This is a genomic window from Delftia acidovorans NBRC 14950 (assembly GCF_001598795.1).
GTDB classification, from domain to species: domain Bacteria; phylum Pseudomonadota; class Gammaproteobacteria; order Burkholderiales; family Burkholderiaceae_C; genus Comamonas; species Comamonas acidovorans.
This window is the reverse complement of the sequence record NZ_BCZP01000003.1, coordinates 226,728-282,136: the sequence shown is the minus strand read 5'-3', so window position 1 is coordinate 282,136 and position 55,409 is coordinate 226,728. Positions and strand designations below refer to the sequence as shown.

General features: G+C 67.7%; 51 protein-coding genes, 1 tRNA gene and 1 riboswitch (2 of these 53 cut by a window edge). Of the genes, 23 read left to right on the top strand and 29 right to left on the bottom strand.

Features of this window, described 5'->3' with window-relative positions:
• Together murJ and DA1_RS05665 are read left to right on the top strand one after the other, a co-directional pair.
• A protein-coding gene (gene murJ / locus DA1_RS05670) for a murein biosynthesis integral membrane protein MurJ (protein WP_034391199.1) crosses the window boundary here: on the top strand, positions 1–961 show its 3' portion. The gene continues 605 nt to the left of window position 1, outside the view; 961 of the gene's 1,566 nt are visible here — the last part of the coding sequence; its start codon lies beyond the left edge, outside the window; the stop codon is at positions 959–961.
• 58 nt (positions 962–1,019) lie between these two features.
• Complete coding sequence (locus DA1_RS05665; protein ID WP_013803659.1) at positions 1,020–1,865, top strand: SirB1 family protein; 846 nt, start codon at positions 1,020–1,022, stop codon at positions 1,863–1,865.
• 30 nt (positions 1,866–1,895) lie between these two features.
• On the opposite strand, the gene DA1_RS05660 is transcribed toward DA1_RS05665, so the two are convergent.
• Both DA1_RS05660 and purM read right to left on the bottom strand, forming a co-directional pair.
• Complete coding sequence (locus DA1_RS05660) at positions 1,896–2,954, bottom strand: AI-2E family transporter (RefSeq protein WP_012204107.1); 1,059 nt, start codon at positions 2,952–2,954, stop codon at positions 1,896–1,898.
• Between the two features lie 17 nt (positions 2,955–2,971).
• Positions 2,972–4,024 carry a phosphoribosylformylglycinamidine cyclo-ligase gene (gene purM / locus DA1_RS05655; RefSeq protein ID WP_012204108.1) on the bottom strand — a complete coding sequence of 351 codons (1,053 nt, stop codon included), beginning with the start codon at positions 4,022–4,024 and terminating at the stop codon, positions 2,972–2,974.
• Positions 4,025–4,347: 323 nt separating this feature from the next.
• Here purM and hda point away from each other — a divergent pair, with 323 nt between their 5' ends.
• From hda to folK, 4 genes are all read left to right on the top strand, one after another.
• Positions 4,348–5,046, top strand: coding sequence for a DnaA regulatory inactivator Hda (hda, locus tag DA1_RS05650; RefSeq protein ID WP_026062235.1), 699 nt, complete (start codon positions 4,348–4,350; stop codon positions 5,044–5,046).
• A gap of 88 nt (positions 5,047–5,134) precedes the next feature.
• Positions 5,135–5,836 (top strand): histidinol-phosphatase, encoded by a 702-nt coding sequence (locus DA1_RS05645; protein ID WP_012204110.1) that lies wholly within the window; start codon positions 5,135–5,137, stop codon positions 5,834–5,836.
• Positions 5,833–7,422: a polynucleotide adenylyltransferase PcnB gene (gene pcnB, locus DA1_RS05640; protein WP_012204111.1), complete on the top strand. Its 1,590-nt coding sequence runs from the start codon at positions 5,833–5,835 to the stop codon at positions 7,420–7,422. Before DA1_RS05645 ends, pcnB begins: the two co-directional genes overlap by 4 nt.
• Positions 7,397–7,912, top strand: coding sequence for a 2-amino-4-hydroxy-6-hydroxymethyldihydropteridine diphosphokinase (folK, locus tag DA1_RS05635; RefSeq protein WP_034391204.1), 516 nt, complete (start codon positions 7,397–7,399; stop codon positions 7,910–7,912). The genes pcnB and folK overlap by 26 nt, the downstream gene beginning before the upstream one ends.
• 84 nt (positions 7,913–7,996) lie before the next feature.
• Here folK and DA1_RS05630 read toward each other — a convergent pair whose 3' ends face one another.
• Together DA1_RS05630 and DA1_RS05625 are read right to left on the bottom strand one after the other, a co-directional pair.
• Positions 7,997–8,965, bottom strand: a complete 969-nt coding sequence (locus tag DA1_RS05630) for a Bug family tripartite tricarboxylate transporter substrate binding protein (RefSeq protein ID WP_034391207.1) — start codon at positions 8,963–8,965, stop codon at positions 7,997–7,999.
• Positions 8,966–9,056: 91 nt separating this feature from the next.
• A complete protein-coding gene (locus tag DA1_RS05625; protein ID WP_034391210.1) occupies positions 9,057–10,109 on the bottom strand; it encodes a CDP-6-deoxy-delta-3,4-glucoseen reductase in 1,053 nt (350 codons plus the stop codon).
• 69 nt (positions 10,110–10,178) lie between these two features.
• Between DA1_RS05625 and DA1_RS05620 the strand changes: the two genes are divergently transcribed.
• The gene (locus DA1_RS05620; protein ID WP_170962078.1) at positions 10,179–11,198 is read left to right on the top strand and encodes an SDR family oxidoreductase; all 1,020 of its coding nucleotides are present in this window, start codon (positions 10,179–10,181) and stop codon (positions 11,196–11,198) included.
• A 1-nt stretch (position 11,199) separates the two neighbouring features.
• On the opposite strand, the gene DA1_RS05615 is transcribed toward DA1_RS05620, so the two are convergent.
• Both DA1_RS05615 and DA1_RS05610 read right to left on the bottom strand, forming a co-directional pair.
• Positions 11,200–11,871: a DUF4124 domain-containing protein gene (locus tag DA1_RS05615; RefSeq protein WP_034398279.1), complete on the bottom strand. Its 672-nt coding sequence runs from the start codon at positions 11,869–11,871 to the stop codon at positions 11,200–11,202.
• 97 nt (positions 11,872–11,968) lie between these two features.
• Positions 11,969–12,622, bottom strand: a complete 654-nt coding sequence (locus DA1_RS05610; protein ID WP_034391213.1) for a hypothetical protein — start codon at positions 12,620–12,622, stop codon at positions 11,969–11,971.
• A gap of 278 nt (positions 12,623–12,900) precedes the next feature.
• Positions 12,901–13,069: riboswitch (FMN riboswitch) on the top strand.
• 109 nt (positions 13,070–13,178) lie between these two features.
• Between DA1_RS05610 and DA1_RS05605 the strand changes: the two genes are divergently transcribed.
• Together DA1_RS05605 and DA1_RS05600 are read left to right on the top strand one after the other, a co-directional pair.
• A complete protein-coding gene (locus DA1_RS05605; protein ID WP_012204119.1) occupies positions 13,179–13,721 on the top strand; it encodes a 6,7-dimethyl-8-ribityllumazine synthase in 543 nt (180 codons plus the stop codon).
• A gap of 175 nt (positions 13,722–13,896) precedes the next feature.
• On the top strand, positions 13,897–15,027 hold the full coding sequence (locus tag DA1_RS05600; protein WP_013803650.1) for a branched-chain amino acid ABC transporter substrate-binding protein: 1,131 nt from the start codon (positions 13,897–13,899) through the stop codon (positions 15,025–15,027).
• Positions 15,028–15,095: 68 nt separating this feature from the next.
• On the opposite strand, the gene DA1_RS05595 is transcribed toward DA1_RS05600, so the two are convergent.
• Positions 15,096–16,031, bottom strand: coding sequence for a LysR family transcriptional regulator (locus DA1_RS05595; protein ID WP_034391218.1), 936 nt, complete (start codon positions 16,029–16,031; stop codon positions 15,096–15,098).
• A gap of 123 nt (positions 16,032–16,154) precedes the next feature.
• On the opposite strand from DA1_RS05595, the gene DA1_RS05590 reads away from it, so the two are divergent.
• From DA1_RS05590 to DA1_RS05580, 3 genes are all read left to right on the top strand, one after another.
• A complete protein-coding gene (locus DA1_RS05590) occupies positions 16,155–16,808 on the top strand; it encodes an NAD(P)-dependent oxidoreductase (RefSeq protein WP_012204122.1) in 654 nt (217 codons plus the stop codon).
• Between the two features lie 79 nt (positions 16,809–16,887).
• Positions 16,888–17,277 (top strand): VOC family protein, encoded by a 390-nt coding sequence (locus tag DA1_RS05585; protein WP_012204123.1) that lies wholly within the window; start codon positions 16,888–16,890, stop codon positions 17,275–17,277.
• A gap of 100 nt (positions 17,278–17,377) precedes the next feature.
• Positions 17,378–18,604 carry a sugar transporter gene (locus DA1_RS05580; protein ID WP_034391221.1) on the top strand — a complete coding sequence of 409 codons (1,227 nt, stop codon included), beginning with the start codon at positions 17,378–17,380 and terminating at the stop codon, positions 18,602–18,604.
• Positions 18,605–18,610: 6 nt separating this feature from the next.
• On the opposite strand, the gene DA1_RS05575 is transcribed toward DA1_RS05580, so the two are convergent.
• Together DA1_RS05575 and DA1_RS05570 are read right to left on the bottom strand one after the other, a co-directional pair.
• The gene (locus tag DA1_RS05575) at positions 18,611–19,846 is read right to left on the bottom strand and encodes a cyanate transporter (protein ID WP_034391223.1); all 1,236 of its coding nucleotides are present in this window, start codon (positions 19,844–19,846) and stop codon (positions 18,611–18,613) included.
• Positions 19,847–19,850: 4 nt separating this feature from the next.
• Complete coding sequence (locus DA1_RS05570) at positions 19,851–20,312, bottom strand: nucleoside deaminase (protein WP_012204126.1); 462 nt, start codon at positions 20,310–20,312, stop codon at positions 19,851–19,853.
• Between the two features lie 117 nt (positions 20,313–20,429).
• Here DA1_RS05570 and DA1_RS05565 point away from each other — a divergent pair, with 117 nt between their 5' ends.
• Entirely contained in the window at positions 20,430–21,308 is an 879-nt protein-coding gene (locus DA1_RS05565) for a LysR family transcriptional regulator (protein ID WP_034391225.1), read from the top strand.
• Between the two features lie 47 nt (positions 21,309–21,355).
• Here the strand turns inward: DA1_RS05565 and DA1_RS05560 are convergent, their stop codons facing one another.
• The 3 genes from DA1_RS05560 to DA1_RS05550 form a co-directional block, all read right to left on the bottom strand.
• The gene (locus DA1_RS05560) at positions 21,356–22,330 is read right to left on the bottom strand and encodes a tripartite tricarboxylate transporter substrate binding protein BugE (RefSeq protein WP_034391227.1); all 975 of its coding nucleotides are present in this window, start codon (positions 22,328–22,330) and stop codon (positions 21,356–21,358) included.
• 137 nt (positions 22,331–22,467) lie between these two features.
• The gene (locus DA1_RS05555; protein WP_013803646.1) at positions 22,468–23,715 is read right to left on the bottom strand and encodes a CaiB/BaiF CoA transferase family protein; all 1,248 of its coding nucleotides are present in this window, start codon (positions 23,713–23,715) and stop codon (positions 22,468–22,470) included.
• Positions 23,716–23,904: 189 nt separating this feature from the next.
• On the bottom strand, positions 23,905–25,101 hold the full coding sequence (locus DA1_RS05550; RefSeq protein ID WP_034391229.1) for an acyl-CoA dehydrogenase: 1,197 nt from the start codon (positions 25,099–25,101) through the stop codon (positions 23,905–23,907).
• A gap of 240 nt (positions 25,102–25,341) precedes the next feature.
• Between DA1_RS05550 and DA1_RS05545 the strand changes: the two genes are divergently transcribed.
• Positions 25,342–26,289: a LysR substrate-binding domain-containing protein gene (locus DA1_RS05545; RefSeq protein WP_012204131.1), complete on the top strand. Its 948-nt coding sequence runs from the start codon at positions 25,342–25,344 to the stop codon at positions 26,287–26,289.
• Positions 26,290–26,409: 120 nt separating this feature from the next.
• On the opposite strand, the gene DA1_RS05540 is transcribed toward DA1_RS05545, so the two are convergent.
• Both DA1_RS05540 and DA1_RS05535 read right to left on the bottom strand, forming a co-directional pair.
• Positions 26,410–27,156, bottom strand: a complete 747-nt coding sequence (locus DA1_RS05540; RefSeq protein ID WP_034391232.1) for an LrgB family protein — start codon at positions 27,154–27,156, stop codon at positions 26,410–26,412.
• A complete protein-coding gene (locus DA1_RS05535) occupies positions 27,153–27,530 on the bottom strand; it encodes a CidA/LrgA family protein (protein WP_016448957.1) in 378 nt (125 codons plus the stop codon). The genes DA1_RS05540 and DA1_RS05535 overlap by 4 nt, the downstream gene beginning before the upstream one ends.
• A gap of 256 nt (positions 27,531–27,786) precedes the next feature.
• On the opposite strand from DA1_RS05535, the gene DA1_RS05530 reads away from it, so the two are divergent.
• Positions 27,787–28,008 (top strand): hypothetical protein, encoded by a 222-nt coding sequence (locus DA1_RS05530; RefSeq protein WP_012204134.1) that lies wholly within the window; start codon positions 27,787–27,789, stop codon positions 28,006–28,008.
• 644 nt (positions 28,009–28,652) lie between these two features.
• Here the strand turns inward: DA1_RS05530 and DA1_RS05525 are convergent.
• Positions 28,653–28,737, bottom strand: a tRNA-Leu gene (locus DA1_RS05525).
• A gap of 39 nt (positions 28,738–28,776) precedes the next feature.
• Between DA1_RS05525 and cysM the strand changes: the two genes are divergently transcribed.
• The 3 genes from cysM to DA1_RS05510 all read left to right on the top strand — a co-directional run bounded on the left by cysM (position 28,777) and on the right by DA1_RS05510 (position 30,616).
• A complete protein-coding gene (cysM, locus tag DA1_RS05520) occupies positions 28,777–29,682 on the top strand; it encodes a cysteine synthase CysM (RefSeq protein ID WP_017407070.1) in 906 nt (301 codons plus the stop codon).
• 77 nt (positions 29,683–29,759) lie between these two features.
• Positions 29,760–30,362 carry an NUDIX hydrolase gene (locus DA1_RS05515; protein ID WP_034391235.1) on the top strand — a complete coding sequence of 201 codons (603 nt, stop codon included), beginning with the start codon at positions 29,760–29,762 and terminating at the stop codon, positions 30,360–30,362.
• Positions 30,363–30,388: 26 nt separating this feature from the next.
• Positions 30,389–30,616 carry a sulfurtransferase TusA family protein gene (locus DA1_RS05510; protein WP_012204137.1) on the top strand — a complete coding sequence of 76 codons (228 nt, stop codon included), beginning with the start codon at positions 30,389–30,391 and terminating at the stop codon, positions 30,614–30,616.
• A gap of 85 nt (positions 30,617–30,701) precedes the next feature.
• On the opposite strand, the gene galU is transcribed toward DA1_RS05510, so the two are convergent.
• From galU to DA1_RS05495, 3 genes are all read right to left on the bottom strand, one after another.
• Positions 30,702–31,589, bottom strand: coding sequence for a UTP--glucose-1-phosphate uridylyltransferase GalU (gene galU / locus DA1_RS05505; protein ID WP_012204138.1), 888 nt, complete (start codon positions 31,587–31,589; stop codon positions 30,702–30,704).
• Positions 31,590–31,812: 223 nt separating this feature from the next.
• The gene (locus tag DA1_RS05500) at positions 31,813–34,725 is read right to left on the bottom strand and encodes a valine--tRNA ligase (protein WP_034391238.1); all 2,913 of its coding nucleotides are present in this window, start codon (positions 34,723–34,725) and stop codon (positions 31,813–31,815) included.
• Positions 34,726–35,138: 413 nt separating this feature from the next.
• Positions 35,139–35,765 carry a VOC family protein gene (locus DA1_RS05495; RefSeq protein WP_034391240.1) on the bottom strand — a complete coding sequence of 209 codons (627 nt, stop codon included), beginning with the start codon at positions 35,763–35,765 and terminating at the stop codon, positions 35,139–35,141.
• A 246-nt stretch (positions 35,766–36,011) separates the two neighbouring features.
• On the opposite strand from DA1_RS05495, the gene DA1_RS05490 reads away from it, so the two are divergent.
• Together DA1_RS05490 and DA1_RS05485 are read left to right on the top strand one after the other, a co-directional pair.
• Positions 36,012–36,905, top strand: coding sequence for a cation diffusion facilitator family transporter (locus DA1_RS05490; protein ID WP_034391244.1), 894 nt, complete (start codon positions 36,012–36,014; stop codon positions 36,903–36,905).
• Positions 36,906–36,943: 38 nt separating this feature from the next.
• Positions 36,944–37,192, top strand: coding sequence for a DUF1272 domain-containing protein (locus tag DA1_RS05485; protein ID WP_012204142.1), 249 nt, complete (start codon positions 36,944–36,946; stop codon positions 37,190–37,192).
• Here the strand turns inward: DA1_RS05485 and DA1_RS05480 are convergent, their stop codons facing one another.
• Genes DA1_RS05480 through DA1_RS05470 form a run of 3 tightly spaced genes read right to left on the bottom strand, consistent with a single transcriptional unit; the run spans position 37,193 to position 38,629 of the window.
• On the bottom strand, positions 37,193–37,597 hold the full coding sequence (locus DA1_RS05480) for a ribosomal maturation YjgA family protein (protein WP_034391247.1): 405 nt from the start codon (positions 37,595–37,597) through the stop codon (positions 37,193–37,195).
• A 20-nt stretch (positions 37,598–37,617) separates the two neighbouring features.
• Positions 37,618–37,965: an antibiotic biosynthesis monooxygenase family protein gene (locus DA1_RS05475; RefSeq protein WP_034391250.1), complete on the bottom strand. Its 348-nt coding sequence runs from the start codon at positions 37,963–37,965 to the stop codon at positions 37,618–37,620.
• A 34-nt stretch (positions 37,966–37,999) separates the two neighbouring features.
• Positions 38,000–38,629: an FMN-binding negative transcriptional regulator gene (locus DA1_RS05470; RefSeq protein WP_034391253.1), complete on the bottom strand. Its 630-nt coding sequence runs from the start codon at positions 38,627–38,629 to the stop codon at positions 38,000–38,002.
• Positions 38,630–38,730: 101 nt separating this feature from the next.
• On the opposite strand from DA1_RS05470, the gene pdxR reads away from it, so the two are divergent.
• Positions 38,731–40,251, top strand: coding sequence for a MocR-like pyridoxine biosynthesis transcription factor PdxR (gene pdxR / locus DA1_RS05465; protein WP_034391255.1), 1,521 nt, complete (start codon positions 38,731–38,733; stop codon positions 40,249–40,251).
• A 30-nt stretch (positions 40,252–40,281) separates the two neighbouring features.
• On the opposite strand, the gene DA1_RS05460 is transcribed toward pdxR, so the two are convergent.
• From DA1_RS05460 to hemC, 8 genes are all read right to left on the bottom strand, one after another.
• The gene (locus tag DA1_RS05460) at positions 40,282–44,472 is read right to left on the bottom strand and encodes a midcut-by-XrtH protein (RefSeq protein ID WP_034391257.1); all 4,191 of its coding nucleotides are present in this window, start codon (positions 44,470–44,472) and stop codon (positions 40,282–40,284) included.
• A gap of 311 nt (positions 44,473–44,783) precedes the next feature.
• Positions 44,784–45,362 carry a YceI family protein gene (locus tag DA1_RS05455; protein ID WP_012204149.1) on the bottom strand — a complete coding sequence of 193 codons (579 nt, stop codon included), beginning with the start codon at positions 45,360–45,362 and terminating at the stop codon, positions 44,784–44,786.
• A 69-nt stretch (positions 45,363–45,431) separates the two neighbouring features.
• Positions 45,432–46,004 carry a YceI family protein gene (locus DA1_RS05450; protein WP_034391259.1) on the bottom strand — a complete coding sequence of 191 codons (573 nt, stop codon included), beginning with the start codon at positions 46,002–46,004 and terminating at the stop codon, positions 45,432–45,434.
• Between the two features lie 102 nt (positions 46,005–46,106).
• On the bottom strand, positions 46,107–46,700 hold the full coding sequence (locus DA1_RS05445; protein WP_034391261.1) for a cytochrome b: 594 nt from the start codon (positions 46,698–46,700) through the stop codon (positions 46,107–46,109).
• 228 nt (positions 46,701–46,928) lie between these two features.
• Positions 46,929–48,236: a heme biosynthesis HemY N-terminal domain-containing protein gene (locus tag DA1_RS05440; RefSeq protein WP_034391264.1), complete on the bottom strand. Its 1,308-nt coding sequence runs from the start codon at positions 48,234–48,236 to the stop codon at positions 46,929–46,931.
• A 19-nt stretch (positions 48,237–48,255) separates the two neighbouring features.
• A complete protein-coding gene (locus DA1_RS05435) occupies positions 48,256–49,398 on the bottom strand; it encodes a uroporphyrinogen-III C-methyltransferase (protein WP_012204153.1) in 1,143 nt (380 codons plus the stop codon).
• Positions 49,395–50,204 (bottom strand): uroporphyrinogen-III synthase, encoded by an 810-nt coding sequence (locus DA1_RS05430; RefSeq protein ID WP_034391266.1) that lies wholly within the window; start codon positions 50,202–50,204, stop codon positions 49,395–49,397. The genes DA1_RS05435 and DA1_RS05430 overlap by 4 nt, the downstream gene beginning before the upstream one ends.
• 13 nt (positions 50,205–50,217) lie before the next feature.
• Entirely contained in the window at positions 50,218–51,156 is a 939-nt protein-coding gene (gene hemC, locus DA1_RS05425) for a hydroxymethylbilane synthase (RefSeq protein WP_013803628.1), read from the bottom strand.
• A 112-nt stretch (positions 51,157–51,268) separates the two neighbouring features.
• On the opposite strand from hemC, the gene ppc reads away from it, so the two are divergent.
• A complete protein-coding gene (gene ppc, locus DA1_RS05420) occupies positions 51,269–54,118 on the top strand; it encodes a phosphoenolpyruvate carboxylase (RefSeq protein WP_013803627.1) in 2,850 nt (949 codons plus the stop codon).
• A 102-nt stretch (positions 54,119–54,220) separates the two neighbouring features.
• Positions 54,221–55,409: the 5' portion of a PTS sugar transporter subunit IIC/EAL domain-containing protein gene (locus DA1_RS05415; protein ID WP_034391269.1), read on the top strand. It continues 920 nt past the right edge of the window; only the first 1,189 of its 2,109 coding nucleotides appear in the window; the start codon lies at positions 54,221–54,223; the stop codon falls past the right edge of the window.

Below are 55,409 nucleotides of genomic sequence, written 5' to 3'. Positions count from 1 at the left end.
GCTGCAGCTGGCAGTGCAACTGCCTGCGCTGGCGCGCCTGGGCCTGCTGCCGCGCATCGGCTTTTCGCCAGCTGCGCTGCGCGAAGCCTGGGCCGAGGCCGGCGTGCGCCGCATCCTCAAGCTGATGGCGCCGGCCCTGCTGGGCGTGGGCGTGGCCCAGGTCTCGCTGATGATCAACACCCAGATCGCCTCCTATCTGCAACCGGGCAGCGTGACCTGGCTGTTCTATGCCGACCGGCTCATGGAGTTTCCGACGGCGCTGCTGGGCGTGGCGCTGGGCGTGGTGCTCACCCCCCAGCTGGCCGCTGCCAAGGCGGCCGACGACTCGGAGCGCTACTCGGCCATGCTGGACTGGGGGCTGCGCCTGGTGGTGCTGCTGTCCGTGCCGTGCGCCGTGGGCCTGCTCACTTTTGCCGAGCCGCTGGTGGCCACGCTGTTCCACCGCGGTGCGCTGCAGGACAGCGACGTGGGCCAGATCGCCCTGGCGCTGGTCGGCTACGGCGCAGGCCTGGTGGGCCTGGTGGCCATCAAGGTGCTGGCGCCGGGCTACTACGCCAGCCAGGACATACGCACGCCCGTCAAGATCGCCATCGTGGTGCTGGTCATCACCCAACTGCTCAACCTGGTCCTGGTGCCCTTCATGGCGCATACCGGCCTGGCGTTGTCCATCGGCCTGGCGGCCCTGGTCAATGCGGGCTGGCTGCTTTGGGGTCTGCTGCGCCGGGGTGTCTACCGTCCCAAGCCGGGCTGGGGTCGGCTGGGCTTGCAGGTGGTCGCGGCCAGCAGCCTGCTGGCCGTGCTGCTGACCTGGGGCAGCCAGCATTTCGACTGGATCGCGCTGCGCGCCAACGGCTGGCAGCGTGTGGGCCTGCTCGCCGCGCTGATGGCCGCCTCGGTGCTGCTGTACTTCGGTGCGCTGTGGGCGGCGGGGCTCAAGCTGCGCGCACTGCTGCGGCGCTGAGAGGCATCGCCCAAACCCGCATAATTGCAGGCTTGGGCGCTGCAATATACAAAGCATCATGAGCTGGAGTTACGAAGACACGCCAACGGCCCTGCAATACTTTGCAGCGCTGGTGCAAAGCGATGACCACCTGCCGTTGATGGAGGCGGCAATCAGCATCGCCCAGGATGCCGTGCCCGATCTCGACCTGCAGGCGGCCAGCGCCGAGCTGGACCGGCTGCAGGTGCGCCTGCTCCAGCGCCTGGCCGGCGAAACCGATTCCCTGCAGCGCCTGCGCGTGCTCAACCAGTTCTTCTATGGCGAGCTGGGCTTTGGCGGCAATCTCAACGATTACTACGACCCGTCCAACAGCTACATCCACCACGTGCTGCAGACGCGGCGCGGCATTCCCATCAGTGTGGCGCTGATCTGGCTGGAGCTGGCTGCGGCCATCGATCTGCCGGCACAGGGCGTGAGCTTTCCCGGGCATTTCCTGGTCAAGCTGCGCCTGCCCCAGGGGCAGGTGGTGATGGACCCGCTGAGCGGTGAATCCTTCTCGGCCAACAGCCTGGCCGAGCGGCTGGAGCCCTTCTGGCAGAACGCTGGCCTGTCCGCCGAGGAGGCGGCTCCGCTGGGCATGTACCTGCAGGGCGCATCGCCGCGCGACATCCTGGAGCGCATGCTGCGCAATCTGCAGGAGATCCACCATGCGCGTCGCGACTGGCCGCTGCTGGTGGCCGTGCTCAACCGGCTGGCCGTGCTGCGGCCCGACATGCCGGAAATCTTCCGTGACCGGGGGCTGGCCTATGCGCAATGGGGAGTGACCGAGCGTGCGCTCGAAGACCTGGAGCGCTTCCTGCATTCCCAGCAGGGCGCGCAGGCCGTGGCCGTGCGCGAGGTGATCCGGCGGCTCAGGGGGCTGTAGCGGCGGCAACCCCCAGGGTCGGAGCGCTGCTCAGACCAGCCGGACGGCTTCCAGCTCTTTCTTGAGATAGGCGTAGAACAGCGGCGCCGCCACCAGGCCTGCGGGGCCGAACACCGACTCGGCCACGAACATCACGGCCAGCAGCTCCCACACGCCCATGTGCGTGCGCTGGCCCACCACCTTGGCGTTGATCACGTACTCGGCCTTGTGGATCAGGATCAGAAAGCCCAGGCAGGCCGCGGCGGCTACCGGGGAGACCGACAGCCCCACGATGGTGATCACCGCATTGCACAGCAGGTTGCCCACGATGGGCACCAGGCCCGCGATGAATGTCAGCGTGATCAGGGCTGGCGTGTAGGGCAGGGTCAGGTTCCAGTGCGGCAGCACGCCCAGCAGGAAGATGGCCGTCAGGAAGGTGTTGAAGGCTGCAATCCAGAACTGCGCCGCCACGATCTGGCGGAAGGCCAGCCCCATGAGCCGGATGCGTTCGCGCAGCGCAGCCACCAGGGGCGGGCGGCGCGTGGTGATGGGGCGCACGGCGGCCAGCGCGCCGATGATCAGGCCCACATAGGCGTACAGCAGGCCGGTAAGCCAGGCGCGGCCCGCATGGGCCAGGGCACCGGCCTTGGCTGCCAGGTAGCTGGCCAGCAGGTGCTGGATTTCCTGCGCGCCGTCCGGCAACTGGTCGGCCATGTCGGCGGGCAGCTTGTCACGCAGCTCCAGCACCGTGTGGGCCAGATAGTCGAGCAGTTCGCGGTACTGCTGCGGCGCGTCGGTGATGTAGGTGCGTGTATGCGAGAGCGCGCCGCTCAGCAGGGCCAGCGGCGCAAGAATGACGATGGTGGCTGCCACCAATTGGGTCCAGCGCGGCAGCGAGCCGCGCCGGGCCTTGGGCTGGGCCCGTGCCAGCAGCCCGGCAAGGGCGCGCGTGACCAGAAAGCCCACGCAGACACAGAGCATGCCCGGCAAAAGGCCCTGCCACATGATCAGCAGCAGGGCGCCTGCCATCAGCACATAGCTGGAAAGCGTCACGCCGCGCGTGGGCGCGGGCTGCGGGGAGATGATGGGCGAGGGCAGGTGCTGGGTCATTCGCTGCGGGCCCGTGGTCAGCGGACCTCGACAGGCTCGCCCTCGCCGCGTGCGGCGATGCGTCCGATGGTGTAGACCGTCTCGCCCAGCTGCTTGAGCGTGGCGGCCGTGGCTTCGGCAGCCTCTGCAGGCACGACAACGACCATGCCGATGCCGTTGTTGAAGGTGCGGTTCATTTCCACGGCGTCGATGCCGGCCGTCTTCTGCAGCCAGGCGAACAGCTCGGTCTGGGGCCAGCTGCCGGCATCCAGGTGGGCGGCCAGGCCCTCGGGCAGCACGCGGGGGATGTTCTCCAGCAGGCCGCCGCCGGTGATGTGGGCCAGCGCCTTGATGGGGTGCTGCTCCAGCGCCGCCAGCACGTTCTTCACGTACAGGCGCGTGGGTTCCATGATGGCTTGCTTGAACGGCTTGCCGTCCAGCGATTCGGGCAGGCTGCCCTGGGCTTCGGCGCGCTCGATGCACTTGCGCACCAGGGAAAAGCCATTGGAGTGCACGCCGGCCGAGGCCAGACCCAGCACCACGTCGCCTGCGGCCACGCTCTGGCCCGTGAGGATCTTGGATTTTTCGACGGCGCCGACGGCAAAGCCCGCCAGGTCGTATTCACCGGCCGGGTACATGCCGGGCATTTCGGCGGTTTCACCGCCGATCAGTGCGCAGCCCGACAGCTCGCAGCCGCGTGCAATGCCGCCGACCACGGCAGCGGCCGTGTCCACGTCCAGCTTGCCGCAGGCGAAATAGTCGAGGAAGAACAGGGGCTCGGCGCCCTGGACCAGCACGTCGTTGACGCTCATGGCCACCAGGTCGATGCCCACGGTGTCGTGCATGTTCCACTCGAAGGCCAGCTTGAGCTTGGTGCCCACGCCATCGGTGCCCGAGACCAGCACGGGCTCCTTGTAGCGTTTGGGCACCTCGAACAGCGCGCCGAAGCCTCCGATGCCGGCCATCACGCCTTCGCGCATGGTCTTCTTGGCCAGCGGCTTGATGCGCTCGACCAGCGCATCGCCAGCGACGATGTCGACGCCGGCGTCTTTGTAGGAAATCGGGGTAGAGGAGGGGGCAGAAGAGCTCATGGATGGGTACGGTGCGGTAGGCCCGATGCCGGGCTGGAACCCCGGGATTCTACGGCGCTGGCCGCCGGCAGGCGCGCGCGCCAGTGGGCTTCGAGGGGGCTTTCGTTGCACATGCGGGCCGGCTGCCGCCGTGCCGGGCGCCGCGCAGACTAAAATCCCTCGTCCGCCCGGGAGCTCCCGGGCGTTGTCCGCCTTGCCGCAGCGCTGCGCCGAGGCGGGCCTGTCTTTGCTCTCAACCCAATGCCGTTGCCGATTCCTCTGCCTGCTTTTGCCGCATGGACCCGCCTGGACACAGGAAAGGGGGCGCTGCGCGTATGTCGCAGATGAAGCAGCTGGCTCTGGATATCAGCATGGCGTCGAGTCCGACGCTGTCGCGCTTTTTCGTCGGTCCCAATGCCGCAGTGATCGATCATCTGCGCCACTGGGTGGGCGACGGCCGCATGCAGACCGCCCGCACGCCGGTGCCCACCTATCTTTGGGGCGAGTCGGGCTCGGGCAAGACCCACCTGCTCAAGGCCGTGCGCGAGGCGCTGCGCGAGCAGGGCGCCATGGTGGGCTGGATGGATGCATCCACCCTGTTCCCGCCGCCGTTCGACGAGCGCTGGGCGGCGGTGCTGATGGACGACGTGGACATCTACACTCCGCTGCAGCAGGCGCGTGCCTTCAACTGGTTCGTGAATGCGACGAGCCCGGCCACGGGCTCGCCGCGCTGGGTGCTGGGAGCCGGCCCCCTGCCGCCGGCCGACCTCAAGCTGCGCGAGGATCTGCGCACGCGGCTGGGCTGGGGCCATGTGTTCCAGCTGCAACTGCTCGATGAAACCGCGCGCCGCGCGGTGCTGCGCCAGGAGGCCGATGCCCGTGGCGTTTTTCTGGGCGACGATGTGATGGACTACATGCTCAAGCGCTTCTCACGCGACCTGGGCAGCCTGATGCAGCTGCTCGACATGCTCGACGGCTTTGCGCTTCGCAACAAGCGCGCCATCACCATCCCGTTGCTCAAGACGATGCTGGAAACCGAATGAGCCCACATTCTCGTGTGGGCAGGGACTGCGGGAGCCGGCGGAGCCTGCGTTGCAAGGGCAGCGCGGGACCCATTTTTTTAGGATATGCATGACCTCTGATCAGAAGCAACTCCGGCCCCGGCTGGCGTTGTTCGACCTGGACCATACGCTGCTGCCGCTCGATTCGGACTACGAGTGGGGCGAGTTCACGACGCGCATCGGCTGGACCGATCCGGCCGAGTTCGGCCGCCGCAACGCCGAGTTCTTCGCGCACTACCAGGCCGGCACGCTCGACGTGCACGACTATGTGCGCTTTGCCACCGAGGCCTTCTGCGGCCGTGGCGCGCAACAGGCCGGCGAGGCGCATGAGCGCTTCATGCGCGAGGTGATCACCCCCGCGATCCGTCCCCAGGCACTGGAGCTGCTGCGCACGCACCAGCAGGCGGGCGACCAGATCATCATCGTCACGGCCACCAACGAGTTCGTGACGCGCCCCATTGCCGCCGCACTGGGCGTGCAGGAGCTGATTGCCGTGGAACTGGAGCGCGACGCCCAGGGCTGGTTCACGGGCGAGATCCGTGGAACGCCCAGCATGCGCGACGGCAAGGTCCAGCGCATGCAGCAGTGGCTGGATGCGCGTGGCCTGGACTGGGGCGGCGTGGAGAGCTTCTTCTACAGCGACTCCTGGAACGACGTGCCCCTGCTCGAACGCGTGGACCACCCTGTGGCCACCAACCCCGACGCACGGCTGCGCGCCCTGGCCCAGGAACGTGGCTGGCGCATTCTGGACCTGTTTGGCGAAGCACCATGATCAAGAACATCATCGACAAGCTGCTGGGCAAGACCTCGGCTGCCCCCCGCGCCCGCAAGTCCCCCTTCGGCAAGCGCCAGGAAGTGCCCGTGCAGGTGCACGGCATCGACCCCAACCTGGTGGACCGGCGTGCCATCGACGTGGTCGAGACGCTGCAGGACGCGGGCTACGAGGCCTACATCGTCGGCGGCGCCGTGCGCGACCTGCTGCTGGGCCTGCGCCCCAAGGACTTCGACGTGGCCACCAATGCCACGCCCGAGCAGGTCAAGGGCCTGTTCCGCCGCGCCTTCATCATCGGCAAGCGCTTTCGCATCGTGCACGTGGTCTATGGCCGCGGGCGCGAGAACGAGGTCATCGAAGTCTCCACCTTCCGCGCCTTCCTGGACAACAGCGCGGCCGAGGCCGTGAGCGGCAACGAGCGCACCAGCAAGGCCCAGCTCGCCGGCATGCACCATGCGGTGGACGCCAGCGGCCGCGTGCTGCGCGACAACGTCTGGGGCCCGCAGGACCAGGACGCCACGCGCCGCGACTTCACCATCAACGCCATGTACTACGACCCGCGCACGCAGATCGTGGTGGACTATCACAAGGGCATCGACGACGCCAAGAAGCGCATGCTGCGCATGATCGGCGACCCGGCCACGCGCTACCGCGAAGACCCGGTGCGCATCATCCGCGCCGTGCGCTTCGCGGCCAAGCTGGCAGGCAAGGGCTTCAAGATCGAGCCCAAGACCGCCAAGCCCCTGGTGGAGTGCGAGCCGCTGCTGGCCGATGTGCCGCAAAGCCGCCTGTTCGATGAAATGCTCAAGCTGCTGCAGACCGGCCACGCGCTGGCCTCGGTGGAGCAGTTGCGCGGCCTGGGCCTGGCACGCGGCATCTACTCGCTGCTGGATGTGGTGGTCGAGCGCGCGGAGCAGCCCTTTGTGCGCGCCGCGCTGACCGATACCGACCGCCGTGTCGAGGAAGGCAAGCCCGTGGCGCCCAGCTTCCTGCTGGCCTGCGTGCTGTGGCATGACGTCAAGACCGGCTGGGAGCGCCGCCTGAACCAGCGCCAGCACCCCTTCCCCGCGCTGCAGGAATCCATCGACGAAGTGTTCGACCAGCGCATCGGCGATGTGTCGGGCCGCGGCAAGCTGGCCGCCGACATGCGCGAGATCTGGGTCATGCAGCCGCGCTTTGACAAGCGCACGGGCGCCACGCCATTCAGCCTGGTGGCCCAGCCGCGCTTTCGCGCGGGCTTCGACTTCATGCGCCTGCGCGCCGACATCGGCGAGGTCGATGAAAGCCTGGCCAGCTGGTGGCAGGAATTCCAGAACGCCGACGACGCGCGCCGCGACGACCTGATCGCCCAGGCCCGCGACGAGCAGCGCGCCCGCCAGCGCAGCGCCGAGCCCAAGGTGCACCGCGTGGCCAAGGCCCGCCCTGCGCGCGAGGACGCCGGCGCTGGCGAAGCGCAGCAGGCCGACGCACCTGCCGCCGCCTTGCCCCAGGTGGAGGGTGAGGAAGGGTCAGCGCCCAAGAAGCGCCGCCGCCGTCGCCGCAAGCCACAGGGCGGTGGTGATGGCGCCGTGGGCGGGGATGACTGAGCCGGGGCACTGGGTCGCCATTGGCCTGGGCGCCAATCTGGGCGACCGGGGCCAGGCGCTGGCCCAGGCGCTGCAGGCCATTGGCGGCCTGCCGGGCACGCGCCTTGTGGCCGTGTCCTCCCTCTACAGCACGGCACCCGTCGATTCCAGCGGCCCGGACTACTTGAACGCCGTGGCCGCCGTGCACACCACGCTGCAGCCGCTGGCGCTGCTCGATGCGCTGCAGGCCATCGAGCTGGCGGCCGGCCGCGAGCGTCCCTACCGCAACGCGCCGCGCACGCTGGACCTGGACATCGAACTGTGGGACGACGAGCGCATTGCGCTGCCGCGCCTGAGCGTGCCGCACCCGCGCATGCACGAGCGCGCCTTCGTGCTGGTGCCGCTGGCCGAGATCGCGCCTGAGCGCGTCACGCCCGCGCAACTGCAGGCCGTGGCGGGGCAGGGCATCCGCGTGGCGCACAAGCCTGGCTGGCATCTCCGACAAGCCTGAATCCCGAAAGTGGCCTGAATGAAAAAGCCGCAGCGCCCTGAGGGCGGCTGCGGCTTTTTGCCAGGCGGGACGTGGTGGATCGGCTCAGTCCACCTTCGCTCCGGAGGCCTTGACGATGGGCTGGTACTTGGCACGCTCGGCGGCCATGAACCTGTCGAATTCGGCGGGTGTGGAGGACACGGGCTCGGCCATCAGGGTCTCGAAGCGGGTCTTGGTCTCGGGCGCGGCCAGTGCATCGCCAAAGGCCTTACTCAGCTTGTCCAGCACGGGCTTGGGCGTGCCGGCCGGGGCCACCAGGCCCCACCAAGTGTCGATGGCAAAGCCGGGGAAGGTCTTGGACAGTGCGGGCACGCCGGGCAGCAGCGTGGTGGGGTTCAGCGTGGTCACGGCCAGCGCCTTGAGCTTGCCCGAGCGGATGTTGGGCGCCGCGGCAGCCAGGTTGTCGATGTTGAAGTCCACCTCGCCCGACAGCAGGGCCAGCTGGGCCGGGTTGGCGCCGCGGTAGGGCACGTGAAGGGCGAAGATGCCGGCCTTTTGCTTGAGCATTTCGCCGGCCAGGTGGCCCGCGCTGCCGTTGCCGCCGCTGCCGTAGTTGAGCTTGCCGGGGTTGGCCTTGGCGTAGGCGATCAGGTCGGCCACGCTGTGGATCTTGAGCTGCTCGGCACGGGCCGCGTTCATCACCAGCACATTGGGCACGCGCACCATCTGGGTGATGCCGGCGAAGTCCTTGCCCGCGTCATAGGGCATCTTGGCGTACAGCCAGGGATTGACGGCATGGGTGGCCGTGGCGGCCAAGCCGATGGTCATGCCGTCCGGCGTGGCACGGGCAATGGCGTCGGCGCCGATGTTGCCGCCGGCGCCAGCCTTGTTGTCGATGATCACCACTCCCAGGGAATCACGCACCCGCTCGGCCAGCGCGCGCGAGGTGATGTCCAGCGGACCGCCGGGCGCATAGGGCACGATCAGGCGGATGGGCTCTTGCGCCAGGGCAAGCGGGGAGGCCAGGGCAGCAGCGGCCGCCATGACCGAGAGAAGGCTGTTTCTACGGTTCATAGGGGCGCTATTGTGCAAAAAAATTGCGACACCTGGCTGCGCGCAGGTATGCAGAGCAGTTTTTCTGCGTATTGATTGATCTGCCCTGGCTTCAGGCTGCCTTGTCGGCTTCCGTGGTGAATGCGTCGGCGTAGAACTCTTCGTCGGGCAGGCCACGCTGGTGCACATAGGCCTGGTGCGCGGAATCGACCACGATGGGCGCGCCGCAGGCATAGACCTGGTGGCCCGAGAGGTCGGCAAAATCGTCCAGCACGGCCTGGTGCACGAAGCCCGTGCGGCCGGTCCAGGCGTCTTCGGGCAGGGCATCCGAGACCACGGGCACGTAGCACAGCTGCGGCATGGCTTGGGCCTGTTCGCGCACCCAGGCATCCATGTAGAGGTCTTCGGGGCGGCGGCCGCCCCAATACAGGGTGACGGAGCGGTGGATGTCCTTGTGGCGGATGTGCTCCAGCAGCGCCTTGATGGGCGCGAAGCCCGTGCCCGAGGCCAGCAGGATGACGGGCTTGTCGCTGTCCTCGCGCAGGAAGAAGCTGCCGAACGGGCCTTCCACGCGCAGGATTTCCTTTTCCTTCATGGCGCCGAACACATGGTCGGTGAACTTGCCGCCCGGCATGTGGCGGATGTGCAGCTCCAGCCCCGGCGCCGTGTCCTGCACGTGGGGGGCCGTGGCCATGGAGTAGGCGCGGCGGGCGCCGTCGCGCAGGATGAACTCCACGTACTGGCCTGCGTGGTAGCGGAACTTGTCTGCGGCGGGCAGTTGCAGGCGCACCTGCATCACGTCGTGCGACTTCTTCTCCAGCGTGGCCACGCGCACGGGCATTTTCTTGATGGGAAAGGCGCTGGCATCGGTGACCTGGCGGGACTCCAGCACCACCGAGGTGGCTGGCCTGGCGCAGCAGGTGAGCACATAGCCGTCGGCCTCTTCCTGGGCGGTCAGCGCCTTGTCGGCATGCGGACCATGGGTGACATCGCCACTGAGCTTCTTGCACTTGCAGGAACCGCAGGCACCGTCCTTGCAGCCATAGGGCAGGCCCACGCCGGAGCGGATGGCGGCGGCCAGGATGGTCTCGCTGCCCTGCGTGGCGAAGGCGCGGCCGCTGGGCTGTACGGTGATTTCGTGGGAAGCGTTGGCTATCTCGGTCATGTTCTCGGTATCCTCGGGGGCGCTGGCGGGCGCGTGGAGCGCGCCGGCGATCTTCTTTCCCGGACGGACATGCCGCTGCCGCGACCGGCGGCGCGCGGGTGGCCGCCCTCGCAACAGGCCAGGATTTTGCCCTCAAACCAAAACCCATTGGGCGCGCTGCCGGCGCGCTTTCGACGCGAACGCGTGCTCATCGTCGGCTGCGGCGACGTGGGGCTGCGCGTGGCTGGTGCATTGGCGGGCGCGCCCGGCGCGCGCTCCGGTGCCGCACGACGGGGCCCGCGCGTGCTTGCCCTGACGCGTGGCGCCGAGCGCCTGCAGGATCTGCGCGGGCGCGGCATCACGCCGCTGCTGGGCGATCTGGACGCACCAGCCACGCTGCGCCGTCTGGCCGGCCTGGCCACGCGCGTCGTCCACCTGGCGCCGCCGCCCAATCCGCCCGCTGGCGAAGAGGGCTGGTGGCTGGACCCGCGCACCACGGCCCTGCTGCGCGTGCTGCGCCGTCGCGGCCGGCCGGCGAGCCTGGTCTATGGCTCGACCTCCGGCGTCTATGGCAACTGCGAGGGCGCCTGGATCGACGAAAGCCGCCCGCCCGCACCGGCCACGGCGCGTGCCCAGCGCCGCGTGAACGCCGAGCGTGCCGTGCGCTTTGCCGGGCGCGGCGGCCTGCGCGCCAGCATTTTGCGCATCCCGGGCATCTATGCGCCGGACCGGGAAAACGGCACGCCGCGCGGGCGCCTGCTGCGCGGCACGCCCCTGCTGTGCGCCGCAGAGGATGTCTACACCAACCACATCCATGCCGACGACCTGGCCCGCGCCTGCGTGCGGGCGCTGTGGCGCGGCCGGCCGCAGCGCATCTACCACGCCAGCGACGATACGCAGCTGCGCATGGGGGACTATTTCGACTTTGCGGCCGATCTCTACGGCCTGCCGCGCCCCGCGCGCATCACGCGCGAGCAGGCACAGCGCGAACTGCCGGCCAGCCTGCTGAGCTTCATGGGGGAGTCACGCCGCCTGCGCAACCAGCGCCTGAAGGCCGAGCTGGGCCTGCGCCTGCGCTACCCCACCGTGGAGCAGGGCCTGCGCGCGTGAATCAGCGCGGATGGATGCCGCCGTTGGTGTCGTAGCAGCGGAACACATTGCAGTGCGAGATGGGCGCCGAAGGCGGCAGCGGCTGCGGCGGCACGGGGCGCCCGACGATCCACGGCCGGTTGATGGCATTGGGCTGCAGTGCGCGCGATTGCTGCAGCTGCTCATAGGCCTTGGGGCCCAGGCAGGCCATTTCCATTTGCTGCTGGGCGGCCTGGCTGCGCGGGCCCCAGGTGGCGGGATCGGGGTTGGACTCGGCCAGGATGGTGTCCAGACGGCGGCGCGCCTGCTGGCAGGCAGGGGAGTCGCCGCTGTCGCGCTGGGCCGAGTTCTCGCGCTCGCGCCGGCTGCGCGCCTCGCGCTCCTGCTGCTGGGCGCGTGCGCGGCGCTCGGCCTCTTCGCGGGTCAGTTGCTGGTTCTTGCGCTCTATGGCGGCGGCGGACTGCGCGCGCTCGCGTTCCAGCTCTTCGGGGCTGGGGGCTTCCTGCACCTGCACGCGGTTTTCGCCGTCCTTGCAACTGCTGTTGGTGTAGGTGACGCGGCCGGTCTTGGCGTCCGTGCAGCGGATGACCTGGGCCGAGGCCGCGCCTGCGGTGAGTGCCATCACCAGCGTTGCAAGCATCGGTACAAGCGCCGCCAGCGCCCGGCGCTGGCAAAGGTCTTGGGTGCGGTGCATGGCGGTTTCCTTTCCCATCACAAGCGGCACAGGGATGTGGTGCATTGCCGATTATGGTGCGCAGCGCAGGGGGCTGGACATGCCGCTGGTCAGCCGTTCAACGCCAGTGGCGCGGATCCTGCGTGGGGTAGGGGTTGCCGCCGCCCTGGCTTTCGCGCTGCATGCGCTCGATGGCGCGTTGCTGCTGCTCGCGGTCACGCTGCTGCTGTTCCCGGTCGCGTTGCTGGCGTTCACGATCGCGTTGCTGCTGGCCCTGATCGCGCTCGCGGTCCCGCTGCTGGCGCTCGGCTTCGCGGCGCTGCTGCTCCTGCATGCGCTCGCGCAACTGGCGGTCGCGGTCCTGTGCCTGGCGGTCCCGGTCCCGGTCGCGCTCGCGCATTTCACGCTCGCGCTCCTGGCGGTCGCGCCAGGCGTCGCGGTTGCGCTCCTGCTGAATGCGCTCGCGCTCGTACTGCAGGCGATCGCGCTCGCGCTGCAGGCGCTGGCGCTCGTACCAGCCGTTGTCGGGATAGGCGGGCTGCGTGGGATAGGAGGGGTAGATGACGCCGCCGCCAGAGGGGTAGCTGGGGTAGGTCGGATAGCTGGGATAGCTGGGGTAGCCGGAGCCCATGTCCGAGTAGCCATCGGGCGGCACGGCGCAGGCGGTGACCAGGGCGGCGAGGCCAAGGCCGGCCAGCAGGCGCAGCATGCGCAGGGGGCGCAGGTCACGCTGCTGGTGTGGCTGCGTGGTGGGGGCGTTGGAACGGGGCATGGTATGGGGTCCGGGCAAAGGCGTGTTTCCTGTCTGGATCTCTTCCTATGACGTTTGACAGGCCGTATTGGTTGACCTGGGTCGTCCTTGCAAGGCAACAAGGGCGACAGCGGAGCTTCTATTTTGATAGCAATTCGCCCATATTCTGTAGGTGTTGCCAGATGAATTGCGCAGGCGTGGTGCGCAAGCGCGCCTGCCGCCCCGGTCGCGGCAATGGCTTGCGGGCGCGGCTAGAATGGCCTCTGTCTTTGGCGGTGCGCAGTCCGTGCGCCGCAAAGCAGCGTTCTCAGGGCGGGGCGAAATTCCCCACCGGCGGTATCTGGATCTGTCTTTCGGCATGTGTCCAGGAGCCCGCGAGCGCCCGGCAAGCCGCAAGGCCGGCCGGGGTCAGCAGATCTGGTGAGATGCCAGAGCCGACGGTCACAGTCCGGATGAAAGAGATCGCGCAGCACCTGCATGGCAGGCGCCATGCCCATGGTTGTCCCATGGGCTGCGCCGCGCCATGCGGCGCCATGGCGCGCGCCCTGATTCATTTGTCTCATCTTGAAAGAGCACCATGAATCAGACTCCTGTCTCCTTGAATTTCTCCGCACACGGCACGGCCTCGGGCACGCCGTGGAGGGCCGTCGCGGGCCGCAGCCGCGTGGCCGTCATCTGCGCGAGCTGGCATACCGATGTCGTGCACCAGGCGCGCGACTCCATGGCGGCCGAGCTGCAGGCCCAGGGCGTGGCCGCGCAGAACATCAGCCACTTCAATGTGCCCGGCGCCTTCGAGATCCCGCTGCTGGCCAAGAAGCTGGCCGACACTGGCCGCTTCGACGCCATCATCGCCTGCGCTCTGGTGGTCAATGGCGGCATCTACCGCCATGAGTTCGTGTCCTCGGCCGTGATCGACGGGCTGATGCGCGTGCAGCTCGACACCGAGGTGCCGGTGTTCTCCGCCGTGCTCACGCCGCGCGACTTCCACGAGCACGGCGACCATGTGGAGTTTTTCCGCGCCCACTTCGTGAAGAAGGGCGTTGAGGTGGCCCATGCCTGCCTGGCGGCCCTGGACCAGCTGGCCCAGGTGCAGGCGCTGGGCCAGGCCCGCGCGGCCTGAGTTGCAAGCGTCGCCTGCGTCGCCGGTTGCGGCGCGCCACCCAGCACAGCTTTGGGTGGGGACGGATGCTCGTAAACACTGAGTTGGTGCCGAGTGTCGCGGCCCCGTCACGCGGCATTGCCAAGCCGCGATGACGGGAATAACGTGACGGCCTGTTTCAACTGAGGAGTGCGCGATGAAGATGTCCCGGAAGTTGTGTATTGCGGCCGTCGTGGCCGGCATGGGTGGCGTGGCCATGGCCCAGGAGCAGGTGATCCGCATCGGCCACATCGGCCCGGTGTCCGGTCCCCAGGCCAATTTCGGCAAGGACAACGAAAACGGCGTGCGCATGGCCATCGACGAGCTCAATGCCAAGGGCATGGAGATCGCCGGCAAGAAGGTCAAGTTCCAGCTGGTGGCCGAGGACGATGTGGCCGATCCCAAGCAGGGCACGGCCGCCTCGCAGAAGCTGTGCGACGACAAGGTCGCCGGCGCCGTGGCCTTCCTCAACTCGGGCGTGGCCATTCCCTCGTCCAAGGTCTTCCAGGACTGCGGCATTCCCATGATCACGGGCGCGGCCACCAACCCCGACCTGACCAAGCCCGGCTGGAACACCACCTACCGCGTGATCGCCAATGACAACGCGCTGGGCGCGGCACTGGCCAAGTACGCGGCGCAGACGCTCAAGCTCAAGACCGTGGCCATCATCGATGACCGCACGGCCTATGGCCAGGGCCTGGCCAATGTGTTCAAGAAGGATGCGGAAAAGCTGGGCGTGAAGGTCGTGGCCTCCGAGTTCACGAACGACAAGGCCACGGACTTCATGGCCATCCTGACCTCGATCAAGGCCAAGAAGCCCGATGGCATCTTCTACGGCGGCATGTACGGCCAAGCCGGCCCCATGCTGCGCCAGATGGCCCAGCTGGGCCTGAACGATGCCAAGTACTTCGGCGGCGACGGCCTGTGCGTGCCCGAGCTGGCCAAGGTGGCGGCCGGTGCCAAGCCGCTGGACAACGTGATCTGCGCCGATGGCGGCGCCTCGCTGGCCAAGATGCCCGGCGGCACGGAATGGAAAAAGCGCTACGACGCCAAGTACCCCGGCCAGTTCCAGGTCTACAGCCCGTACTTCTACGACGCCACCATGATGCTGGCCGACGCCATGAAGCGCGCCAACTCCTGGGACCCCAAGGTCTACATCCCCTTCCTGCAAAAGGCCGACTACTCGGGCGTGACCTCGAAGATCGCCTTCGAGAAGAATGGCGAGATGAAGAACCCCTCGTACACGCTGAGCGTGTTCAAGAACGGCCAGAAGACAGCCCTCGACTGAGCGAGCGTCCTTCCTTCGTTTTCATGCCCGCCCCGTGCGGGCTTTTTTTCGTGCGCTGTCCATGATCCTCAGGCTGAGGCCGGCGCATCGACCACGCCCGGCAACCTGGCCAGATAGGCCTGCAAGGCAGCGATGGCCTGGCGCACCTTGGCGGGCTGGGCCTGGCGCTGCGGGGTGACGGCCCAGATGTCGAGGCCGCCGAAGTCCCAGTCGGGCAGCAGGCGCACCAGGCGGCCTTCGGCCACCGTGTCGGCCACGTCCATGCTGCCCAGCAGGGCCAGGCCCAGGCCCGCCTCGCACATCTGCTGGATGGACAGCTGGTTGTTGCTGGCCACATGCGGCAGCACCTGCAGGCTGTAGGTCTCGCCCGTGTCAGGGTGGCGCGCCTCGGCACGCAGGGCCTGGCCCTGGCCCTCGCGCGCCAGGCCCAGCCAGCGCATGCTGGCCAGCGGTGCCGGGTGGCGCCAAGCCGCGCCGCCCCCCTGGGCCTGTATCCATGCCGGCGAGGCGCACAGCCAGTTGCGCATGGCGCCCAGGCGCCGGGCGGCCCAGCCGGAATCGGCCAGCCGGCCGAAGCGCAAGGCCAGGTCGATGCGGCTTTGTATGAGGTCGATGGGCGCGTCGTCCACATCCAGGTGCAGGCGCAGTGCGGGGTGCCGCGCCAGCCAGTGGCCCAGGGCCGGCGCGATGTGGCGGGCAAAGCCCACCGTGGCTGACAGGCGCAGCTCGCCGCCGGGCTCGTCGCGCGCGGCCGCCAGCTCGGCCCGCGCCTGGCTGGCGGCCTGGGCCATGGCGGCGCACTGCTGGTAGTAGCGCTCGCCCGTGTCGGTCAGCGCGATCTGCCGGGTGGAGCGGTGCAGCAGGGTGACGCCGCCATCGCGTTCGAGCTGGCGCACCTGCTGGCTCACGGCCGAGGGGCTCATGCCCAGGGCACGCGCGGCGGCGCTCATGGAGCCGTGCTGCACCACGGCGGCGAAAACGGCCATGCGTCTGTAGTCATCCATGGGCTGTATTGTGAAGCTGCACTTCAAGGTCTTGGTAAAAATTGCCGTCTACCGCATGCATTGTGAACGGCGTAATCTCAATGCCATCGTGAACAGGCGCCCTGGCGCCATAAAGGACCGAAGATGAAAGTGGCATTGATTGGCGCAACCGGCTTTGTGGGTTCGGCGGTATTGAAGGAGCTGCTGCAGCGCGGCCATGAGGTCGTGGCCCTGGTGCGCGACCCCGCCAAGCTGGCGGCCCAGCCGCGGCTGCAGGCCGTGCAGGCCGATGTACTGGACGCCGCCGCCGTGCAGCGCGCCGTGGCGGGCGCGGACGCCGTGGTCAGCGCCTACAACGCGGGCTGGGGCAATCCCGACATCTATGAGGATTTCATGCGCGGCTCGCGCGCCATCGTGGCGGGCACCAAGGCGGCCGGCATCAAGCGCTACCTGGTGGTCGGCGGCGCAGGCAGCCTCTACATCGCACCCGGCAAGCAACTGGTGGACACGCCCGAGTTCCCGGCCGCCATCAAGCCCGGCGCCTCGGCTGCCCGCGATGCCCTCAACGATCTGCAAAAGGAGCAGGGCCTGGACTGGACGATGCTGAGCCCGCCCATTGCCCTGCACCTGGGCGACCATGGCGAACGCACGGGCCAATACCGCACGGGCAAGGATGAGCCGCTGATGCAGGCCGATGGCCAGCCCGGCACGATTTCGGCAGCGGACCTGGCCGTGGCCCTGGTCGACGCGCTGGACAAGGGCCTGCACCTGCGCCAGCGTTTCACCGTCGCTTACTGAACACCTGCGCCAGTCCACTGGTGCCGCAGCGGTCTCCATGGCATGCTGGTGTCCGTCATGAACAGGCAGGAGCACAGCCATGATCGACCACACGGGAATCCTCGTATCGGATTTCGAGCGCAGCAAGGATTTCTATGCACGCGCCCTGGCGCCGCTGGGCTATGAAATCCTCATGGAGCTTTCTGCCGAAGTCACGGGCCATACGGACACTGCGGGCTTCGGCGAGCCGCCCAAGCCCGATTTCTGGATCAGCGGGGGCACGCCCAACCAGCCGCCCATCCATGTGGCCTTCCGCGTGGACAACCGCCACATGGTCGATGACTTCCATGCGGCGGCCCTGGCGGCAGGCGGGCGCTGCAACGGCGAGCCCGGCCTGCGACCGCACTACCACGACGACTATTACGCGGCCTTCGTGCTCGACCCCGACGGCCACAACATCGAGGCCGTCTGCCACCTGCCGCCCGCCTGAGTCTCCCTGGCGGCACTGGGGCCTGCGCGGCAGCTGACATCAGGCGGTCGCATGGCGCAGCACAATATTGCGCTGCAACAAAAAAGGCCCCACGTTCCCCATGCCCCCTTCCGTCTCCGCTGCGGCCGGCTCCGTTTCCGCGTCATCCACACCCACGGCCGCCCAGGCGTGGCTCAGCGTGATCGCGCTGGCGCTGGGCGCCTTCGTCTTCAATACCACCGAGTTCGTGCCCGTGGGCCTGCTCAGCAGCATTGGCGCGAGCTTTGGCATGCCCACCGAGCAGGTCGGGCTGATGCTGACCATCTATGCCTGGATCGTGGCCCTGGCCTCGCTGCCCTTCATGCTGCTCACGCGCAATGTGGAGCGGCGCAAGCTGCTGATGGGCGTGTTCGCGCTGTTCGTGGCCAGCCATGTGCTGTCGGGCGTGGCCTGGAGCTTTGCCTCGCTCATGGTCAGCCGCATCGGCATTGCGCTGTCGCACGCGGTGTTCTGGTCCATCACCGCCTCGCTGGCCGTGCGCGTGGCGCCGCCCGGCAGGAAGGCCGTGGCGCTGAGCCTGCTGGCCACCGGCACCTCCATGGCCATGGTGCTGGGCATTCCGCTGGGCCGCATCGTGGGCGAATGGCTGGGCTGGCGCACGACGTTCCTGGCCGTGGGCGGGGTGGCCGCCATCGTCATGGTGGCCCTGGCCCGGCTGCTGCCGCGCCTGCCCAGCGAGAACGCGGGCAACCTGGCCAGCGTGCCCATGCTGCTGCGCCGCCCGGCGCTGCTGTCCATCTACATCCTGCTGGTGGTCGTGATCACCGGGCAGTTCACGGCCTACAGCTATATCGAGCCCTTCGTGCAGGACATCGCGGGCTTCGAGGGCAAGGTGACCACGGCCGTGCTGCTGCTGTACGGCGGCATGGGCATCGTGGGCAGCGTGATGTTCAGCTGGTGGGGGCTGCGCCATCCGCGCGGCTTTCTGCTGGCCGCCATTGGCGTGCTGTCGGCCAGCCTGCTGATGCTGGTGCCGGCCTCGGGCCATGAGGCATCGCTCTACGTGATGAGCTCGGTCTGGGGTGTCGCCATGATCTGCTTCGCCCTGGCCATGCAGTCCCAGGTGCTCAAGCTGGCGGCCGACGCCACCGATGTGGGCATGTCCATGTTCTCGGGCATCTTCAACATCGGCATTGGCGGCGGTGCGCTGCTGGGCAGCCAGGTCAGCATGCATGCGGGCATGCAGAACATCGGCTGGATCGGCGGCGGCCTGGTGGCGCTGGGCCTGGCCTGGTGCATCTGGGCCTTCGTGCGCTGGTCGGCCGGCTTCCAGGCAACGGCGCACTGAAGCGGGTCAGTCGCCGGGTGCCCGCATGGCCTGGGCGTAGCGCTGCGGCGCCAGGCGGGACACCAGCACGCAGACCACGAGCACGGCGGCCATCTGGGCCAGCCAGCCGGCGCCGAATCCGCCCGTGAACTGGTGCAGCCGGGCGATCACATAGGGCGCCAGCGCCGCAATCAGAAAGCCGCCGCCCTGCATCAGTGCGTTGAGCGCACCGGCCTGCGTGGGGTGGGGAAGATGGTCCAGCGCCACCACCATCATCAAGGCGAAGCACCCACCCAGGCCGATGCCGAGGATGACGATGTTGAGCAGCGGCGCTGCATCAGGCCACCAGGCCAGCGCGGCCAGGCCGATGATCTGGCACAGCAGCGTGAACCCCAGCCACGGCCGCCGGTCGGCATGGCGCGAAGCCAGCACGGGCAGTCCCAGCGCGGCGCTGGCCTGGGCCACCGACAGCAGGGCCACCAGGCCGCCGCTTTGCGCGGGGCTCCAGCCGTGCGTCTGGTAGAAGGGCGCAAGCCAGGCCACCATGGCCGCATAGCCGCCGTTGATGAGGCCGAAGCAGGCCATCAGCATCCAGGTGCGCGGGCGCTGGCGCAGCCATCCGGTGTCTTGCGAGGCATGGGCTGCCATGGGCGCCGGACCCGGCAACGCGCGCAGCGCATGCCGCGCCAGCGCCAATGCCAGCAGGGCGGGCGCAGTCCAGAGCGCCAGCGCAAAGCGCCAGTCCAGTCCCCATTGCACGGCCAGCGGCGAAATCTGGGCACCGAGCGCCCCGCCGCCCATGAGCGCGGCCGAGTACAGCCCCATCATCTGGGCCATGCGTGCGGGCGACTGGCGCTTGATCAGGCCCGGCAGCACGCCTTGCACCAGGGCCACGCCAGCGCCGCACAGCGCGGCCGTGGCCAGCAGGGTGGCCGCACTGGAGCCCGCCACGCGCAGCGCGCAGCCCAGCGCAATCACCGCCAAAGACCCGACCACGGCGCGGCGCGGACCCAGGCGCCGCAGCGCGGCCGGGGCCAGCCAGGCGCCCACGCCCATCAACGCCATGGGCAGCAGCGTCAGCCAGGACAGCGTGGACAGATCCATGCCCGTGGCGGACTGTATCTGCGGGCCCAGCGGGCCGATGGCCGTGAGAAACGGACGCAGGTTCAGCGTGACCAGGACCACGGTGGCCAGCCACAGCGCCGTTGGAATGGCGTGTGCCGCGGCAGGCTCCTTGGTGCGTGCGGGCGCAATGGACGACATGGCTTCAGGCCCAGGGGGCGTTGCCATACAGCTGGGCCGCCGTGATGCCCGTGTCCAGCCGCGTCAGGGGCAGCGGTGGCGGCTGCAGCGGCATGCGCAGCCGCTGGTAGGCGCCTTCGCTGGACAGGCCGTAAGGCTGGGCGTCCGCGTTGTCGAAGGCGAAGAAGACCTGCTCGGCCCCGGCCATCACCAGCGCCGCCAGGCACATGGGGCAGGGGTGGCCGCTGGCGTAGATGGTGCAGCCAGCCAGGCTGGGGTTGGCCTGGGCGCGCGTGCCTGCGCGCAGCGCCTGCATTTCGGCATGGGCACTGGGGTCATGGCTTTGCACGATCTCGTTGACGCCCGTGGACAGGATCTGCCCCTCGCGCGCGAGCAGGGCGCCGAAGGGCCGGCCGCCCCGCAGGCGGTTGTCGTGCGCCAGCTGCACGGCATGGCGCAGCAGGCGGATGTGTTCTTGTTCTTGCATGGGGATGGCTGGGCAATCGGGAGCTGAGGCCGCAGTCTAGGACGGGGGGCATCAATTGGAAAATTAAATGATCAAATGCCGGGCAGTGACAAAGCCACTGAAATTCGCCCAAGCCCCATGCAGCCCTCTTCCATAGACCCCACCCTGCTGCGCAGCTTCTGCGCCGTGGCCGAAACCGGCAGCTTCACGCGTGCGGCGCAGGGCGTGCACCTGACCCAGTCCACGGTCAGCCAGCAGATCCGCAGGCTGGAGGAGCAAATGGGCTGCACGCTGCTGGACCGCAGCGGGCGCCATGTGGAATGCACGCTGGAAGGAGAGCGCTTGCTGGCCTATGCGCAACGCATCCTGGCCCTCATGGACGAGGCCGTGGAGCAGTTGGCTGGCGCCACCGAGGCCGTGTTGCGCATCGGTGTTCCCGAGGACTTTGCCGGCCATGCCTTGATGCCCGCCTTGGGCGCGCTTGCGCGCAGCCAACCGCAGTTGCGCCTGGAGCTGACCAGCGGGTTGTCGCAGGCGATATGGCAGCAACTGCAGGCCGGCGAGCTGGACCTGGCCATCGTCAAGCAGCGCAGCGGCAGCACGCCCGGCATGGCGCGCTGGCCTGAACCGCTGGCCTGGATAGACAGTGCGCGGCATCCCTGCCACGGGATGGATCCCTTGCCCCTGGTGGTGTTTCCGCAGGGCGGCCTGTACCGCAGCGAGATGACGCATGCGCTGGATGCCGCCGGCCGGCGCTGGCGCCTGGCCTATGTGAGCGCCAGCCTGGACAGCCTGGAAGCCGCCGTGGAGCAGGGCCTGGGCATCAGCCTGCTGCCGCGCCGGCTGGTCGGGCCCGGCCACCGCCTGCTCGACGGCATGGCCGGCTTCGCCCCCGTGCCTGATGTGGAAGTGGCACTGCACGTGCGCGCCCAGTTGTCGGCGCCGGGCCGGCGTCTGGCTGAGCGCCTGTGCGAGGTGTGCGAGGCGTTGCTGTCGCCTGCCGCTGGCGAAGCCTGAAAAAAATCCCCGCCGTGGCGGGGATGGTCGGTGGGTGACGCGCAGGCTCAATCCATCGTCAGGTTCTGCTTTTGCACCACGTCCTTGTAGACCGCCAGTTCGGCCTTGATCTCTTCAAAGAAGTGCTCGGGCGTGTCGGCCACGATCAGCGAGCCGGTTTCCTCGATGCGCTTCTTGATGGCGGGGTCCTGCAGCACCTTGCGCGTGGCGGCGTTGACCTTGTCCACGATGTCGCGCGGCAGGTTCTTGGGGCCGACGATGCCGTAGTAGGCCATGCGGTTGACGGGGGCCAGGCCCACTTCCTTGAAGGTGGGCACATCGGGCAGCGCTGCCAGGCGCTGGGGCGCGGCCACCACGATGGGCACCAGGCGCTTTTCCTTGACGAAGCCCAGGGCGGAGGGCAGGTTGTCGAAGATCAGCGGAACCTGGCCGGCCACGGCGTCGTTCAGCGCGGGGCCGCTGCCACGGTAGGGCACGTGGGTGATGTCGGTGCCCGTGGACAGCTTGAACATCTCCATCATCAGATGGGTGATGCTGCCGTTGCCGGGCGAGGCGTAGGAGTACTTGCCGGGGTTCTTCTTCACCTCGGCCAGGAACTCCTGGTAGTTCTTGCCCGCGAACTTGGGGTTGGCCGCAATGATGTTGGGCGTGGCCGCGATGTTCACGATGGGTGTGAAGTCGGTCAGCACGTTGTACGGGATCTTGGGGTTGATCGCCGGGTTGGTGGCCGTGGTGGACACGGTGGCAATGCCCAGGCTGTAGCCGTCGGGCTGGGAGCGCGCCGTCTCGGCCGCGCCGATGCTGCCGCCGCCGCCGCCCTTGTTCTCGACCACCACGGGCTGGCCCAGGGCGCGGCCCAGCGGCTCGGCCACGATGCGCGCGATCAGGTCGGTGGTGCCGCCAGCCGCGAAGGGCACGAGCAGCTTGATGGGTTTGGTGGGGTAGCCCTGGGCATGGGCTGCGCCCGACAGCGCGAGGGCGCCGAGGATGCCGGCGAGCGCGATGCGAGTGGTGTGAGTCATGGTGTTGTCTCCTTGAATGGATGTTGTGAGCGTTTGTTGTGAGGCACCGACGGGTGGGAGGGCGTGATTCTTTAGGACATTCGTATGGCGGTGCTTGGGCTGAGAAATGTGGAGGCGGTGTTGCGCGGCGCTGGCGATCAGACCACGCCGCGCGAGCGCAGCGCCTGGATGGCCATGGGCGCAATGCCCAGCTCGCCCAGCACTTCATCGGTGTGCTGGCCCAGGGAGGGCGGTGCGCTGCGCAGCACGGGCGGGGTATCGCTCAGCCGCATGGGGCTGGCCACGCCGGCGATGCGCGAGATGCCGTCGCCGGCCTCGCGCGGCAGCTCGACGCGTATGCCGCGTGCGCGCACCTGCGGGTCATCGAAGGCCTGGGCGATGGTGTTGATGGGGCCGCAGGGCACGGCCTTGTCTTCCAGCAGCGCAATCCATTCGGCCGTGCCGCGTGTCTTCATGAGGGGCACCATCCGCTCCAGCAGCGCCTGGCGATTGCGCACGCGGGCGGTGTTGGTGGCAAAGCGCTCGTCCTGCGCCCAGCCGGCTTCGCCGACGGCGGCGCAAAAGCGCGCGAACTGCCCGTCATTGCCAATGGCCAGCAGCACGTTGCCGTTGGCCGTGGCGAAGTCCTGATAGGGCGCCAGGCTGGGGTGGATGTTGCCGGCGCGGCCCGGCGATTCGCCCGTGGCCAGAAAGCCGGCGGCCTGGTTGGCCAGCACGGCCATGCCCACGTCGAGCAGGGCCATGTCGATGTGCTGGCCCCGGCCCGAGGCCTGGCGCGCATGCAGCGCGGCCAGGATGGCATTGCTGGCATACAGGCCCGTGAAGACATCGATCACGGCCACGCCCACCTTGAGCGGGCCGCCTCCGGGCGCCTCGTCGGCATGGCCGGTGATGCTCATCAGCCCGCACATGGCCTGCACCATGAGGTCGTAGCCCGCGCGCTCGGCATACGGGCCGGTCTGGCCGAAACCCGTGACCGAGCAGTAGATCAGGCGCGGGTTGAGCGCCTTGAGGCTTTCGTAGTCCAGCCCGTACTGCGCCAGGCCACCGACCTTGAAGTTTTCCACCAGCACATCGGCCCCTGCCGCCATCTGGCGAATCAGCTGCTGCCCATCGGGGGTGGACATGTCGATGGTGACCGAGCGCTTGTTGCGGTTGCAGGCCGTGAAATAACTGGCCTCCTGCGTGGCCTGCCCATCGTCGCGCGGCAGGAACGGAGGCCCCCAGTGGCGCGTGTCATCGCCGGCCACGGGCCGCTCGACCTTGATCACATCGGCACCCAGGTCGGCCAGCGTCTGCGTGCACCAGGGCCCGGCCAGCACGCGGGAAAGATCAAGCACCTTGATGCCGGCCAATGCGGCCGGCGCGGAGGATGTGGAGGACATGAGAGGGAAGAAATATGAGCGCGCCCGATGCCGCTGGTAGTTCAGCTGAGTGCTTGAGCTTCCATCCCCCATAGCGTGCGAGACGGACGCTGCCCAAGCGAGAGACGCCGAGCAAGAGCCGCCTCGCGGCGAGGGCGTCGTCCCCCTCCGCGAAGCGAGAAGGGGGAAGGCGCGAAGCGCCTCAGGGGGTCAGTTGGCAAAAGCTGCGATGCCGGTCTGAGCCCGGCCCAGGATCAGCGCATGCACATCGTGCGTGCCCTCGTAGGTGTTGACCACTTCCAGGTTGACCAGGTGGCGGGCCACGCCGAACTCGTCGCTGATGCCGTTGCCACCCATCATGTCGCGCGCCATGCGGGCAATGTCCAGCGACTTGCCGCAGTTGTTGCGCTTGATCAGCGAGGTGATCTCGATCACGTTCTGGTGCTCGTCCTTCATGCGGCCCACGCGCAGCGCGGCCTGCAGGCCCAGGGTGATCTCGGTCTGCATGTCGGCCAGCTTCTTCTGGATCAACTGGTTGGCAGCCAGGGGGCGGCCGAACTGCTTGCGGTCCAGCGTGTACTGGCGCGCCGTGTGCCAGCAGAACTCGGCTGCGCCCAGGGCGCCCCAGGCGATGCCGAAGCGTGCGCTGTTCAGGCAGGTGAAGGGGCCCTTGAGGCCGCGCACCTCGGGGAAGGCGTTTTCCTCGGGAACGAAGACATCGTCCATCACGATCTCACCCGTGATGGAGGCGCGCAGGCCCACCTTGCCGTGGATGGCCGGGGCCGACAGGCCCTTCATGCCCTTGTCCAGGATGAAGCCGCGGATCTCGCCCACATGGCCGTCCTCGGTCACTTCCTTGGCCCAGACCACGAACACGTCGGCCACGGGGCTGTTGGTGATCCACATCTTGTTGCCCTTGAGGCGGTAGCCGCCGTCCACCTTGTAGGCGCGGCTGGACATGCTGCCGGGGTCGGAGCCGTGGTCGGGTTCGGTCAGGCCGAAGCAGCCGATGAACTCGCCGCTGGCCAGCTTGGGCAGGTACCTGTTCTTCTGGTCTTCGGTGCCGAATTCATTGATGGGCACCATCACCAGCGAGCTTTGCACGCTGGCCATGGAGCGGTAGCCCGAGTCCACGCGCTCGATCTCGCGCGCCACCAGGCCGTAGCTGACGTAGTTCAGGCCCGCGCCGCCGTACTGCGTGGGGATGGTGGGGCCCAGCAGGCCCAGCTCGCCCATCTCGCGGAAGATGCTCACGTCGGACTTTTCGTGGCGGAACATCTCCAGCACGCGGGGGGCCAGCTTCTCCTGGCAGTAGGCATGGGCCGCGTCGCGGATCATGCGCTCGTCTTCGCTCAGTTGCTGGTCGAGCTGGAAGGGGTCATCCCATTGGAAGCTGTTGCGGGCCATGGTGTCGTATCTCCAAAAACAAAGAGGTCAAGGGCGGGAGCCGCTGCCACGTGCGGTGTCAGCGCGGTGCCGGGCAGGCCACCGCCGTGTAGCGTTGTTGCGCTGCATCTTAGAAGCGGGCCTGGGCCCGGCGCAAACGATGTTTGTTCATCCATGAATGCGTAAAGCGCATGTATGGATTCCATGTTGCGGGTTATTCCCTATGATGTGTGCCATTGGAGTGCGTTGAATTCATGAGATATGCGTAGAGCCCTGCCATCCACCCAAGCCCTTGCCTGCTTCGAGTCGGCCGCCCGCCACATCAGCTACACGCGTGCGGCGCAGGAACTGTCGCTCACGCAAAGCGCGGTATCGCGCCAGATCATTGCGCTGGAGGAGTTCCTGGGCGTGCAGTTGTTCCGGCGCACGCGCCACGGCGTGCTGCTGACGGAGGCGGGCACGCAGTACGCCCAGCAGGTCTCGCGCTGGCTGCACGGCCTGGAGCGCGACACGCTGGACATCATGGCCCACCAGGGCGAAGGCGGCCCGCTCAACCTGGCGGCCGTGCCCACCTTCGCCACGCGCTGGCTGCTGCCGCGCCTGCCCCAGCTGGCGCGCGAGCATCCCGAGGTCACGGTGCACATTGACGTGCAGACGCGGCCCTTCCTGTTTGCCGATACCGTGTTCGACGCCGCGCTCTATGCAGGCACGCCCGAGCAGGTGGCGCGCTGGCCCGGTGTGCAGGCGCAATGGCTGATGGACGAAGAGGTGGTGCCCGTGTGCAGCCCGCAACTGCTGGCCACGGCCCAGGCACGCGAGCCGGGCCGCGCCTGGCTGCCCGTGGGGGCGGACATCGTGGCCCGGATGCCGCTGCTGCAGCAAAGCACGCGGCCCTACGGCTGGCAGCAGTGGTTCGATGCCATGGGCGTGGCCGCGCCGCGCGCGCTGGACGGCATGCGGCTGGAGCTGTTCTCCATGCTGGCCGTGGCCGCCAGCCAGGGCCTGGGCGTGGCGCTGATGCCGCCCATGCTGATCGAGCAGGAACTGGCGCGCGGCGACCTCATCATTGCCTGCCCGCAGCCGCTGCGCGGCAACCGTGCCTACTACCTGGTCACGCCGGCCCTGGCGCCCGATGCGCAGCCCGCGCCCGCCCTGCGCGTGTTCTCTTCATGGCTGCAGCAGCGCGCCAGGGAGCACCGGCCTGCCTGAAAATTAAGCAGGCTTTGGATTGTTCAACGATGACAGTCACTTAACTGACTTATCCTTGCTGCTGGCGGCGCTTGTCCACAGGCTTGTGGGGGTGTTTCTGGGGAAAACCCGCAATCGCGCTCAAAACCAGGGCAGCACGGCCAGGCACAGCGGCATGACCACGGCCGTGGCCACGCCGTTCAGGCCCATGGCCAGGGCCGAGAAGGCGCCCATGGTCGGATTCACCTGCAGCGCGCGTGCCGTGCCAATGGCGTGGGCCGTAAGTCCCAGGGCAAAACCCTGCACGGCCGGGTCATCGCTGCGCACCAGGCGGATCAGCAGCGGCGCCATCATCGTGCCCGCAATGCCGGTGATGGCCACGGCCACGGCCGCCAGCGAGGCCGGCCCGCCAAAGCGCTCGGCCATGGGCAGGGCGATGGGAATGGTGGCCGACTTGGGCGCCAGCGCCACCAGCGTCTGCACCGTCGCTCCCAGGCTCCAGCCGATCAGCAGTGCCGACAGCAACGCCACCACGCAGCCCACGGCCAGCGCCACGCTGATGGGCAGCCACAGCGCGCGGATGCGCTCGCGCTGGGCGTACAGCGGAATTGCCAGCGCGACGGTAGCCGGGCCGATCAGCAGCCCCAGCAGCGAGACGCCGCTGCGGTAGCTGGCATAGGAGGTGCCCGTGGCCAGCAGCACGCCCACGATGACGACCACGGCCGTGAACACGGGAATCAGAAGCGGATGGTTGCCGCTTCTGCGGTACAGCGCCATGGCCGCCAGGTAGACGGCCATGGTCAGCACCAGCCAGGGCAGATGGGCGGTGGAGGCATTGCCGGACAGCGACTGCCAGGCGCTTTGCCAGTGGGTGGTGAGCGCGCTCATGCCTTGTCTCCCTGGCTGGCAGCCGCTTCGCGGGCGCGCTGGCGCTCCAGGCACCAGCGGAAGGTGAAGGCCGTGGCCAGGAAGGTAATGGCCGCACCCGCCACGCAGGCGATCACAAAGGGCTGCCATTCGCGCGACAGCCGGTCGAACTCCAGCATCACGCCTGCAATGACGGGAATGAACAGCAGCATCATGTTTTGCAGCAGCACGCCGGCTGCCTTCTCCAGCGACTCGGGCAGGCGGCCGTGCAGCAGCAGCGCCGCCAGCAGCAGCAGCGTGCCCACGAGCGCGCCCGGAAGCGGCAGCCCCGTGAGCTGGACGATGGCCTCCCCCAGCAACTGGAAGGCGAACAAGGCGGTGATGGCGTACAGCATGAAAACCTGAATTCCTGGGTCAGATGGGTGAGGGAGCGGCCAATGGGGCGGGTGCGGCAAGAGCGTTGATCGCCCGTTGTCAGGCCGGGGCCTGGCCTTGGCGCCTGTGGGACGCCGCCGCAAAGCGTGCAATCATCGCCCACAACTCGAAAAAAGGTGCGGCCACCGATTGCGCGGCTCCCGGGCCAAGGCTATGTTTGCATCCGTGCCCCCTGGAGTCCTGGGGCATGAGACTTTGAATAGCGAAGGAGTAGCGATGGCCGAAACCACATATCACGCACCCGTGTACGAGCCGACGGTGGATGAACTCGAAGTGCTCAAGAAGCTGGAGATGGGCGAGCCCGTGTCGCTGGAAAGCGCGGCGCGCGAGCATCTGTCCAAGAGGCTGCGCGAGCGTGGACTGGTCGAAGTGGACAGCAGCCATCAATGGCACATCACGGCGGCAGGGCGCGCGCAGATCCGCCGCACGGATGCCTGAGGCGAGGTGGGTCAGGCGCCTTCCGAATTGAGGGTTTTCCCTTGGGTTTGGAGGTTGCTTGATTTGCAGGCAGCTTAGCCTGCGGCCAGTGAATGCAAGCACTTGGACGCCTCGTTCACTTGCTGTTCACTGATTATCCACAGGGTTGTTCAATGGATCTGTGGAGAAAGGAAGCCACCTCAGGGTGGCTTTTTTCATGGGCTTTTACAGGCCCGAGCCGTGGGCGCACCGGGCTGGTGCCCGCGCTGGGCAAGGGCTGCATGACGGTGGTGCAAGTGGCAGTTTTCAGAGGGAAGGTGCTGAATCTGATGCAGGGCTGCAGCCCTGCCTGCGGGCTGGGATGGTGCTGCTTCAAGGAGGCTTCAGCATGGGCCAAGGTCCAGGCCTGGCAGGCCTTGAGAGGCGGTTGATGCCAAAGTTGTACACAGGTTGGGCCCTGTGCGGCGAAAAGCGCGCAGGCGTCATCCCGCCCAAGGCATGAGGACGCAGGATCGGTGCAGGCTGGAGGGCCTTGAAATGCAGTGCAGCCGTTGAACACGGCTGGATGCAAAGGGGCTTGAGGTTTGTGCGGACGCTGTGAAGACAGCGGCCGGAAAAGAAATAGCCGAAAAAGCAGGGGACTGCTTTTTCGGCTACGTAATCTCTGGTGCCCGGGGCCGGAATCGAACCGGCACGCCTTGCGGCGGGGGATTTTGAGTCCCCTGCGTCTACCAATTTCACCACCCGGGCTACTTAGCGCAGGGGCGAATTATGGCACAGTGTGAGGCTATGAAAATTTATCCGACCATCGAAGACGCCATCGGCCGCACGCCCCTGGTGGCATTGCAGCGCATCGGTGCGCAGTCTCGCCAGGAACGTGGCAACGTGGTGCTGGGCAAGCTGGAAGGCAACAACCCGGCCGGTTCGGTCAAGGACAGGCCGGCCCTGTCGATGATCCGCCGCGCCGAAGAGCGCGGCGACATCAAGCCCGGCGACACGCTGATCGAGGCCACCTCGGGCAATACCGGCATTGCGCTGGCCATGGCCGCCACGATCAAGGGCTACCGGATGGTGCTGATCATGCCCGAGGACCTGTCCATCGAGCGTGCCCAGACGATGAAGGCCTATGGCGCCGAGCTGATCCTCACGCCCAAGAGCGGCGGCATGGAATACGCGCGCGACCTGGCCGACCAGATGGTGGCCCAGGGCAAGGGCGTGGTGCTCGACCAGTTCGGCAACCCCGACAACCCGCGCATCCACTACGAGACCACGGGTCCCGAGCTGTGGGAGCAGACCGGCGGCGAGATCACGCATTTCGTGAGCGCCATGGGCACCACGGGCACGATCACCGGCGTGGCGAAGTTCCTCAAGGAAAAGAACCCGGCCATCCGCATCGTGGGCGCCCAGCCGGCCGAGGGCTCGCGCATCCCCGGCATCCGCAAGTGGCCCGAGGAGTACATGCCCAAGATCTACGACGCCTCGCTGATCGACGAGACCGTGCTCGTCGGCCAGGACGATGCCGAGGACATGGCGCGCCGCCTGGCGCGCGAGGAAGGCATCTTTGCCGGCATCTCGGCGGCGGGCGCCTGCTGGGTGGCCCAGCAGATTGCCGAGCGCGAGAACAACGCCACCATCGTCTTCGTGGTCTGCGACCGCGGCGACCGCTATCTGTCCACGGGCGTCTTCCCCGCCTGACACAGCGACAGGCCCGCCTTCCGGCGGGCCTTCCTGTTTGCATAGAGCCAGGACAGCAAAAAACCAGGAACAGCCCCATGCACTATGAAACCCGCTATTGCACGCACTGCGCAACGCCCCTGCAGTGGGTGATCCAGGCCGAGGACGGCGGCGATGTATCGCGCCTGCGCTGCCCCGAGTGCGGCTGGACGCACTGGAACAATCCCACGCCGGTGCTGGCCGCCATCGTGGAGCTGGACGGCAAGGTGCTGCTGGCGCGCAATGCGGCCTGGCCCGAGAAGGTCTTCGGCCTGATCACGGGCTTCATGGAAGCCGGCGAGTCGCCCGAGGAGGGCGTGGCACGCGAGGTGGCGGAGGAAACCGGCCTGCAGGCCGAGTCGCTGGAGCTGATCAGCGTGCATGAGTTCCTGCGCATGAACCAGGTGATCATCGCCTTCCATGTGCGCGCTAGCGGCCAGGTGCGGCTGTCGCCCGAGCTGCTCGAGTACCGCCTGCTGGAGCCCGAGAAAGTCCAGGCCTGGCCTTCGGGCACGGGCATGGCGCTGGCCAAGTGGCTGCGCAGCCGGGGGCATGATCCTGTGATCCGTGACTTCTGGAAGCGTGCCGAGCAGGCCCAGGAGGCTGAAGCGAGTCGCGCCGATGAAGACACTGCTGCCGGCCTCAGCCGCGATGCCGCCTAGAATCCCAGGCTCAAGAGGTGCATCCGATGGAAATTCACAAGGAAATCGACACGCGCGGGCTCAACTGCCCGCTGCCCATTCTCAAGGCCAAGAAGGCGCTGGCCGAACTGGACAGCGGCCAGCTGCTCAAGGTGGTGGCCACGGATACCGGATCGCTGCGCGACTTCCAGGCCTTTGCCAAGCAGACCGGCAATGAACTGGTGGAGCAGCAGACCGTGGGCGCGGAGTTCATCCATATCCTGCGCCGGCGCTGAGCGGCTGCACGCGGTTCGCTCCAAAGAAAAAGGCCTGCTTTCGCAGGCCTTTTGCATGGGGCAGGGGCGGATCTGAGGCCGGGCCTCAGATGCTCAGGCCCTGCAGGTATTCGCGGAAGCTCGCGCCCACATCCTCGTGCTGCAGCGCCAGTTCCACCGTGGCCTGCAAAAAGCCTTCCTTGCTGCCGCAGTCGTAGCGCTTGCCCTGGTACTGGAAGGCGTAGACAGCTTCATGGGCCATCAGGCGTTCAATGGCGTCCGTCAGCTGGATCTCGCCGCCCACGCCCTTGGGCTGGTTGCGGATCTCCTCGAAGATGGCCGGTGTCAGCACGTAGCGGCCAGCCACGCCCATGCGCGAGGGGGCCTTCTCGGGCGCGGGCTTTTCCACGATCTTCTCGATGCGCATCAGCGAACCGCCGGCCGGCTCGCCAGCCACGATGCCATAGCGCTTGGTCTGCTCCAGCGGCACTTCCTGCACGGCCAGCAGGGAGCGGCCCTGCTTGTGGAAGGCCGATGTCATCTGCGCCATCACGCCGGGGCCGCCGGGCTCGCCCACCATCAGGTCGTCGGCCAGCAGCACGGCAAAGGGCTCGTTGCCCACCAGCGGCTCGGCGCACAGCACGGCATGGCCCAGGCCCAGCGAGCGCGGCTGGCGCACGAACAGGCAGTTCATGTCGGCGGGACTGATGCTGCGCACCAGCTCCAGCATGGCCTGCTTGCCGGCGTTCTCCAGCTCGTTTTCCAGCTCGTAGGCGGTGTCGAAATGGTCCTCGATGGCGCGCTTGCTGCGGCCGGTGACGAAGATCATGTCGCGGATGCCGGCCTCGTAGGCCTCTTCCACGGCGTACTGGATCAGCGGCTTGTCCACCACGGGCAGCATCTCCTTGGGAGAGGCCTTGGTGGCGGGCAGAAAGCGCGTGCCGAGCCCGGCAACGGGAAACACGGCTTTGCGGACACGGGTCTGATTACTCATGAAAATCTTGGGATTCAGGTGATGGAAAAAGCGTGCGGCTTTGCGTCTTCTTCGCTAAGTGTCTCAGCTTTCATTGTGCGACTTGATGCCCTCGGACGATGAAACTGGCGCAGCCCAAGATCAGGGACACCGAGGAAGGGCCGCCCCGCGCCGAGGGTGTCGTCCCCCTCCCGCGAAGCGAGAGAGGGGGAAGCGGCACAGCCGCTCAGGGGGAGATTCCATGTCAACCCAGGCGGGCGAGTTGTTCCTGGATGCGGATCAGCGTGGCACCGAAGTCGGCCACGCGCTTCTTTTCCTGGTCGATGACGGCCGGGGGCGCCTTGGCCACGAAGGCCTCGTTGCCCAGCTTGGCATTGGCCTTGGTGATCTCGCCTTCCAGGCGTGCGGCTTCCTTGGACAGGCGGGCCTTTTCGGCCGCCACGTCGATCTCCACGAACAGCGCCAGGCGCGCCTCGCCCACCACGCAGACGGGCGCGGCCTGGGCGGCCTCGGCCCAGGCGGTTTCGTCGTCGAACACCTTGACCTCGCTGAGCTTGGCCAGGTTTTGCAGCACGGCGGCATTGGTGCGCAGGAACTGCGACTCATCGGCCGAGCTGGCCACGGCCAGCAGCGGCAGGCGCTGTGCGGGCGACACGCCCATCTCGCCGCGCAGCGTGCGGCAGGCGTCGATCATCTGCTTGATGCGGCCCACGTAGGCGATGGCGGCCTCGTCGATCTTCTCGGGCTGGGCCTCGGGGTAGCGGGCCACGGCAACGGACTCGCCGGGCAGGCCGGCGACCGGGGCGACCTTCTGCCACAGGGCTTCGGTCACAAACGGGATGATGGGGTGGGCCAGGCGCAGGATGGCCTCCAGCGTGCGGATCAGCGTGCGGCGCGTGGCGCGCTGCTGGGCCTCGTTGCCGGTCTGGATCTGCACCTTGGCGATTTCCAGGTACCAGTCGCAGAACTCGTTCCAGACGAAGTCGTACAGCGCGTTGGCCACGTTGTCCAGACGGAATTCGGCAAAGCCCTTGGCTACTTCGGCCTCGACCTTCTGCAGCTGCGAGGCGATCCAGCGGTCGGGCTGGCTGAACTGCATGTAGCCTGCGAACTCGCCGCCGGCCTGGCATTGCTCCTTGGTGTGGGGCAGCAGGCCGCAGTCATGGCCTTCGCAGTTCATCAGCACGAAGCGGCTGGCGTTCCACAGCTTGTTGCAGAAGTTGCGGTAGCCCTCGCAGCGCTTGCTGTCGAAGTTGATGGAGCGGCCCAGCGAGGCCAGGGCCGCGAAGGTGAAGCGCAGCGCGTCGGCGCCGTAGGCGGGAATTCCCTCGGGGAATTCCTTTTGCGTGTTCTTGCGCACCTGGGGCGCGGTCTCGGGGCGGCGCAGGCCCTGCGTGCGCTTGTCCAGCAGGGTGTCCAGGTCGATGCCGTCGATCAGGTCCACGGGGTCGAGCACGTTGCCCTCGGACTTGCTCATCTTCTTGCCCTGGGCGTCACGCACCAGGCCATGCATGTAGACATGGCGGAAGGGCACGCGGCCCGTGAAGTGCGTGGTCATCATGATCATCCGGGCGACCCAGAAGAAGATGATGTCGTAGCCCGTGACCAGCACCGAGCTGGGCAGGTAGAGGTTGTAGTCATCGTCGGCCGCCTCGGTCTGGTTCGGCCAGCCCATGGTGGAGAACGGCACCAGGGCCGAGGAGTACCAGGTGTCCAGCACGTCCTCGTCGCGCGTGAGCGTCTTGCCGGGGGCCTGGGCGCGGGCTTCTTCCTCGGTGCGGGCCACGTAGACCTTACCGTCCTCGTCGTACCAGGCTGGAATCTGGTGGCCCCACCACAGCTGGCGCGAGATGCACCAGTCCTGGATGTTGTTCATCCACTGGTTGTAGGTGTTGACCCAGTTCTCGGGCACGAACTGCACCTGGCCGCTGGAGACGGCATCGATGGCCTTCTGCGCGATGGACTTGCCCGTGGCATCGCCTTCGCCCACCTTGTTCATGGCCACGAACCACTGGTCGGTCAGCATGGGCTCGATCACCTGGCCCGTGCGCGTGCAGATGGGCACCATGAGCTTGTGCTTCTTGGTCTCGACCAGCAGGCCGGCCGCGTCCAGATCGGCCACGATGGCCTTGCGCGCCACGAAGCGGTCCATGCCGCGGTACTTCTCGGGCGCCTCGTCGTTGATGGTGGCCGTCAGCGTCAGCACGCAGATCATCGGCAGGCCGTGGCGCTGGCCCACGGCGTAGTCGTTGTTGTCATGCGCAGGCGTGACCTTGACCACGCCCGTGCCGAACTCGCGGTCCACGTAGTCGTCGGCAATGATGGGGATCTCGCGGCCCACCAGGGGCAGGATCACGGTCTTGCCGATCAGCGCCTGGTAGCGCTCGTCCTCGGGGTGGACCATCAGGGCTGCGTCGCCCAGCATGGTTTCCGGGCGCGTGGTGGCCACCACGAGCTGGCCCGAGCCATCGGCCAGCGGATAGGCGATGTGCCACAGCGAGCCGTCCTTTTCCTCGTTCTCGACCTCGAGGTCGGAGACGGCGGACATCAGCTTGGGGTCCCAGTTCACCAGGCGCTTGCCACGGTAGATCAGGCCCTGCTGGTACAGGCGCACGAAGGTCTCGTTGACGATGGACGACAGCTTGTCGTCCATGGTGAAGTACTCGCGGCTCCAGTCCACGCTGTCGCCCATGCGGCGCATCTGGCCGGTGATGGTGTTGCCGCTCTGGTTCTTCCACTCCCAGACCTTGCTCACGAAGTTCTTGCGCGCCTCGGGAGGCGTCGCGCCCATGTCGTGGCGGCTGGCGATGCCCTGCTCCTGCAGCTGGCGCTCCACCACGATCTGCGTGGCGATGCCCGCGTGGTCGGTGCCGGGCACCCAGACCGTGTTGTGGCCCTTCATGCGGTGGTAGCGCGTGAGGCTGTCCATGATGGTCTGGTTGAACGCATGGCCCATGTGCAGCGTGCCCGTCACATTGGGCGGCGGCAGCTGGACGGAGAACGATGGCTGGGATGCATCTGCCTGGCCCGTGCCGCGCACGCCGGCTGCGCCGTAGCCGCGCTTTTCCCATTCAGGGCCCCATTGGGCCTCGATGGCTGCGGGTTCAAACGATTTGGACAGGCTGTCGAGGCCTGGCTGGGCAATGGTGTCGCTCATGGCTTGCTTGCGGGGAATTGTGCGAATGGCGTTTGGCAAATGAAAACGGCATCCGTTGAAGGGATGCCGTCTGCATATGCGAAATGGATGACGGTTTGACGGGGATTCTACCGACCCCGTCCGCCTGCCTGTTCGCCGGGTTTTATTGAGAGCGTGTTGTGCACTTTTAAGCGCCCGCGTTGGCTCTGCGCGCTGGTGATCGCAAGGCGCAGTGCGCCGCCAAGGCTCATGCCTTGGCAAGCGCTGCAACGCCGCGAGCGCCTGCGCACAGAGCCAACCCTTCGGGAAAGCCGGGGAACGGGCCCGGTCCTTCGTTGCAGCCCGCTTGCGGTGTGGCAACCGCGGCGCGTGCTACGCCTCGTTCCGGGCCCGTTCCCCGGCTTTCGCGGGCACTTTAAAGTGCACAACACGCTCTAGGCTGCATCGGGCACGAACTCGGGCCGGTCGTTGCTCTGGGGCTTGAGCGGCTGGGCGGCCTTGCCTTCGGCGCGTTCCTTGCGCCATTGCTCCTTGCGTGCCGTCCACTCGTTCAGGCGGGCGTGGGCGGTGGTGCTTTCGCGCGCCATCTGCACTTCGTCGGCCAGCTGGGCCGACAGCTCCAGGCGGATGCCGTTGGGATCGAAGAAATAGATGCTCTTGAAGATGTGGTGGTCGGTCACGCCAAGCACCTCGATGCCATGCGCCACCAGGCGGGCCTTGGTGTTCTCCAGTTCCTCGACGGTGTCCACGCGGAAGGCGATGTGGTTGATCCACAGCGGCGTGTTGGGCGAGGGCAGGGCCTTTTCGTCGTCGCCGATGTCGAAGAAGGCGATGAACGACCCATCCTTCAGGCGGAAGAAGAAATGCGTGTAGGGGCAGTACTCGCCCGTGCTGGGCACGTAGTCGCTCTGGATGATGTGATAGAGCGGCAGGCCCAGGATGTCCTCGTAGAAGTGGCGGGTCTCCTCGGCATCGCGGGCCTTGTAGGCGTAGTGGTGCAGTTGCTGCACGGCGGCGGGCGGTGGCAGCGTGGACAGGTCGGGACGGGCGCTTGTGTTCATCGAATGTCTCCTTGGTGGATGATTTGATTCTACTATTCGTAATCAATTTACCTAAATGAAATGTTGCGATGGATGCAGGGATATGCGCGCTACGGCGTCCGGGCCACCTGCGGTGCCAGGTTGCCGGCAGCACTTGACCTTCAAGTCACTTCACGCTTTCTCATGGAGGTCCGTGCCCCTGCCTGCCATGGACGCCATCGGTGCAGCGGCCCTCTGTTCACAACCGTTTTCAAGTCAAGGAATCTCATGAGCGACAGCCATCAGCACGGCGACGTGCGTGCCCTGCCGGAATCCCGTCTCTGGTTTGCCTTCGGATTGACCGGCACCTTCATGGTGGTGGAAATCATCGGCGGCATGGTCACGGGCAGCCTGGCCCTGATCTCCGACGCCATGCACATGCTGACCGATGCGATGGCGCTGCTGCTGGCCCTGGTGGCCATACGCGCCGGCCGCAAGGCGGCTGACCTGATGCGCACCTACGGCTATGCGCGCTTCGAGATCCTGGCCGCCGCCGTCAATGCGCTGGTGCTGCTGGGCGTGGCCTTCTACATCCTGTATGAGGCCTACCGCCGGCTGTCGGCGCCTGCAGAAATCCAGTCCCTGGGCATGATGGCGGTGGCGGCCGTGGGGCTGGTGATCAACCTGCTCTCCATGCGCCTGCTGTCGGGCGGCAAGGACGAGAGCCTGAACGTGAAGGGCGCGTATCTGGAGGTATGGGCGGACATGCTGGGTTCGGTCGGCGTGCTCGCCGGTGCCGCGCTGATCTGGCTGACGGGCTGGCGGTGGATCGACTCGGCGGTGGCCGTGGGCATCGGCTTCATGGTGTTCCCGCGGACCTGGACCCTGCTGCGCGAGTGCATCAACATCCTGCTGGAAGGCGTGCCCTCGGGGATGAGCCTGCAGGCGGTGCGCGAGACGATTGCGGGCACGGCGGGCGTGGCAGCGATCCACGATGTCCACCTGTGGGCGGTCACGCAGAGCAAGCCCATGCTGACCGGCCATGTGGTGCTGCTGCCCGGCGCGGACGGCGAGCAGGTGCGCCGCGATATCGAAGACAGGCTGCAGGCCGGCTTCGACCTGCACCATACGACGCTGCAGATGGAGCGCGAGGACCGCTCCCCGGCAGAGCACATCCACTAGGATGCCCAGTCTTCATGGACCACACCCGGAGTGCACCGATGCTTGAGCTTCGACCCAACTGCGAATGCTGCGACAAGGACCTGCCGCCAGAGTCTGCCGAGGCTCGCATCTGCACCTTCGAGTGCACGTTCTGTGCCGGCTGTGCGGATCATGTGCTGCACGGCGCCTGCCCCAACTGCGGTGGCGAGCTGGTGGCCAGGCCGCGCCGGCCGGCGGACAAGCTGGAGCGGTATCCGGCCTCGACGAAGCGGGTGCTCAAGGCCGGCGGTTGCGCTGTACGGGCCTGATCAGAGCACAGGCCTGGCTCTGCGGCCACGGAACGCAGCCTCCACCGCCAGCACGGCTGCAAAACCCATCACATAGGCCAGCACATCCCACCAGTCGGCCGTGCTGCCCAGCACGATACGCAAAGCGCGGTTGGGAATGTGCAACTGGAAGGTCGATGCCAGGAACTGGCCCAGTTCCACCAGCAGGCCCACGCACAGTGCGGCCGACGCCAGCGGCAGCACGCGCGCGGCGATCACGGTCTTGAACACGGCATAGACCCAGGCCACGGCCATCACGTCGCCGAAGAAGCTGCGCACCCAGCCCCAGTGCGCGCCGACGGTGGCCAGCAGCACGAGCAAGACAAACAGGGCCACCGCCCACGCCAGGGAAAAAGGATCAAAACGCCATCGCATGGCCGCCATCATCGGGCCAAAAGCGGGTTCGGTCAGCGAGCCGGGTGCGCAGTGCCTTGCGCAGCGGTGGCCAGCGGGTGCGCTATCCCGCCATCGCCGTAGCTGCCCACCACCTGGGCGATCACCACCTGGTAGCCCTTGAGCCAGCGCGCCTGCTGCCGCTTGGCCTCGATATGCGCAGGGTGGCGCATCAGCTCTTGCAGCGCCTCCCAGGTCTGCCAGTAGTAGACGTTGGAGACCTGGCCCGTGGCGGGGTTCTCCCAGGCCTCTTCGCCCAGGTAGCCGGGGATGGCGCGGGCGATCTCGGCGATCCGGCCGTCAAGGGCATGGAATGGCGCGTCGTATTCGCCCGGCGCGAAGGTGAAGGTGGATGTGTACATCGGTGGTTGGCAATCTGTGTGAGGGTGGCAGGCGCTAGATGCGCGGCGCCGCATCCATGGCACCGGCCAGCGGCTCCTGTCCGCGCTCGCGCAGCGCGCCGATGGCGCCTTCCAGGTCGCGGGCCTGCCGGTTCTGGCTGAGCTTGGCCTTGCCCTCCAGGCGGGTGATGCGGATCTGCAGGCCGACGATGGCCTGCAGCATGCCGTCGATGAATTCACGCGGCGAGTCGGACATCTTCCAGGGCTGGGCCTGCGATGCCTCATGGACCCGCGTGAGCCGCCCGACCAGGCCGCGCACGAATCTCTCGTCGTCATGGATGCTTATTTGCCCGTGCACATGCACGGCCTCGTAGTTCCAGGTGGGCACCAGGCGGTGCGTCTCGTGCTTGCTTGGATACCAGCTGGGCGAGATATAGCCTTCGGCACCACGGAAGACGACCAGCACCTCGGCGCCGTCGCGGCACTGCTGCCAGATGGGATTGGCGCGGGCCACATGGGCGCTCAGCGTGCCCATCTCCCCTGGGTCCGCATCCAGCAGGAACGGCAGATGGTTGGCGTCCAGCACGCCGTTGGCCTGGGTGACGAGCGTGCCCAGGGGGTGGCTGCGGATCAGGCCGTGCAGGCTGTCGGAATCGGTGAGGGAGAAATGGGCGGGCGTGTACATGGGCGCTTCCTGGGCTGGTGTGCCGGCATCGGGGGAAACCGGACTATCCACCATCCCTGGCACAATGAAAAATCCAGTTTCGCGATTTTTTGGCAGACCAGTTGAAATCCGCTTTCACCCTCCATGCCGGTGCAGCGCCCGGCGCCCGCACCCTCCACGAATGGCTGAAATCACAGGTGGCCGACGGCAGCCTGGCCGTGGGCGCACGCCTGCCCTCCACCCGCGCCCTGGCGCTGGACCTGGGCGTGTCGCGCACCACCGTCACGGCCGCCTACGAGCAGCTTGCGGCCGAAGGCTATCTGGAGACTGCTCCAGGCAGCAGGGCGCGCGTGGCGGCTGGCGCGGCGCAGCGCAGCCGTGCGCGCAGCATGCCGGCAGCGGCCCAGCAGCATGGCCGTCCCCGGCTGTCTTCCTATGGGCAGCGGGTGGATGCGCTGGCGTCAGCCCTGCCGCCGGCAGCAGGCGATGGTGGGCCGGCCCCGATCGACTTTCTCTACGGCGCCCTTGCCTTTGACGACTTTCCCACGCTGGCCTGGCGGCGCGCCTACAACCGCGCCATCGTGCAGCGCCAGTCTTCCCTGTCCTACGACGCGCCCGAAGGCGAGCCGGCGCTGCGCATGGCGCTGCAAGGCTATCTGCGCAGGGCGCGGGGGCTTGTCTGTTCGGCCGATCAGATCGTGGTGGTGCAGGGCTCGCAGCAGGCCATCGACCTGTGCGCGCGCGTGCTGGTCGATCCGGGCGAGACCGTGCTGATGGAAGAGCCCTGCTACCTGATGGCGCGCCGCGTGTTCGAGGCCCAGGGCGCGCGCCTGCAGGAAATGGCCGTCGATGAACATGGCCTGGATACCTCGGCGCTGGCCGGTCGCCAGGCGCGGCTGGCCTATGTCACGCCCTCGCACCAGTTTCCGCTGGGCGGCGTGCTGCCCATAGGCCGCAGGCAGCAACTGCTGGCCTGGGCGCGCGCCACGGGTGCCTGGATTCTGGAGGACGACTACGACGGCGAATTCCGCTACGGGCTGCGCCCCATCGACGCCCTGCAGTCCATTGACGAGGTGGGTTGCGTCATCCATGTCGGCACCTTCTCCAAGGCCTTGTCCCCGCAGATGCGCATGGGCTACCTGGTGCTGCCGCCGTCCCTGGTGCCCGTGTTCCGGGAAGCCCGGCGGCTGGCCGACCGGCATGCGCCGCGCCTGGACCAGCTGGTGCTGGCCGCGCTGATCGAGGACGGCAGCTACGAGCGCCATGTGCGCGCTGCCCGCCGCCGCAACGAAGGCCGGCGGGCGGCATTGCTGCAGGCGCTGGAGCGGCACCTGCCGGGCGCGGTGCAGGTCGAAGGCTCGGCCTCCGGCCTGCATGTGGTGGCCTGGGTGCCTGCCGTGCATCAGCGCGATGAGATTGCCCTGGTGCGGTTGGCGCGAGAGCGTGGCGTGGGCGTTCGCCCCATCTCGCCGCTCTATGCGGCCGGTGATGCCCATCGCCGCCAGTCCTGCGCCGGGCTGGTCCTGGGCTATGCGAGCCTGCAGCCGCAGGCCATCGAGCAAGGGGTGCGCAGGCTGGCAGGTGTGGTGCGGGATGGACAGAAAAAAGGCGGGGCCTTCGAGGCCCCGCCTTGCCGACGCTGAGGTTTCCGGGTATTGCCGTAGCGCCTGCAATCAGGTGGCGCTGCAGAGAATGAGCGTGGAACTCACGCTGCCAGCGGGCTTCCCGCCTGTGCCCGCATAGCCGTTGGGCAGCGTCGTCGAGCCATTCAGCGTGAAGGCGACGCTGATGGACAGCGTGGTTCTGAACGCGATCGTGGCCCCTGCCGGCAGTGCCGAGGTCAGGGTGACCTGGCGGGAGGTTGGGGAAAGCACCGACACACTGGCTGTGCCTCCCGTCACACTGAACACACCGATGTTGGCAACTCCCGAACCGGTGATGGTCACCGTGGTGCCGACGGGAAGCGGCGCAGAGCCTGCCGTGAGGGTGAAGCCGGGGCCAAGGACGCCAAGCACACCACAGCTGCCATCGAGGTGGTAGGCGCCAATGTCGATGGAACCCGAGACCGTGATCGACAAGGCTGCGGTGTCGGTGTTGCTGCCCTGGATGGTGACATTGGTCGGCCCCTCGTCCGCACCTGCGGTGAAGGTCACCGTGCAGGTCCCCCCGGCCGGCAGCGACAGCCCGCAGGTGTTGCCGGAAACGGACAGCCCACTGCCGCCGGGGATGGTGGCGCCGATGCCGGTGGCGGCATTCGATCCCGTGTTGGTGATGGTCACGGAGCCTGTGCCGCCAGAAGCAATCGTCAGAGTTGGTGCAGAGATCCCCAGCGTGGTCGTGGTGCTGGGCGCCGTCACGGTGAACTGCACGGACGTTGCCGGGGTATTGCTGCCAGCGAAGCTGATGGCCGTCGGACCTTCCGGTGTGGCTCCAGTCAGCGTGATCGTGCAATTGGCCCCCGCTGCCAGCGATGAACCACAGGTGTTGGCCGACACCGTGATGCTGCTGCCTACCGGAATCGTGGCCTGAACGTCGAGCGCAGGGGCCCCACCGTTGTTGGTGATGGTCACCCAGCCCGTTGCCCCTGTGTTGAACGACACGGGCGTGGTGGACATACCCAGCGTGGTCGGCGTGACGGGCGCCGTCACCGTGACCGGCACGGTCGTGGCCAGCGTATTGCTGCCGCCGAAGCTGATGGCCGTGGGGCCTTCGGCGGCGGCCGCAGTCAGGGTGATGCCGCAGCTGGCCAGAGAGGCGAGTGCGGCACCGCACGTGTTCGACTGCACGGTGATTCCGCTACCGGCCGGCGCCGTGGCGGTCACGTTGAAGGCCGCAGAAGCGCCGGTGTTGCTGATAAGGACCGTTGTCGAACCGCCCGCAGCGAACGACAGCGGAGCGCCGGGTATCGAGAGCGTGGCGGTGGGAACGGGCACCGTCACCGTGACCTGCACGGTCGTGGTGGGCGTGTTGCTGCCGCCAAAGCTGACCGCGGTCGGGCCTTCTGCGGCCGCAGCCGTCAGCGTGATCGTGCAGTCGGCCCCGGGGGGCAGGGAGATAGGGCAGGTGCTGGACGCCACCGTGATGCCGCTGCCGACCGGAATGGTGGCTTGCACGTTGAACGCCGGTGCGGACCCGTTGTTGGTGATGGTCACCGTGCCCGCTCCGCTGGTGCCAAACGACACGGGTGCGGCGGGAATGTCCAGCGTGGTCGGCGTGACGGGGGCCGTCACCGTGACCTGCACCGTCGTCGCCGGTGTGTTGGTGCCGCCGAAGCTGATGGCGGTCGGACCTTCGGCCGCAGTGGCCGTCAGCGTGATCGTGCAGCTGGCAGCGGGGGCCAGGATGGCGGGGCAGGTGGTGTTGGACACCGCGATGCCGCTGCCGGCCGGAATGGTGGCCTGCACATTGAACGCGGGTGCAGTTCCGTTGTTGACGATGGTGATCGCGCCTGCGCCGCTGGTGCCGAACGACAGGGGGGTCGTGGGAATGTTCAGCGTGGTGGGTGCGACGGGGGCTGTCACCGTGATCGGCACGGTCGTGGCCGGCGTGTTGCTGCCGCCGAAGCTGATGGCGGTCGGACCTTCGGCCGCAGCGGCCGTCAGCGTGATCGTGCAGCTGGCAGCGGGGGCCAGGATGGCGGCGCAGGTGGAGTTGGACACCGTGATGCCGCTGCCGGCCGGAATGTTGGCCTGTACGTTGAACGCGGGTGCGCTTCCACCGTTGTTGATGGTCACCGAGCCTGCACCGCCAGTGCCGAAGGAGACGGGGGTGGTGGGAATGTTCAGCGTAGTCGGCGTGACGGGGACAGTCACTGTCACAGGCACGGCCGTGGCCGGCGTGTTGCTGCCGCCAACGCTGATGTTCGTGGGGCCTTCCGGTCCTGCCGCCGTCAGTGTGATGGTGCAGCTTGCGCCCACCGGCAGTGACGCCGGGCAGGTGGAGGAGGCCACCATGATGCCGCTGCCGACCGGAATGATGGCCCGCAGGTTGAACGCGGGCGCCGTTCCGTTGTTGGTGATGGTCACCGAGCCTGCGCCGTAGGCGCCGAACAGCACGGGTGCAGGGGGAACGGTAGGCGCGGTTGGCGCGACGGGTGCGGTGACCGTGACCTGTGCGGTAGCGGCGGGCGCATTGCTGCCGCCGAAGCCGATGTTGGTCGGGCCCTCGGCCGAAGGGGCAGTCAACGTGATCGTGCAATTGGCCGAGGGAGCCAGGATGGCGGCGCAGGTGGTGTTGGACACCGTGATGCCACTGCCCGCCGGAATGCTGGCCTGCACATTGAACGCAGGTGCGCTGCCGCTGTTGGTGATGGTCACCGAGCCAGCACCGTTCGCTCCGAAGGACAGGGACGCCAAGGGAATGGTCAGCGTGGCGGGCAGGACGGCAGTCGTCACCGTGACGGGCACGGACGTGGAAGCCGTGTTGCTGCCGCCGAAGCCGATGGGGGTCGGGCCTTCCGCCGAGGGGGCTGTCAGCGTGATCGTGCAGCTGGCCGAGGGAGCCAGGATGGCGGAGCAGGTGGTGTTGGACACCGTGATGCCACTGCCCCCTGGAATGCCGGCCTGCACATTGAGCGCAGGTGCGCTGCCGCTGTTGGTGATGGTCACCGAGCCGGCGCCGCCCGCTCCGAAGGACACGGACGTCGCAGGAATGTTCAGCGTGGTGGGCGTGCCGGTTGCCGACACCGTGACCGGCACGGAAGTGGACGCCGTATTGCTGCCGCCGAAGCCGATGGCGGTCGGGCCTTCCGCCGAGGGGGCGGTCAACGTGATCGTGCAGTTGGCAGAGGGTGCCAGGGCGGCAGGGCAGGTGGTGTTGGACACCGTGATGCCACTGCCCGCAGGAATGCTGGCCTGCACATTGAGCGCATTTGCGCCGCCGCTGTTGGTGATGGTCACCGATCCCGTGCTGCCCGCCGCAAACGACAGCGGCGTGGCGGGAATGCTCAGCGTGGTGGTCGGGGCCGGGCCACCTGTCACGGTGACCGGGGTGGTGGTGGCTGCGGCGTTGCTGCCGGCAATGCTGACGGTGGTCGGGCCTTCCGCTGCGGGTGCCGTCAGGGTGATGGCGCAGCTGGAGCCCGCAGGCAGTGTTGCCGCGCAGCTGTTGGAGGAGATGGTGATGCCGCTGCCTGCGGGAATGGTGGCCTGCACATTGAGCGCTGCCGAGCCGCCGCTGTTGCTGACGTTCACCGTGCCGGTGCTGCCTGCGGCAAATGACAGGCCGGCGCCGGGAACGCTGAGCGTGGTGGGGCTGGCGCCGGCCGTGGCCTGGGCTGCCTCGGCGCGGCAAATGGTTTCCACATTCACCCGGCATGTGCCATTGGGCGCAATGGTGTTGCCCACGGCGCAAAGAGGCGGGGGCGATGCGGGCGGTGCCCCTGGCGGCATGAGATGGGTGAAGCCCGAGGGAAAACACTGATTCAAATTCGGTGGCTGAATGGCGGTGATTTTCAGTGCCACACCGGAATCATTGGTGAAATCTTCTGCAGAAAATCCATTGATATTGCCGCCATTGACAATTTGCGCAACGAGCAATGGCCGTGTCTCGCCCGCCGGGTTGGTAAAGCTGCCCGTCAATTGGGCACGCAGATCGGGGCTGTGCCACAGCGTGGCGCACACGATGGCGCTGGTGCACAGCGCCATGAAGAGCGCCCGGTGCTGCCGGTTGCGCAGCACCAGCCAGGCGGCCATGGCCAGCCCTATGGCAAGGGCCAACAGACTCCAAGGGTTGTCCACCGGAATCGCGGTTGCCGCGACGGCGGCAGCCGGAGCGACCGTGATGCTCTGGGCATTGGCGGCCATTGGGAATGAATGGGCGGCAATGGCGGCGACAACGGCGGGGGCAATGGAGATCTGCTTCATGGGTGAATGCCAGGGAGTGATCGGAAAATGAAATTTAAAGTAAGTTTTTTGGAGTATGTCTATTTGTATCTATCGATATCGAGGAATCGTTATGCTGCGACTTCTCAATGACCGTGAAATCGCTATCAATTTGATGCATTTGCAAAGGCCGCCAATGTGCCCGCTGTTCCTCTGTGGAGCGGGTGCGAATGGAGGGCATTGGCAAGGTCTTTTCCGGGAATTCAGAAAAGGCAAAAAAAAGCCCGTGACCGGCTTGCGGATCACGGGCTTTGGGCGGCAGCGCCCTGAAAGGCACTGCGGCGAATGCGGATTTACTGCTGCTTGACCGCTTCGATGGACATCACCAGGCGCACTTGCTTGGGGAAGCCATAGTCCACGCCGTAGTTCACGCCGAAGGCGGTGCGGTCGATCACGGCTTCGAAGTCGCCGCCGCAGGTCTCGCGCTTTTGCAGCATGGCGTTGGGGTAGCAGGTGAACTTGTTGGCCTTGATGGTCACGGGCTGGGTCTTGTCCAGGATGGTCAGGTGGCCGGTGACTTCCTTGAGCTTGTCGCCGTCGAAGACGAACTTGTCGGAGACGAACTTGGCCTGGGGGAACTTGGCCACGTTGAAGATGTCGGCGCTCTTGAGGTGCTTGTCGAAGGCGGCGGTGCCCGAGCTCAGCGATTCCATTTCCAGCACGACTTCGACCTTGCCGGCCTTGGCGTCACGGTCGAATTCCACGGTGCCGCTCTTCTTGTCGAAGCGCACGCGGTTGGTCGAGGCGCCGTTGTGGTCGATCTCGAACGTGGCGAAGGTGTGCGTCGGGTCGATGGCGTAGGTTGCGGGAGCAGCCTGGACAGCGGTGGCAAACAGGCCGGCAATGGCCAGGGCAAACACGGAAGTGCGCATGAAAGAACTCCTAGGTTGGGGTTGCACGAAACGGGAAAGAAAATGGCCGATCTTGGGCAGGGACGCGGCTTACAGCTTGCCCACGCCGGTCAATGCCAGCTTGAACTGCACCTGCACCTCGTCGGCCACCATGGAGGTATCGCCCCATTCGCCTTCGCCGATCTTGAATTGCAGGCGCTTGAGCGGCAGCGTGCCGGTGGCCGTGGTCGTGGTGCCGGACTGGGCCAGTTGCACGGGAATGCTCACGTTCTGGACCTGGCCCTTGATGCTGAGCTTGCCGTCCACCTGGTACTTGCCGCCGCCCAGCGCCTTGACGGCGGTGGAGTCGAACACGGCCTGCGGGAATTTGGCGACGTTGAACCAATCCGCCTTGGGCAGTTCGGCGTCGGTTTCCTTGGCGCCCATGGTGGCGCTGCCGGTGTCCACGGTGAAGCGGATCTTGCTGGTGTCGGGCTTGGCCGTGTCGAACTGGACCTGGGCATCGAACTTCTTGAAGTGGCCCTGCAGGGGCACGCCCATCTGCTTGGCCGTGAAGTTCACGGCGCTCTGGGCGGGGACGAGCTTTTGCTCGGCCAGTGCCGCTTGGGAAGCCAGGGCCGCAGCGGCCAGGGCGATGGTGGTCAGCGTGGAGGAAAAGCGCATGGCGAAACTCCTAGGGGTCGGGAAAATCCGGTCAGGGGTTGCTGGGGCCGGATGGACACCGGCCCTGGCTGGCGAGAGGTTGGCGAAAGGTTGGCGAAAGGTTCAGGCGCGGCCCGGCAGCATGCGGGAGATCAGGCCGTCGCGGTCGATGAATTGGTGCTTGAGGGCGGCGCCCACATGCATGGCAATCAGCACGACCAGGGCCCAGGCCGCCCAGCCGTGCAGGGGCTTGAGGGTTTCCGCCAGTTCGGGGCTGGCGCTCACGAAGTCAGGCAGGGGCAGCATGCCGAGGAAGACGATGGGAAAGCCGGCCGCCGAGCTGTAGGCCCAGCCCAGCAGGGGCACGGCGAAGAACAGCAGGTACATGGCGTGGTGGGTGCCGTTGTGGGCCCAGTGCTGCCATTGCGGCATGGCACGGGCCACGGCGGGCGGCAGCTCGGGCGGGCGGTGGGTGACGCGCCAGAGCAGGCGCAGCAGGCTCAGCGACAAAAGCGTGACGCCCAGCCACTTGTGCCAGTTGTACAGCTTCAGGCGCGAAGGGGAGAACGGCAGGCCGGTCATGTACCAGCCCAGGCCCAGGGCGGCGATCAGGCCCAGGGCCAGCACCCAGTGGGCGGCCATGGCCACGCCGGTATAGCGCGTGGCTCTGAAGGAGGATTTTGCTGGCGCGTTGGCGCGGGCTGAGGACTCTGTCATGGATGGCGGCAGGCTTTGGAACCGTTCAGGGCCCCTGTGAAGGGGCCCTGGATGGCAAAAAGGGTGCGGTGCGCTCTGCGAGAACTTCGTGCACTGCGGACAACGTGCAGTGTAGGAAGCGGCAAATCCAAAAGAGTTCAGCGGTATTGACGGCTCAATTCAAAAAAGATGAAGGCCGCAGCACCGGTGGTACCCGCAGTACCCGCGTTACGCGCGGGCTGCAGGAGTTCAGGGCCGGGCGGGATCGGCGGGCAGCATGACCACGGCCTGCGCCGCCTGCTTCCAGGCGGCGGCGGCTGCGTCGGCATCGCCCCGGTGCTCGGCCATCAGGGCCAGGCGCTGCCAGGCACGGGTGCGCAGTGCGCTTTCCTGCAGATGGGGCGCAGCGCGCAGCAGCAGTTGCTGGGCCTTGCCCCAGAGCTGGCGCTGCACGCAGGCCATGCCGGCCAGGTATTGCAGGCGGGGTTCGCGCGGATGGCTGTTGGTGGCCGCCTCGATGCGTGCCAGCCAGCTGCCGTCCAGGCCGTCCAGGCAGGGCTCCAGCACCTGGACCAGGCGCGGCAGATGCGATTCGCTGCGCGGGCCGGCATGGGACAGCAGGCGTTCCCACACGGGCAGCAGCCAGGCGCGGGCCTGCGCGGCCTCGCCGCCCAGGGCCATGAGGCGCGATGCGGCCGGCAGCGCGATCTCGGGCATGGCACGTTCCTCACCGTCCAGCGACAGCCAGAAGTGCTGCAGCTGCGTGGTGTCGCGTGCCTCGTTGATGCTCTCCAGCACCAGGCCGCGCACCACGCTGGCGGCGGCCGCTGGCGAGAAGGCGCGGTGCTTGGCCAGCAGGCGCGCCGTGTCCAGCGCCGTCGATGTCTGGCCGGCCAGGCGCGAGGCCTTCAGGCGGATGCGCAGCGCGATCGTGCGGCGTGCCGCGCCCTGGGGCAGTTCGGCCAGGCGGCGCAGCGCGTCAACTGCGTCGCGGTCGTCCAGGGCCCAGCGCGCGGCGCGCATCTGGGCGCCTTCGCGCATTTCCTGCTCCTGGGCATTGCCCTGGGCCGGTGCATTGGCCAGGACTTCGCGCCAGTGGTGGTCGCGCTGCGGGCTGTCCTGCAGGGCGTGGGAGGCATCGGCGGCCACCATGTGGGCGGCTGCACGCAGCCGCGTGCCGTGTGGCACGGCGGCATGTGCCTCGGCCAGGGACTCCTCCATCGCCAGCGCGGCCAGTGCCGACTTGCGTGCGCGCAGGAAGCGGCCGGCCTGCTGGTGCGACAGGGCTTCCAGCAGGCTGTGGTGCATGGCGCGCTCTTTTTGCTGGCTGCGCCAGCGCCGTGCCTGGTGCGGCATCTGCAGCAGCGCAGCCAGGGCGCGCAGCGCGGCATACAGCAGCACGAAGGCCAGCACGATGATGGCAATGGCCAGGTTCAGGGACAGGTCCAGCCGGTAGGGCGCCCAGAACAGGGTCACCGTGCCCTGGTTGGAGCCCGCGAACAAGGCGGCCGCAACGGCCATGCCGAACAAACCGATCAACCACAGTGCAGCGCGCATTCGTCTGTCTCCCGGCTGCTCAGCGGCCTGCGGCGGCTGTTGCCAGCGCCGCCAGGGTTTCCTGCAGCGCCGGCTGTTCGGTGGTGCGCAGATTGGCCTGGATCTGCTGCAGCTGGGCCTGCACGATCTGGGTGCGGCGCGCGGCAGGATCGAAGTATTTGTTCACGGCCATGCCCGAGGCGGCCAAGTCGGCACGCGCCGCATCCCACTGGCGCGACAGCAGGGCCAGGCGCGAGTTCAGCAGCTTGAGCTTGAGGTTCTCGCGCAGGAAATAGGCCTGCTCGGGCGCCAGCAAGATGGCGTCCGGGTGGTCGATGCGGCTGACGCGCAGCAGGTCCTGGGCCTCTTCGCGCACGGCCGTCCAGCCGCGCTCACCCCAGGACTGCCACCAGCTCCACTCGGTGGGGCTGCCCTCGATGGGGGCGGGCTCGGGCTGGCGGGCCGCCTGGCCGGCCACGCCGCGATGGCGGCTGGCGCGTGGCTGGGCCACGGCGTTGAGCAGGGGCATCTCGTCGACCAGGCGCACCAGGTCCTCGATGCGGGTGAGCAGGCCGGCGGTGTCGGTCACGCTCATGCGGGCCAGCCGCTCCAGGTCGCGGTCCAGCGCCCGCATCACGGGAGCCAGACGGGGCTGTGCGGCGCGCTCTATGCGCTGGCGGGCGTTCTTGAGCGTGGCCACCAGCGGCTGCAGGCTGCCGGACAGCTCGGCCTGCTGCTGGGCCAGGCGGATGGAGGAATCTATGTCCACCACCAGGTTCTCGTCGCGCGAGCGCGACATGCTTTGCAGGAGTTCGTCGAGCTGCGTGCGCTGCAGCGACAGCTCGGCAATGCGCGCTTCCATGACCGAGGTGCGCGCCGCGCTGTCGCGGGCCAGGTCCTGGGCGTCGCGCGCCAGGGTGCGGGCCTCGACCGACTGGGAGCCGGACTGCGCGGACTGGCGGGCCAATTGTTCCTGGATATTGCCCAGGCGCTGCCAGAGCATGCCGCAGGCAATGAGCGCCGCCACGGCCACGGCGCCCACGCCCAGGACCAGGGCAGAGGAGCCGCTGCGCAGGTCTGCAGCGGGGCTGCTTTGGGCGGAGCCGGCAGCGAATGCTGCGGCGGAGGCTGGTGGCGTCAGGTCCTGCGGGGTGGGGCGGTCTTGCGCTGCGTCGGAACTCATGGCGTCGATTCTATCGACGCAACCACGTCCTCCAGAGCCGGCCGACATTGCTTGACATATCCGAATCCCAGTTGTCTGGCCTGGGCGGCGATTCGCTCGTGCGTAGCAAGCGCTCGCGCCTTTTGCCACGATTGGCCGGGCAAGAGCTGTTGCAGGTTGGCAACGGATTCGGCGCTGCTGAGCAGCCAGAGCGAGCCATCTTCGGCCGCCAGGCGTGCCAGTGCCGTCTGGGCTGCATCCCAGGCAGGCAGTTCGCGCTGGTAGACGGCCAGCATTTCGACCTGGGCACCTGCCTCGCGCAGTCGGGCGGCCAGCCAATCGCGGCCGGCGCCTGCCGTGGCCGGCACGGTCCTGGGCGCTCCTGCCTGGCTGTCGCCGCGCACGATGAGCACGCGGTCGCCCGCATGGATCTGGTCATGCACGCGCTGCCATAGCGTTTCGGATTCGAACTGGGCGGCGTCCGGTGGCGGGCCGTCGATCTGTGCTGGCGCAATGCCCAGGGCCAGCAGCGCCTGGGCGGTGCCGGGGCCGGGCGTCCAGGCGCGGGTGGAGGCCGGAAGCTGTGCGGGGTCGGTGCCGAAGAAATGCTGGACGGCATTGCCGCTGACGAACATCACGGCGCGGTAGCCCCGGCCTTCGCGCAGCGCGTTGCGGGCGGCCTGCAAGGCCTGTTGCGTGGTCGCATCGCGGCAGGGGCCTATGGCCATCAGCGCCAGCGGCTGGGCCGGCAGGCCACGAGCCTGCAGCGCATCCACCCACGCGGCTGCGTCATGGGCCGGGCGGGTGACGAGTATGCGCGGTGGCATGTGGGCGTGCCGTCTAGAGCTTGGGGGCCGGTTGGGCGCCCGCCGCCTGCAGCAGCGCAGCCACGTGCTGGCCCAGCGCGTCGGCGCTGGCGAAGTCGGTGACGGTGGCGTCGGCGTGCACCTGCACCAGCGGCAGCCGGCCTTCCGGGTCTCCCCAGGCTGCGTCCAGGCGCAGTTGCTGGCCGTCGAATGTGCCGTGCGCCGCCAGCGGCATGGAGCAGCTGCCGCCCATGCAGCGGCTGACGGCGCGCTCGGCGGTCACGGTCAGCCAGGTGGTCTGGTGGGCCAGCGGGGCCAGCGCGTCGATCAGGTCCTGGCGGTCGGCGCGCACCTCGATGCCCAGCGCGCCCTGGCCTGCGGCCGGCAGCATGCCGGTGGGCTCGAACCTGGCGCGGATGCGGTCGGCCAGGCCCAGGCGCATCAGGCCTGCGGCGGCCAGCACGATGGCGTCGTAGTGGCCTTCGTCCAGCTTGCGCAGGCGGGTGTTCACGTTGCCGCGCAGCGGCTCTATCTTCAGGTCGGGGCGCAGGGCCTGCAGCAGTGCCTGGCGGCGCAGGCTCGATGTGCCGACGACGGCGCCCTGCGGCAGCTCGGCCAGCGTGGCGTAGCGATTGGAGACAAAAGCGTCGCGCGGGTCTTCGCGCTCCATCACGCAGGCCAGCACAAAGCCTTCGGGCAGCTCCATGGGCACGTCCTTGAGCGAGTGCACGGCGATGTGGGCGCGCCCTTCTTCCAGCGCCACTTCCAGCTCCTTGACGAACAGGCCCTTGCCGCCCACCTTGGACAGCGTGCGGTCCAGGATCTGGTCGCCCTTGGTGGTCATACCCAGCAATTCCACTTCATGCCCCCGGGCGCGCAGCAGCGCCTGGACATGCTCGGCCTGCCACAGTGCCAGCTGGCTCTCGCGCGTGGCGATCACGATGGAGTGGGGGAGAAGTGGTTTGGTGTTCATCAGGTGCCTCGGGGGGAGCGCGGGATGCTAGCATGCTGCGCCGCAGTAAACCCGGCACCAGGACCGAAGCCCAAGCAAACCGATACGCTGACCGATTCCAGGAGATTCGTTGATGGCCACCGCCCCCCGCAAGAGCAATGCGCGAGATGACAGGCGTGATGACAAGCCTGTCCGCAAGACGGACAAGGACCTGCCGCTGATCGAGGACATACGCCTGCTGGGGCGCATTCTGGGCGATGTGATCCGCGAGCAGGAAGGCGTGGCGGCCTTCGAGCTGATCGAGCAGGTGCGCCAGCTGTCGGTGACCTTCCGCCGCGATGCCGACGAGACCGCCGACCGCGCGCTCAAGCGTCTGCTCAAGGGCCTGACGACGGACCAGACGGTGAGCGTGATCCGCGCCTTCACCTATTTCAGCCATCTGGCCAACCTCGCCGAGGATCGCCACCACATCCGCCGCCGCGCCGTGCACGAGCGCGCGGGCAACACCCAGGAAGGCAGCATCGAAGTGGCGCTGGCGCGCCTGCGCTGGGCCGGCATCTCGGCCGGCACCGTGGCGCAGACGCTGGCCAAGAGCTATGTGGCACCCGTGCTCACGGCCCACCCCACGGAAGTGCAGCGCCAGAGCATTCTGGTGGCCGAGCGCGACATCTCCCAACTGCTGGCCGCACGCGAGGACATCGTGGCCCGCGCCCAGCTGTACAACAGCGCCAAGGACGCGCTCACCCCGCGTGAACTGGAGCGCAACGAGGCCCAGCTGCGTGCCCGCGTCAGCCAGCTGTGGCAGACACGCCTGCTGCGCTACTCCAAGCTCACCGTGGCCGACGAGATCGAAAACGCGCTGTCCTACTACGAAGCCACCTTCCTGCGCGAGATCCCCAAGCTGTATGCGCAGCTGGAGCAGGAGCTGGGCAACACCCTGCCCGTGCACAGCTTCCTGCGCATGGGCCACTGGATCGGCGGCGACCGTGACGGCAACCCCAATGTCACGGCCCAGAGCCTTGAGCTGGCGCTGTCGCGCCAGGCCGACGTGGCGCTGCGCCACTATCTTCGTGAGGTGCACTACCTGGGCGGCGAGCTGTCGCTGTCCCAGCGCCTGACCGATGTGTCCACCGAGATGCAGGCCCTGGCAGAGCGCTCGCCCGACACCAACGAGCACCGCTCCGACGAGCCCTACCGCCGCGCGCTCACCGGCATCTACGCGCGCCTGGCGGCCACGCTCAAGGGGCTGACGGGCGGCGAGGCTGCGCGCCATGCCGTGGCGCCGCAGAACGCCTATGCCTCGCCCGAGGAATTCCTGGCCGACCTGCGCGTCATCGATGATTCCCTGAGCCGCAACCACGGCGAGGTGCTGGCACCCCAGCGTCTGCGCCCGCTGATGCGCGCCGTGCAGGTCTTCGGTTTCCACCTGGCCACGGTGGACCTGCGCCAAAGCTCGGACAAGCATGAGGAAGTGGTGGCCGAGCTGCTGGCTGCCGCGCGCCTGGAGCCCGACTACTCGGGCCTGCAGGAAGACGCCAAGTGCGCCTTGCTGGTGCGCCTGCTGGAAGAGGCGCGGCCGCTGCGCGTGGTGGGCGCCGACTATTCCGAGCATGCGCGCGGCGAACTGGCCATCTTCGAGACCGCGCGCCGCCTGCGCGCGGCCCTGGGCGCCGAGGCCATACGCCACTGCATCATCAGCCACACCGAATCGGTCAGCGACCTGCTGGAGGTGCTGCTGCTGCAAAAGGAGGCCGGGCTGCTGCGCGGCACGCTGGACGACGGCGCCATCTGCGATGTGATCGTCGTGCCGCTGTTCGAGACCATTGGCGACCTGCGAAGCGCCTCGCCCATCATGCGCCGCTACTTCCAGCTGCCCGGCGTGGCGGCCATGGTGCAGCGCAGCGGCGGCGAGCAGGACATCATGCTGGGCTACAGCGACAGCAACAAGGACGGCGGCATCTTCACCAGCAACTGGGAGCTGTACCGCGCCGAGATCTCGCTGGTCGAGCTGTTCGACGAGCTGGCCGACAGCCATGGCATCAGCCTGCGCATGTTCCATGGCCGCGGCGGCACCGTGGGCCGGGGCGGCGGCCCCAGCTACCAGGCCATCCTGGCCCAGCCCCCGGGCACGGTGCGCGGCCAGATCCGGCTGACCGAGCAGGGCGAGGTGATCGCCTCCAAGTACGCCAACCCCGAGATCGGCCGGCGCAACCTGGAGACCCTGGTGGCCGCCACGCTGGAGGCCACGCTGCTGCAGCCGACCAAGCCGGCCACGCGCGCCTTCCTGGATGCGGCGGCCTTCCTGTCCGACGCCAGCATGGGCGCCTACCGCGCCCTGGTGTACGAGACCCCCGGCTTCACCAGCTACTTCTTCAGCAGCACGCCCATCCGCGAGATTGCCGAGCTGAACATCGGCTCGCGCCCGGCCTCGCGCAAGCCCTCGCAGAAGATCGAGGACCTGCGCGCCATTCCCTGGGGCTTCAGCTGGGGCCAGTGCCGGCTCACGCTGCCGGGCTGGTACGGCTTTGGCGCCGCGGTCAAGGCCTTCATCGACCAGCCTGGCAAGGATGGCAAGGCCCAGCTGGCCCTGCTGCAGAAGATGTACCGCCAGTGGCCGTTCTTCCGTACCCTGCTGTCCAACATGGACATGGTGCTGGCCAAGAGCGACCTGAACCTGGCCTCGCGCTATGCCGACCTGGTGCCGGACGCGCGCCTGCGCCGCCGTATCTTCAGCGCCATCGAGGCCGAGTGGCACAGCACCGTCGATGCGCTGGCGCGCATCACGGGCGACAAGCAGCGCCTGGCCCACAACGAAGCGCTGGCGCGCTCCATACGCCATCGCTTCCCCTACATCGATCCGCTGCACCATCTGCAGGTGGAGCTGGTACGGCGCTGGCGCGCAGGCCAGACCGATGAGCGCATCAAGACCGGCATCCACCTGTCCATCAACGGCATCGCGGCCGGGGTGCGCAACACGGGCTGATCCTGCTCTCTGGAGGCCGCAACAGCCCTTTGCGGCCGGCGTTGTACGATGTGCTCCGGACAGGAGCGCCTGACTTCTGCCGGGAAGAAAAGGGTGGGAGCCATGGGCAACAAGAGGTCACGGGCCGGCTTTCCGGACGTGCAACTGTTCCTGACACAGCGCCTGGCCAGGCTGGCCGGCGCCAACTCCATGCGGGCCATACGCGAGGGCCTGCTCTGGCTGGTTCCCTGTCTGCTGGTCTCGGCCCTGTTCCTCATCCTGTCGGCGCTGGCGCAGATGTCCGGCCAGCCCGAACCCGTGGTGCGGGTGCTTGCGGGCCTGCACGCGGAGATCGGCAGCATCCTGCCGCTGCTGGTGGCCGCGTCCATCGGCTACATGCTCTCCATACGCCACCGGCTGCCGCGCCTGCCGGTGACCTTTCTGTGCTTCGCGCATGTGCAGATGGCCATTTATCTGCTGAGCGAGCATCCGCGCGCGGCGGCCACCCTGGTGCTGTTCATCTCCATCGCCTCCCCCCTGATCACTGTGCCCCTGATGGCGCGCCTGAGCCGGCTGCGCTGGACGCGCATCGCGCGCACCGGCTTCGTGAGCGAGAACGTGCGCGAGGTCATGAACCTCGTCGTTCCCGGCGCCCTTGTTGCCGTGCTGCTCGTGCTGCTGCTGCTGGGCCTGCAACAGGTGCTGCCGGATCTCACGCGGGCCGAACTGCCGCTGGCCATCGCGGGCCCAGAGACCCCCTACCGCAGCGGGCTGACGCTGGCACTGCTCAATTCCGTGCTCTGGTTCTTCGGCGTCCAGGGGTACTACGCCATGCAACCCTTCTTCCAGGTGCTGGACCAGGCGGTGGTGGCCAATGCCGCCGCGATGGCGCAGGGGCTGCAGGCGCCCTGGGCGCTCAGCGGCGGGCTGATGGGCTCCTTCGTCTTCATCGGCGGCTCCGGTGCAACGCTGTCGCTGGCGCTGGCCGTGCTGCTGTTTTGCCGGGGGCGGGGCCTGCGCGTGCTGGCGCTGGCGGCGCTGCCCATCTCCTTGCTCAACGTCAACGAGATCCTGCTGTTCGGGCTGCCGATCATCCTGAACCTGCGCCTGCTCGTGCCGTTTCTCGCGGTACCCGCCATCAACCTGGTCGTGGCCGTCACGGTGGTGCAGGCAGGCTGGGTGGCACCGGCCTCCATGGTGCTGCCGCTGACTGCGCCCGTGGTCTTCAATGCCTATGTGAGCACGGGCGGGGACATGGCGGCCGTGGTGCTGCAACTGGCATTGACGGCCCTGGGAGCGCTGATCTATGCGC

Coding starts and splice junctions, on each gene's coding strand:
- DA1_RS05510 (WP_012204137.1), top strand. CDS start 30,389: ATGGAAATTCACAAGGAAATCGACACGCGCGGGCTCAACTGCCCGCTG.
- DA1_RS05495 (WP_034391240.1), bottom strand. CDS start 35,765: ATGAACACAAGCGCCCGTCCCGACCTGTCCACGCTGCCACCGCCCGCC.
- DA1_RS05645 (WP_012204110.1), top strand. CDS start 5,135: ATGACCTCTGATCAGAAGCAACTCCGGCCCCGGCTGGCGTTGTTCGAC.
- DA1_RS05475 (WP_034391250.1), bottom strand. CDS start 37,965: ATGTACACATCCACCTTCACCTTCGCGCCGGGCGAATACGACGCGCCA.
- cysM (WP_017407070.1), top strand. CDS start 28,777: ATGAAAATTTATCCGACCATCGAAGACGCCATCGGCCGCACGCCCCTG.
- DA1_RS05455 (WP_012204149.1), bottom strand. CDS start 45,362: ATGCGCACTTCCGTGTTTGCCCTGGCCATTGCCGGCCTGTTTGCCACC.
- DA1_RS05435 (WP_012204153.1), bottom strand. CDS start 49,398: ATGAGTTCCGACGCAGCGCAAGACCGCCCCACCCCGCAGGACCTGACG.
- DA1_RS05515 (WP_034391235.1), top strand. CDS start 29,760: ATGCACTATGAAACCCGCTATTGCACGCACTGCGCAACGCCCCTGCAG.
- DA1_RS05575 (WP_034391223.1), bottom strand. CDS start 19,846: ATGTCGTCCATTGCGCCCGCACGCACCAAGGAGCCTGCCGCGGCACAC.
- pcnB (WP_012204111.1), top strand. CDS start 5,833: ATGATCAAGAACATCATCGACAAGCTGCTGGGCAAGACCTCGGCTGCC.
- DA1_RS05440 (WP_034391264.1), bottom strand. CDS start 48,236: ATGCGCGCTGCACTGTGGTTGATCGGTTTGTTCGGCATGGCCGTTGCG.
- DA1_RS05610 (WP_034391213.1), bottom strand. CDS start 12,622: ATGCCCCGTTCCAACGCCCCCACCACGCAGCCACACCAGCAGCGTGAC.
- DA1_RS05530 (WP_012204134.1), top strand. CDS start 27,787: ATGGCCGAAACCACATATCACGCACCCGTGTACGAGCCGACGGTGGAT.
- DA1_RS05540 (WP_034391232.1), bottom strand. CDS start 27,156: ATGAGCGCGCTCACCACCCACTGGCAAAGCGCCTGGCAGTCGCTGTCC.
- DA1_RS05450 (WP_034391259.1), bottom strand. CDS start 46,004: ATGCGCTTTTCCTCCACGCTGACCACCATCGCCCTGGCCGCTGCGGCC.
- ppc (WP_013803627.1), top strand. CDS start 51,269: ATGGCCACCGCCCCCCGCAAGAGCAATGCGCGAGATGACAGGCGTGAT.
- DA1_RS05430 (WP_034391266.1), bottom strand. CDS start 50,204: ATGCCACCGCGCATACTCGTCACCCGCCCGGCCCATGACGCAGCCGCG.
- DA1_RS05550 (WP_034391229.1), bottom strand. CDS start 25,101: ATGGCCCGCAACAGCTTCCAATGGGATGACCCCTTCCAGCTCGACCAG.
- folK (WP_034391204.1), top strand. CDS start 7,397: ATGGCGCCGTGGGCGGGGATGACTGAGCCGGGGCACTGGGTCGCCATT.
- DA1_RS05470 (WP_034391253.1), bottom strand. CDS start 38,629: ATGTACACGCCCGCCCATTTCTCCCTCACCGATTCCGACAGCCTGCAC.
- DA1_RS05615 (WP_034398279.1), bottom strand. CDS start 11,871: ATGCACCGCACCCAAGACCTTTGCCAGCGCCGGGCGCTGGCGGCGCTT.
- DA1_RS05660 (WP_012204107.1), bottom strand. CDS start 2,954: ATGACCCAGCACCTGCCCTCGCCCATCATCTCCCCGCAGCCCGCGCCC.
- DA1_RS05485 (WP_012204142.1), top strand. CDS start 36,944: ATGCTTGAGCTTCGACCCAACTGCGAATGCTGCGACAAGGACCTGCCG.
- hemC (WP_013803628.1), bottom strand. CDS start 51,156: ATGAACACCAAACCACTTCTCCCCCACTCCATCGTGATCGCCACGCGC.
- DA1_RS05490 (WP_034391244.1), top strand. CDS start 36,012: ATGAGCGACAGCCATCAGCACGGCGACGTGCGTGCCCTGCCGGAATCC.
- DA1_RS05500 (WP_034391238.1), bottom strand. CDS start 34,725: ATGAGCGACACCATTGCCCAGCCAGGCCTCGACAGCCTGTCCAAATCG.
- DA1_RS05585 (WP_012204123.1), top strand. CDS start 16,888: ATGATCGACCACACGGGAATCCTCGTATCGGATTTCGAGCGCAGCAAG.
- DA1_RS05625 (WP_034391210.1), bottom strand. CDS start 10,109: ATGACCGAGATAGCCAACGCTTCCCACGAAATCACCGTACAGCCCAGC.
- DA1_RS05630 (WP_034391207.1), bottom strand. CDS start 8,965: ATGAACCGTAGAAACAGCCTTCTCTCGGTCATGGCGGCCGCTGCTGCC.
- galU (WP_012204138.1), bottom strand. CDS start 31,589: ATGAGTAATCAGACCCGTGTCCGCAAAGCCGTGTTTCCCGTTGCCGGG.
- DA1_RS05560 (WP_034391227.1), bottom strand. CDS start 22,330: ATGACTCACACCACTCGCATCGCGCTCGCCGGCATCCTCGGCGCCCTC.
- DA1_RS05665 (WP_013803659.1), top strand. CDS start 1,020: ATGAGCTGGAGTTACGAAGACACGCCAACGGCCCTGCAATACTTTGCA.
- DA1_RS05460 (WP_034391257.1), bottom strand. CDS start 44,472: ATGAAGCAGATCTCCATTGCCCCCGCCGTTGTCGCCGCCATTGCCGCC.
- DA1_RS05545 (WP_012204131.1), top strand. CDS start 25,342: ATGCGTAGAGCCCTGCCATCCACCCAAGCCCTTGCCTGCTTCGAGTCG.
- DA1_RS05580 (WP_034391221.1), top strand. CDS start 17,378: ATGCCCCCTTCCGTCTCCGCTGCGGCCGGCTCCGTTTCCGCGTCATCC.
- DA1_RS05445 (WP_034391261.1), bottom strand. CDS start 46,700: ATGACAGAGTCCTCAGCCCGCGCCAACGCGCCAGCAAAATCCTCCTTC.
- DA1_RS05605 (WP_012204119.1), top strand. CDS start 13,179: ATGAATCAGACTCCTGTCTCCTTGAATTTCTCCGCACACGGCACGGCC.
- DA1_RS05535 (WP_016448957.1), bottom strand. CDS start 27,530: ATGCTGTACGCCATCACCGCCTTGTTCGCCTTCCAGTTGCTGGGGGAG.
- DA1_RS05620 (WP_170962078.1), top strand. CDS start 10,179: ATGCCGCTGCCGCGACCGGCGGCGCGCGGGTGGCCGCCCTCGCAACAG.
- DA1_RS05565 (WP_034391225.1), top strand. CDS start 20,430: ATGCAGCCCTCTTCCATAGACCCCACCCTGCTGCGCAGCTTCTGCGCC.
- DA1_RS05590 (WP_012204122.1), top strand. CDS start 16,155: ATGAAAGTGGCATTGATTGGCGCAACCGGCTTTGTGGGTTCGGCGGTA.
- DA1_RS05555 (WP_013803646.1), bottom strand. CDS start 23,715: ATGTCCTCCACATCCTCCGCGCCGGCCGCATTGGCCGGCATCAAGGTG.
- purM (WP_012204108.1), bottom strand. CDS start 4,024: ATGAGCTCTTCTGCCCCCTCCTCTACCCCGATTTCCTACAAAGACGCC.
- hda (WP_026062235.1), top strand. CDS start 4,348: ATGAAGCAGCTGGCTCTGGATATCAGCATGGCGTCGAGTCCGACGCTG.
- DA1_RS05600 (WP_013803650.1), top strand. CDS start 13,897: ATGAAGATGTCCCGGAAGTTGTGTATTGCGGCCGTCGTGGCCGGCATG.
- DA1_RS05570 (WP_012204126.1), bottom strand. CDS start 20,312: ATGCAAGAACAAGAACACATCCGCCTGCTGCGCCATGCCGTGCAGCTG.
- DA1_RS05480 (WP_034391247.1), bottom strand. CDS start 37,597: ATGATGGCGGCCATGCGATGGCGTTTTGATCCTTTTTCCCTGGCGTGG.
- DA1_RS05595 (WP_034391218.1), bottom strand. CDS start 16,031: ATGGATGACTACAGACGCATGGCCGTTTTCGCCGCCGTGGTGCAGCAC.